At 65.6% G+C, this 56,112-nt stretch carries 53 protein-coding genes (2 of these 53 running past the window's edge); 25 read left to right on the top strand and 28 right to left on the bottom strand.

The window, feature by feature from the left end; all coding sequences use genetic code 11:
• Positions 1 to 382, top strand: partial view of a phosphomevalonate decarboxylase MvaD gene (mvaD, locus tag ACJ70B_RS03290; protein ID WP_408958992.1) — the 3' portion only. 602 nt of this gene lie to the left of the window's left edge; the window shows 382 of its 984 coding nt (coding positions 603-984); its start codon lies beyond the left edge, outside the window; its stop codon occupies positions 380 to 382.
• Between the two features lie 69 nt (positions 383 to 451).
• Complete coding sequence (locus ACJ70B_RS03285) at positions 452 to 1,657, top strand: NAD(P)/FAD-dependent oxidoreductase (RefSeq protein WP_408958991.1); 1,206 nt, start codon at positions 452 to 454, stop codon at positions 1,655 to 1,657.
• Between the two features lie 9 nt (positions 1,658 to 1,666).
• Here ACJ70B_RS03285 and ACJ70B_RS03280 read toward each other — a convergent pair whose 3' ends face one another.
• From ACJ70B_RS03280 to ACJ70B_RS03265, 4 genes are all read right to left on the bottom strand, one after another.
• On the bottom strand, positions 1,667 to 2,647 hold the full coding sequence (locus tag ACJ70B_RS03280; RefSeq protein ID WP_408960071.1) for a hypothetical protein: 981 nt from the start codon (positions 2,645 to 2,647) through the stop codon (positions 1,667 to 1,669).
• Between the two features lie 51 nt (positions 2,648 to 2,698).
• Positions 2,699 to 2,914, bottom strand: a complete 216-nt coding sequence (locus ACJ70B_RS03275) for a DUF4177 domain-containing protein (protein WP_408958990.1) — start codon at positions 2,912 to 2,914, stop codon at positions 2,699 to 2,701.
• 132 nt (positions 2,915 to 3,046) lie between these two features.
• Positions 3,047 to 4,024, bottom strand: coding sequence for a flap endonuclease-1 (fen, locus tag ACJ70B_RS03270; protein ID WP_408958989.1), 978 nt, complete (start codon positions 4,022 to 4,024; stop codon positions 3,047 to 3,049).
• Between the two features lie 241 nt (positions 4,025 to 4,265).
• Positions 4,266 to 5,027 (bottom strand): DUF2797 domain-containing protein, encoded by a 762-nt coding sequence (locus ACJ70B_RS03265; RefSeq protein WP_408960070.1) that lies wholly within the window; start codon positions 5,025 to 5,027, stop codon positions 4,266 to 4,268.
• 237 nt (positions 5,028 to 5,264) lie between these two features.
• On the opposite strand from ACJ70B_RS03265, the gene ACJ70B_RS03260 reads away from it, so the two are divergent.
• The 5 genes from ACJ70B_RS03260 (at position 5,265) to ACJ70B_RS03240 (ending at position 10,576) form a co-directional block, all read left to right on the top strand.
• Positions 5,265 to 7,475, top strand: a complete 2,211-nt coding sequence (locus ACJ70B_RS03260; protein ID WP_408958988.1) for an alkaline phosphatase D family protein — start codon at positions 5,265 to 5,267, stop codon at positions 7,473 to 7,475.
• Positions 7,476 to 7,546: 71 nt separating this feature from the next.
• The gene (locus ACJ70B_RS03255) at positions 7,547 to 7,894 is read left to right on the top strand and encodes a BsuPI-related putative proteinase inhibitor (RefSeq protein ID WP_408958987.1); all 348 of its coding nucleotides are present in this window, start codon (positions 7,547 to 7,549) and stop codon (positions 7,892 to 7,894) included.
• Between the two features lie 126 nt (positions 7,895 to 8,020).
• Positions 8,021 to 8,926 carry a CbiX/SirB N-terminal domain-containing protein gene (locus ACJ70B_RS03250; RefSeq protein ID WP_408958986.1) on the top strand — a complete coding sequence of 302 codons (906 nt, stop codon included), beginning with the start codon at positions 8,021 to 8,023 and terminating at the stop codon, positions 8,924 to 8,926.
• Positions 8,927 to 8,929: 3 nt separating this feature from the next.
• Positions 8,930 to 10,093 (top strand): DR2241 family protein, encoded by a 1,164-nt coding sequence (locus tag ACJ70B_RS03245; RefSeq protein WP_408958985.1) that lies wholly within the window; start codon positions 8,930 to 8,932, stop codon positions 10,091 to 10,093.
• 75 nt (positions 10,094 to 10,168) lie between these two features.
• Positions 10,169 to 10,576 (top strand): hypothetical protein, encoded by a 408-nt coding sequence (locus ACJ70B_RS03240; protein WP_408958984.1) that lies wholly within the window; start codon positions 10,169 to 10,171, stop codon positions 10,574 to 10,576.
• Between the two features lie 2 nt (positions 10,577 to 10,578).
• On the opposite strand, the gene ACJ70B_RS03235 is transcribed toward ACJ70B_RS03240, so the two are convergent.
• The 3 genes from ACJ70B_RS03235 to ACJ70B_RS03225 form a co-directional block, all read right to left on the bottom strand.
• A complete protein-coding gene (locus ACJ70B_RS03235) occupies positions 10,579 to 11,169 on the bottom strand; it encodes a hypothetical protein (protein ID WP_408958983.1) in 591 nt (196 codons plus the stop codon).
• A 12-nt stretch (positions 11,170 to 11,181) separates the two neighbouring features.
• The gene (locus ACJ70B_RS03230) at positions 11,182 to 11,376 is read right to left on the bottom strand and encodes a methytransferase partner Trm112 (protein WP_408958982.1); all 195 of its coding nucleotides are present in this window, start codon (positions 11,374 to 11,376) and stop codon (positions 11,182 to 11,184) included.
• 153 nt (positions 11,377 to 11,529) lie between these two features.
• Positions 11,530 to 12,894 (bottom strand): adenylosuccinate synthase, encoded by a 1,365-nt coding sequence (locus ACJ70B_RS03225; RefSeq protein WP_408958981.1) that lies wholly within the window; start codon positions 12,892 to 12,894, stop codon positions 11,530 to 11,532.
• Positions 12,895 to 13,258: 364 nt separating this feature from the next.
• On the opposite strand from ACJ70B_RS03225, the gene ACJ70B_RS03220 reads away from it, so the two are divergent.
• The gene (locus ACJ70B_RS03220) at positions 13,259 to 13,564 is read left to right on the top strand and encodes a hypothetical protein (protein WP_006429686.1); all 306 of its coding nucleotides are present in this window, start codon (positions 13,259 to 13,261) and stop codon (positions 13,562 to 13,564) included.
• 206 nt (positions 13,565 to 13,770) lie between these two features.
• Here the strand turns inward: ACJ70B_RS03220 and ACJ70B_RS03215 are convergent, their stop codons facing one another.
• From ACJ70B_RS03215 to ACJ70B_RS03195, 5 genes are all read right to left on the bottom strand, one after another.
• Complete coding sequence (locus ACJ70B_RS03215) at positions 13,771 to 16,404, bottom strand: transcriptional regulator (RefSeq protein WP_408958980.1); 2,634 nt, start codon at positions 16,402 to 16,404, stop codon at positions 13,771 to 13,773.
• Between the two features lie 57 nt (positions 16,405 to 16,461).
• Complete coding sequence (locus ACJ70B_RS03210; RefSeq protein WP_408958979.1) at positions 16,462 to 16,740, bottom strand: UPF0058 family protein; 279 nt, start codon at positions 16,738 to 16,740, stop codon at positions 16,462 to 16,464.
• A gap of 69 nt (positions 16,741 to 16,809) precedes the next feature.
• Positions 16,810 to 17,454, bottom strand: a complete 645-nt coding sequence (locus ACJ70B_RS03205; RefSeq protein WP_408958978.1) for a DUF998 domain-containing protein — start codon at positions 17,452 to 17,454, stop codon at positions 16,810 to 16,812.
• A 116-nt stretch (positions 17,455 to 17,570) separates the two neighbouring features.
• A complete protein-coding gene (locus ACJ70B_RS03200) occupies positions 17,571 to 18,743 on the bottom strand; it encodes an ABC transporter ATP-binding protein (RefSeq protein WP_408958977.1) in 1,173 nt (390 codons plus the stop codon).
• 106 nt (positions 18,744 to 18,849) lie between these two features.
• Positions 18,850 to 19,317 carry a DUF5793 family protein gene (locus ACJ70B_RS03195; protein ID WP_408958976.1) on the bottom strand — a complete coding sequence of 156 codons (468 nt, stop codon included), beginning with the start codon at positions 19,315 to 19,317 and terminating at the stop codon, positions 18,850 to 18,852.
• Positions 19,318 to 19,487: 170 nt separating this feature from the next.
• Here ACJ70B_RS03195 and ACJ70B_RS03190 point away from each other — a divergent pair, with 170 nt between their 5' ends.
• The 6 genes from ACJ70B_RS03190 to ACJ70B_RS03165 all read left to right on the top strand — a co-directional run bounded on the left by ACJ70B_RS03190 (position 19,488) and on the right by ACJ70B_RS03165 (position 26,262).
• Positions 19,488 to 21,305 carry a type II/IV secretion system ATPase subunit gene (locus ACJ70B_RS03190; protein WP_408958975.1) on the top strand — a complete coding sequence of 606 codons (1,818 nt, stop codon included), beginning with the start codon at positions 19,488 to 19,490 and terminating at the stop codon, positions 21,303 to 21,305.
• On the top strand, positions 21,302 to 23,380 hold the full coding sequence (locus tag ACJ70B_RS03185) for a type II secretion system F family protein (protein WP_408958974.1): 2,079 nt from the start codon (positions 21,302 to 21,304) through the stop codon (positions 23,378 to 23,380). Before ACJ70B_RS03190 ends, ACJ70B_RS03185 begins: the two co-directional genes overlap by 4 nt.
• A 190-nt stretch (positions 23,381 to 23,570) precedes the next feature.
• Positions 23,571 to 24,044, top strand: coding sequence for a 30S ribosomal protein S15 (locus tag ACJ70B_RS03180; protein WP_408958973.1), 474 nt, complete (start codon positions 23,571 to 23,573; stop codon positions 24,042 to 24,044).
• Between the two features lie 12 nt (positions 24,045 to 24,056).
• Positions 24,057 to 25,313, top strand: a complete 1,257-nt coding sequence (locus tag ACJ70B_RS03175; RefSeq protein ID WP_408958972.1) for an exonuclease — start codon at positions 24,057 to 24,059, stop codon at positions 25,311 to 25,313.
• Positions 25,310 to 25,624, top strand: coding sequence for a KEOPS complex subunit Pcc1 (locus tag ACJ70B_RS03170; RefSeq protein ID WP_408958971.1), 315 nt, complete (start codon positions 25,310 to 25,312; stop codon positions 25,622 to 25,624). The genes ACJ70B_RS03175 and ACJ70B_RS03170 overlap by 4 nt, the downstream gene beginning before the upstream one ends.
• Positions 25,621 to 26,262 (top strand): 30S ribosomal protein S3ae, encoded by a 642-nt coding sequence (locus tag ACJ70B_RS03165; protein WP_408958970.1) that lies wholly within the window; start codon positions 25,621 to 25,623, stop codon positions 26,260 to 26,262. The genes ACJ70B_RS03170 and ACJ70B_RS03165 overlap by 4 nt, the downstream gene beginning before the upstream one ends.
• Before the next feature lie 325 nt (positions 26,263 to 26,587).
• Here ACJ70B_RS03165 and ACJ70B_RS03160 read toward each other — a convergent pair whose 3' ends face one another.
• A complete protein-coding gene (locus ACJ70B_RS03160; RefSeq protein ID WP_408958969.1) occupies positions 26,588 to 27,025 on the bottom strand; it encodes a plastocyanin/azurin family copper-binding protein in 438 nt (145 codons plus the stop codon).
• A 109-nt stretch (positions 27,026 to 27,134) separates the two neighbouring features.
• On the opposite strand from ACJ70B_RS03160, the gene ACJ70B_RS03155 reads away from it, so the two are divergent.
• From ACJ70B_RS03155 to ACJ70B_RS03145, 3 genes are all read left to right on the top strand, one after another.
• Positions 27,135 to 27,860, top strand: a complete 726-nt coding sequence (locus ACJ70B_RS03155) for a protein sorting system archaetidylserine synthase (protein WP_408958968.1) — start codon at positions 27,135 to 27,137, stop codon at positions 27,858 to 27,860.
• Positions 27,861 to 27,926: 66 nt separating this feature from the next.
• Positions 27,927 to 29,270, top strand: a complete 1,344-nt coding sequence (locus tag ACJ70B_RS03150; protein WP_408958967.1) for a HEAT repeat domain-containing protein — start codon at positions 27,927 to 27,929, stop codon at positions 29,268 to 29,270.
• Between the two features lie 84 nt (positions 29,271 to 29,354).
• On the top strand, positions 29,355 to 31,139 hold the full coding sequence (locus tag ACJ70B_RS03145) for a phospholipase D-like domain-containing protein (protein WP_408958966.1): 1,785 nt from the start codon (positions 29,355 to 29,357) through the stop codon (positions 31,137 to 31,139).
• A 21-nt stretch (positions 31,140 to 31,160) separates the two neighbouring features.
• On the opposite strand, the gene ACJ70B_RS03140 is transcribed toward ACJ70B_RS03145, so the two are convergent.
• From ACJ70B_RS03140 to ACJ70B_RS03115, 6 genes are all read right to left on the bottom strand, one after another.
• On the bottom strand, positions 31,161 to 31,589 hold the full coding sequence (locus ACJ70B_RS03140; protein ID WP_408958965.1) for a metal-dependent transcriptional regulator: 429 nt from the start codon (positions 31,587 to 31,589) through the stop codon (positions 31,161 to 31,163).
• 121 nt (positions 31,590 to 31,710) lie between these two features.
• Positions 31,711 to 32,205, bottom strand: coding sequence for a ferritin-like domain-containing protein (locus ACJ70B_RS03135; protein WP_408958964.1), 495 nt, complete (start codon positions 32,203 to 32,205; stop codon positions 31,711 to 31,713).
• Between the two features lie 127 nt (positions 32,206 to 32,332).
• Positions 32,333 to 33,553 (bottom strand): Fe-S cluster assembly protein SufD, encoded by a 1,221-nt coding sequence (gene sufD, locus ACJ70B_RS03130; protein ID WP_408958963.1) that lies wholly within the window; start codon positions 33,551 to 33,553, stop codon positions 32,333 to 32,335.
• 1 nt (position 33,554) lies between these two features.
• Positions 33,555 to 34,985, bottom strand: a complete 1,431-nt coding sequence (gene sufB / locus ACJ70B_RS03125) for a Fe-S cluster assembly protein SufB (RefSeq protein ID WP_408958962.1) — start codon at positions 34,983 to 34,985, stop codon at positions 33,555 to 33,557.
• Between the two features lie 61 nt (positions 34,986 to 35,046).
• On the bottom strand, positions 35,047 to 35,955 hold the full coding sequence (locus ACJ70B_RS03120) for an ABC transporter ATP-binding protein (protein ID WP_408958961.1): 909 nt from the start codon (positions 35,953 to 35,955) through the stop codon (positions 35,047 to 35,049).
• 229 nt (positions 35,956 to 36,184) lie between these two features.
• Positions 36,185 to 38,923, bottom strand: a complete 2,739-nt coding sequence (locus ACJ70B_RS03115; protein ID WP_408958960.1) for a DNA-directed DNA polymerase — start codon at positions 38,921 to 38,923, stop codon at positions 36,185 to 36,187.
• A gap of 247 nt (positions 38,924 to 39,170) precedes the next feature.
• Between ACJ70B_RS03115 and ACJ70B_RS03110 the strand changes: the two genes are divergently transcribed.
• From ACJ70B_RS03110 to ACJ70B_RS03100, 3 genes are read left to right on the top strand one after another with little or no spacing between them, the layout of a single operon-like run.
• The gene (locus ACJ70B_RS03110; RefSeq protein ID WP_408958959.1) at positions 39,171 to 39,356 is read left to right on the top strand and encodes a hypothetical protein; all 186 of its coding nucleotides are present in this window, start codon (positions 39,171 to 39,173) and stop codon (positions 39,354 to 39,356) included.
• A 51-nt stretch (positions 39,357 to 39,407) separates the two neighbouring features.
• Positions 39,408 to 39,938 (top strand): hypothetical protein, encoded by a 531-nt coding sequence (locus tag ACJ70B_RS03105; RefSeq protein WP_408958958.1) that lies wholly within the window; start codon positions 39,408 to 39,410, stop codon positions 39,936 to 39,938.
• Positions 39,935 to 40,384 (top strand): hypothetical protein, encoded by a 450-nt coding sequence (locus ACJ70B_RS03100; RefSeq protein WP_408958957.1) that lies wholly within the window; start codon positions 39,935 to 39,937, stop codon positions 40,382 to 40,384. The genes ACJ70B_RS03105 and ACJ70B_RS03100 overlap by 4 nt, the downstream gene beginning before the upstream one ends.
• Before the next feature lie 21 nt (positions 40,385 to 40,405).
• Here the strand turns inward: ACJ70B_RS03100 and rad50 are convergent, their stop codons facing one another.
• From rad50 to ACJ70B_RS03085, 3 genes are all read right to left on the bottom strand, one after another.
• Positions 40,406 to 43,090, bottom strand: coding sequence for a DNA double-strand break repair ATPase Rad50 (rad50, locus tag ACJ70B_RS03095; RefSeq protein WP_408958956.1), 2,685 nt, complete (start codon positions 43,088 to 43,090; stop codon positions 40,406 to 40,408).
• A complete protein-coding gene (mre11, locus tag ACJ70B_RS03090; protein WP_408958955.1) occupies positions 43,087 to 44,385 on the bottom strand; it encodes a DNA double-strand break repair protein Mre11 in 1,299 nt (432 codons plus the stop codon). The genes rad50 and mre11 overlap by 4 nt, the downstream gene beginning before the upstream one ends.
• Before the next feature lie 196 nt (positions 44,386 to 44,581).
• Positions 44,582 to 44,851 (bottom strand): MarR family transcriptional regulator, encoded by a 270-nt coding sequence (locus tag ACJ70B_RS03085; protein WP_408958954.1) that lies wholly within the window; start codon positions 44,849 to 44,851, stop codon positions 44,582 to 44,584.
• Positions 44,852 to 44,977: 126 nt separating this feature from the next.
• Between ACJ70B_RS03085 and pan1 the strand changes: the two genes are divergently transcribed.
• Entirely contained in the window at positions 44,978 to 46,195 is a 1,218-nt protein-coding gene (pan1, locus tag ACJ70B_RS03080) for a proteasome-activating nucleotidase Pan1 (protein ID WP_408958953.1), read from the top strand.
• A 196-nt stretch (positions 46,196 to 46,391) separates the two neighbouring features.
• Here pan1 and ACJ70B_RS03075 read toward each other — a convergent pair whose 3' ends face one another.
• Both ACJ70B_RS03075 and ACJ70B_RS03070 read right to left on the bottom strand, forming a co-directional pair.
• Positions 46,392 to 46,529, bottom strand: coding sequence for a hypothetical protein (locus ACJ70B_RS03075; protein ID WP_408958952.1), 138 nt, complete (start codon positions 46,527 to 46,529; stop codon positions 46,392 to 46,394).
• 90 nt (positions 46,530 to 46,619) lie between these two features.
• Positions 46,620 to 46,841 carry a hypothetical protein gene (locus tag ACJ70B_RS03070; RefSeq protein WP_408958951.1) on the bottom strand — a complete coding sequence of 74 codons (222 nt, stop codon included), beginning with the start codon at positions 46,839 to 46,841 and terminating at the stop codon, positions 46,620 to 46,622.
• 164 nt (positions 46,842 to 47,005) lie between these two features.
• Here ACJ70B_RS03070 and ACJ70B_RS03065 point away from each other — a divergent pair, with 164 nt between their 5' ends.
• The 3 genes from ACJ70B_RS03065 to ACJ70B_RS03055 all read left to right on the top strand — a co-directional run bounded on the left by ACJ70B_RS03065 (position 47,006) and on the right by ACJ70B_RS03055 (position 50,625).
• Entirely contained in the window at positions 47,006 to 47,560 is a 555-nt protein-coding gene (locus tag ACJ70B_RS03065; RefSeq protein WP_408958950.1) for a GMP synthase subunit A, read from the top strand.
• 235 nt (positions 47,561 to 47,795) lie between these two features.
• The gene (locus ACJ70B_RS03060; protein ID WP_408958949.1) at positions 47,796 to 48,302 is read left to right on the top strand and encodes an LUD domain-containing protein; all 507 of its coding nucleotides are present in this window, start codon (positions 47,796 to 47,798) and stop codon (positions 48,300 to 48,302) included.
• A gap of 1 nt (position 48,303) precedes the next feature.
• Entirely contained in the window at positions 48,304 to 50,625 is a 2,322-nt protein-coding gene (locus tag ACJ70B_RS03055; protein WP_408958948.1) for an LUD domain-containing protein, read from the top strand.
• 161 nt (positions 50,626 to 50,786) lie between these two features.
• On the opposite strand, the gene ACJ70B_RS03050 is transcribed toward ACJ70B_RS03055, so the two are convergent.
• From ACJ70B_RS03050 to ACJ70B_RS03035, 4 genes are all read right to left on the bottom strand, one after another.
• Entirely contained in the window at positions 50,787 to 51,296 is a 510-nt protein-coding gene (locus ACJ70B_RS03050) for a metal-dependent hydrolase (RefSeq protein ID WP_408958947.1), read from the bottom strand.
• Positions 51,296 to 51,847, bottom strand: a complete 552-nt coding sequence (locus ACJ70B_RS03045; protein ID WP_408958946.1) for a hypothetical protein — start codon at positions 51,845 to 51,847, stop codon at positions 51,296 to 51,298. The genes ACJ70B_RS03050 and ACJ70B_RS03045 overlap by 1 nt, the downstream gene beginning before the upstream one ends.
• Before the next feature lie 815 nt (positions 51,848 to 52,662).
• A complete protein-coding gene (locus ACJ70B_RS03040; RefSeq protein ID WP_408958945.1) occupies positions 52,663 to 53,835 on the bottom strand; it encodes an MFS transporter in 1,173 nt (390 codons plus the stop codon).
• Positions 53,836 to 54,072: 237 nt separating this feature from the next.
• Positions 54,073 to 55,260: a CaiB/BaiF CoA transferase family protein gene (locus tag ACJ70B_RS03035; protein ID WP_408958944.1), complete on the bottom strand. Its 1,188-nt coding sequence runs from the start codon at positions 55,258 to 55,260 to the stop codon at positions 54,073 to 54,075.
• Between the two features lie 167 nt (positions 55,261 to 55,427).
• Between ACJ70B_RS03035 and ACJ70B_RS03030 the strand changes: the two genes are divergently transcribed.
• Positions 55,428 to 56,112: the 5' portion of an acyl-CoA dehydrogenase family protein gene (locus ACJ70B_RS03030; RefSeq protein ID WP_408958943.1), read on the top strand. Its footprint extends 452 nt past the window's final position; the window shows 685 of its 1,137 coding nt (coding positions 1-685); the start codon lies at positions 55,428 to 55,430; its stop codon lies off the right edge, out of view.

The following is a 56,112-nucleotide window of genomic DNA, read 5'->3' as shown; positions in this document are numbered from 1 at the left end:
GTTCCAGGCCCGCAACGCCCACATCCACGGCCAGATCGCCGAGATGCGCGACTCGCTGCGTAACGACGACTTCGAGGGCGTGTTCGAACTCGCCGAGCACGACTCGCTCTCGCTCGCGGCGACCACCATGACCGGACCCTCGGGCTGGGTCTACTGGCAGCCCGCCACCCTCGCGATCTTCAACAAAGTACGCGAACTCCGCGAGGAAGAGGACATCCCTGTCTACTTCTCGACGGACACCGGTGCCAGCGTCTACGTCAACACCACCGAGGAACACGCCGACGAAGTCGAGGAGGCGGTCTCGGATTGTGGCGTCTCCACCACCACCTGGGACGTCGGCGGCCCAGCAAAACTCCTCGACGAGGAGAAGCACCTGTTCTGAGGGTCGATCGCTGCTCGTCGGCCTCGAACCGCGAACAGCTATAGGCCGCTCGAGCCCGAACGCTCGTCCATGCACGTCGTCGTCCTCGGGGCGGGCTATGCGGGACTCGTTTTAACGCGGCTGCTCGAGCGTGACCTCCCCGACGAGATCGAACTCACGCTGGTCGATGAGTCGCCGGACCACCTCGTCCAGCACGAACTCCATCGGGTGATCCGCCGGCCCGAACTGACCACAGCGATCACGGTGTCGCTGCCACAGGTCGTCGACCGGGCCGCCGTCCGCGTCGCCCGCGTCGAGGGAATCGACCAGGACGAGCGGACCGTCTCGCTCTCGTCTGGCTCGCTCTCCTACGACGTGGCGGCCGTCTGTCTCGGTGCCCGAACGGCCTACTACGGCCTCGAGGACGTCCGCGAACACGCAATTCCGCTCAAGCGGCTCTCGCACGCGAATCGAATTCGAGCGGGCGCGCTCGACGCCCTTCGATCCGGCGACCCCCGCTTCGTCGTCGGCGGGGCCGGCCTCTCCGGGATCCAGGTCGCGGGCGAACTCGCGGCGCTCGCCCGCGATGAGGGCCGCGAGGCGACGATCACGCTCCTCGAGCAACTCGAGGACGTCGCGCCGAACTTCCCGGCGGACTTCCAGCGGGCGGTTCGGGACGCGCTCGAGGACCGCGGGGTCGACGTTCGGACCGGTGTAGCGGTCAGTGGGGCCGACGAGACCGCCGTCCACCTCGAGTCAGGCGACCGCGTTCCCTATGACCAGTTCGTCTGGACCGGCGGCATCCGCGGCGGTGACGCGCTCGGGGGCGACCGACCGACGGTCGAGAGCGACCTCCGACTCGACGACCGGACGTTCGCGCTGGGGGACGCGGTCCGCGTGACCGACGCCGAGGGCGAGCCGGTGCCGGCGAGCGCCCAGGCGGCCGTCCGCGAAGCGCGAACGGTCGCCGAGAACGTCTCGCGCGTCGTCGGGGCCGACCTCGAGGACAGTGGTTCCGATTCCGATGATTTCGGCCCTCGACTCGAGCCGTTCGCCTTCGATCCGCCCGGCTGGGCCGTCAGCGTCGGCGACGGCGCGGTCGCAACGGTTGGTTCGCGCGTCGTCACGGGCCGCGCGGCGACGGCGCTGAAGGCGACGATCGGTGCGGGGTATCTCTCCGCGGTCGGCGATGCCGGAACCGCGATCGGATTCGCGTATCGGGAACTCGTCCCGGATCGGGTTCGGCGCGACCGGTCGGGCCGGCGCTCGCCGGGATCGTCGTCGAACAGAGAATAGTGGTCCCGCCTATCGCTGCGAGTTACGGAGGATGAGCGGTTCGATCGCGAGCGTCCGCTTTGCGATCGTGACGATTCGCAGGACGTAGGCGGTAAACAGCAGAAACGGGAGGAGTGTAATCGTAAACGCCAGTCCGATCGCCCACGTCATGTTCGGCACGCCGAACGTCGCTCCCGGAAACGTGCCCCCGTCAACGACGGTGAGCATGATCCCAGCGACGACCAGCGCCGGCACCGCGGCATAGAGGATCATCTGTGACAGCGAGACGAGCGCCCACTCGAAGTACAGCGTCTTGACGTGCTCTCGAGCCGGCCCGAACAGACTGAGCGCGGTCTTCAGGTCATCCAGGAGGTCTCGCTCGTCGGCAGAAAGTTCGTCCTCGAACTCGTTTGCGATCCGTTCGACCTGAAAGATCTTCCAGCCGTAGTTGAAGTTGAGGGCGGCGAACAGGACGTCGAAGCTCCCGAACGTCGCTCCCTCGAGTTGCTCGCGGACGAAGTCGGCGTTCCCGACAAGGCTGTCGGTGAACTCGTCGACCTCCTCACGAAGCTTGTCGTTGTCGTTGTCGGCGACGCCCGAACGGAGCGTCTCGGCTCGCTGCTGGGCCACAGTGACAAGTTGTCGGAGAAACGTCGACGGATCGGCCGGGCTGGGCGATCCGATCAGCTCCTCGGTGAAGTCCCGGAAGTCCATCGCGTTCTCCATGCGATCGCGCTGTTCGCCGAGCGGCCCGTTTTCCTGTGAGAGGACGAGCTGTCCGATCGTGACGACGAGCGTGGTCCCGGTGATGATGGCCCCGATCATCGTCGAGAACATCGTCTCGATCGTATCACCGGTCCGGAGCTGTGGGATCAGGGGTTGCGGGAGGAGGGTGACGGCCGCGACGAACGTCGCGAACACGGCCAGCGCCAGCACGGCGGTCACTTGGAGGCGGTTTGCGCGGAGGAGCAGCCAGAGCTTGATCCGGCTCTCGCCGGCCCGTTCTCGCATCGTGTTGGCCGTGCCGATATCGTCCGGATCGGTGGACTCGCTCACGCTGTGTCACTCCTCGTCGGTGTCGTCGGCGGTTTCGGCCGGCCGTTTGAAGACGAGATACTTGGTTCCGCCGCCGGTGTACTCGATCGTCTCGACGAGTTCCCAGCCGTCGTCGCCGTACTCGTTCAGGGTGTCTTGGGGGTTTTGGGCTTCTTTTTTCGTCTCGTCTCGAGGCGGCCTGACCGTCCTGTACTCCCATCGACGGATCGCGGCTCTGCTCACCGTCGTCGGTACGCGACCGACGGCAGTAAGAGTGGCGCCGCTCCCATCGATTCTGACCGAACGCCCCTCGGAAACCAGCCCGGAGGTTGCTATGTACGAACCGGCGGTGGCTCGGACGCCGATCGGTCGCGCCTACGTCCAGCGATCGAGGCCCGTCTGTGTGACGCTCTCCTCGATGCGCTCGAAGCCGCGCTCGACCTCGCCGGCGTCGACTCCCCACTCCTCGGTGACGTACGCCTTCGCGGCCGCGAGATCGGGATCGGGCGACGGATCGAACTCGTAGTCATCGGTCACGTTCGGTTCGCGGAACAGTTGCCGGACGCGGTCGCCGTACTCGATGTGCGCCCCGCGATCCTCGAGGACGCTCCAGAGGTCGCCGTGCTCGGTGATCGCCGAAATCGCCGTCTTCGGACCGATGCCGGAGACGCCCTCGTTGAAGTCCGTTCCGATGAGAATCGCCGCGTCGATCAATTGCTCGAGGGTAAGGTCGTGGCGCTCGAGGGTCGCCTCGAGGTCCATCAGTTCGGGGTCACCCTTGCTCGTCAGTTGGCGCAGCGTCAGCGGCGCGCCAAAGAGCAAGGCGTCGTAATCTTCCGAGCCGACGTAGTCGGCGTCGCCGCGTTTGACCATATGGGCCGCCTGGGCCTCGCCCTCCGCGGGCGCTTCCACGACCGGCACGTCGAGTAGCCGGAGCAGTTCCCGGCTGGTCTCCTGGATCGTCGACGTCAGCCGCTGGGTGCGCGATTCCAGTTGGGCGATGGCAACCTCGTCGCCCTCCTCGCGGGCGGTCTCGAGTTGCGCCTCGTAGCTGCGGCGCTGCTCGCGGCGGGACTCGATCTCGTCGGTCTTGAGTTCGGAGGGACCCCCGTCGAAGACCATCACCGGCGTCACGTCGTTCTCGAAGAATTTGGGCAGCCCCTGGACGATGCCGACGAGATTGGCGACCTCGGTGCCGTCCCCGGTCGTGTATTTCCCGCTGTCGGTCCACTTGACCGTCGTCGTCAGATAGCGATAGAGCCAGTTGTGGGCGTCGACGGCGACCACGCCCTCGATCTCGTCGAAGGGAATCTCCTCGATGACGGCGATGTCCCGCAGTGCAGCGTTTCCCATTACCGATCCCTTGGGCTGACCGGGATTTGAATCGTTGGCTTCCGCTCGTCGCGATCCCCGTGTGAGGGATGAGCGAGTGACTGGAAGGAACCGATCGAATCGGCTGGGGAGGGCGTGGAGATGTCTAGCCGCCATGATAGCATAGCTTCCACTCGAGTAGACCGTCCCACTCACGCACGTCCTGAGTAACGCGTTCCGATCTCAGGGCTGTCCGAATCCGAGACGCTACGCCATCGATTGCTTATCCGAACGAGCCCAGCGACGACTGCAGGTTCCGGTCCGCCGTCCCCGCTGTAACGTCGTAGCCCACCAGATCGCGCATATCGACGGCGTAGGTCGTCCCGCCGTTCTCGAGGACCAGTAGCCGCCCCTTGACGCCGACCACCGTTCCCGAGGCGATCGTCTCGCGGACCGGTTGCGCCGCGAGGTCGAACCCATAATCGAAATCGAATCGGTCGATCACGTCGAACTCGGCGAGGGCGGACTCCCAGGCGTCCTCGTCGACCGCAGGGGCGAGCGCGGCCACTTTCGATCGGGTCCGAACTCGATCGGTGAGTTGAGTCGCGATCTCGGCCTCGAGTTCGCGGGCGATGCGGCCGTTCGAGACGGTGTGGATGTGGGCCGCGCGGTCGGCTCCCTGTTCTCGGAGGCGGGTCTCGAGTCGCCACTCGCGAGTGACGCCGACCTTGAACGTGTCTGGGGCGAACGCGGCGATGTAGACGGCGTGGGCCTCGTAGCAGTCCATCTCGTCTTTCAGACAGGTACCGGTACAGCGGGCACAGACCCAGGTGCTCGCGTGGTACTCGCAGTAGGGGGCCGACGGCCGGTCGCAGGCGATGTGGGTACCGTCGTCGTCGATCGTCCCGGCGCAGTGGCGCTCGCCGAGGGAAAAGGCGAGGTCGTCGCCGGCCTCGAGCGGGTGGCGCTCGAGTTCGGCTCCGTCACCGTCGCTCGCCAGTAACGCCGACCCGGTCCCGCTCGATTCGTAGCCCACCAGTTGCACGTCCTCGCGTTCGCACCGAGCGCGGATAGACGTAGCGTTTCCCACACCGCCGCCCTCATCTCCGGCGGTCCGCGATCCGTTCTGGTCGCGGTCTATAGGGAGGTGAGGCGGTCCCGGTCACTACCGGCCGATACGTATCGGTATGAGGGTAACGATATTCATCCGTTAGAGAATTTCTATAGTTTATATAAAATATACAATCTATTATAGGCATTTGGTTCAGTGTCCCGTACAGTCATGGCAGACAGACAGTCGGGCCGACGGGGCGTACCGGCGACGGATAATCGACGAGCGTTTCTTCAGGCGATCGGGCTGGCCGCGGCAGGAACCGGCCTCGTCGGGACCGCAGCGGGGGAGGAGGGATCCGACGGTGCCGTGACGAATCGAGCCGACGATGAACACGTTTCGCTCACGCACGGCGTCGCCGCGGGCGACGTTACCGCCACGACGGCGGTCATCTGGGCGCGGGCGGAACGCGAGGGGACGATCCACGTCGCGTACAGTCCGAGTCAGGGCCGGTCGTTCGACGATGTCGGCTACGACCGGACGCGGGTCGACGGGGAAACCGACTACACCGGCCATATCCGGCTTGACGACCTCGAGTCGGGGACGCGCTATCGATACGTCGTCTGGGCCACGACCTCCGCGCGGAGCTATCGGCCGCTGGAACCGGACGGCTCGGAGATGGACGTGGCGGATGCGATCGCTCGTAACTGGGAGGACGGTCGCGGTCGGTCGCAGTCAAACCGCTCAGAGCGAACCGGACGCGGCCCGCGAAAGAACTCGAGGGCCGGCGATGACGGTCCGGAAGCGCTCGACGAGGGACTTCCCGACGGCGTCGAAGCGGGCACCTTCGTCACGGCACCGGCACCCGACGACGAGGCGAGCGTCAGCTTCGCCTGGAGCGGCGATACCTGGGGCTACGGCAACGACCCCGTCGAACCGCCGTTCCCCGGCCTCCGGACGATCGCGGAGCTGAATCCGGACTTCTTCCTCTATCACGGTGACACGATCTACGCCGACGCGCAGACGCCGGCCGGGAAGATCACCGAGGACACGCCGATCGACGAGGCCCTCGAGATCTACCGGGCGAAGTATCAGGAGATGCGTGACCCCCCGGCGGAAGTCGCAGAACGGACGTACCTACAGGAGCTACTCGAGTCGACGTCCGTGTATACGGTCTGGGACGACCACGAGGTCATCAACAACTTCGCCGGGCCGATTGAGCCGCTGATGCCCGAGGGCCGGCGGGCGTTCCGGGAGTACTGGCCGCTCGACCGGGACGAGGACGCCGAGCCGGGCGAATCGAACCGCTTCTACGACTCGTTCCGCTGGGGGAAACACGTCGAGTTGTTCGTGATCGACACTCGCCAGTACCGCGATCCGAACGTCGACCTCGACTCGAAGTCGCTGTTGGGCGCGGCCCAACTCGAGTGGCTGAAAGACGCGCTCGCCGACTCGGACGCGACGTGGAAGCTCCTCGCGTCGCCGGCTCCGCTCGGTCACCCCTCGGACTCGTGGGCGACGCCAGCCGATCGGACCGGCTACGAGGCCGAACTGCTCGAGATCGTCGAGCACGTTCAGACCGAACCGATTTCGAATCTGGTCGTCGTCGCCGGCGACGTACACAAGTCGGTCGTGGGCGCGTTCGACCCGAACGACGACGGAAATTTCGAGTTTTTCGAGGCCATCGCCGGGCCGTTAGGCGCGCCGGCCGGCACGCCCGACGACCTCTATCCGGCGCTGAACCCGACCGAGTTCTTCGCGAAGGGCGAGTACGCAAACTTCGGGACGGTCGAGGTCGACAAGTCCGGCGAGACCCTGACGATCGGCATCTACGACGAGTTGGGAACCGAGCAGTTCTCGAAAACGATCCACGCCGACGATATCGATGCCGGTGCTGGTTCCGAACCGACGGCTCGCATCGAGAGCAGCTTCGACGGCGACGCGGACGGCTGGCTCATTTCACAAAACGGCGGGAGCAATCGCCCGGTCTATCGGGGCAGCGATGGTAACCCCGGCGGCCACGTCAGCGACGAGGAGAGCAACGGCGGTGTCGCCTGGTACTATCAGGCCCCGTTTAAGTTCCTCGGCGACCGCGAAGCGTACTACGGCGGGACGCTGTCGTTCGACCTCCGCCAGGCCCAGTCCGACCGGCAGTTCGACGCCGAACCGGTCGAGGGCGGGGACGTGCTACTCGCCAGCGGCGAGACGAAACTCGTCTACGAGTTCCGCGGCACCGACAGCGAACCGGGCGTCGAGTGGACCACGTTCGAGGCACCGCTCTCGGCCGAGGCGGACTGGATCGACCTGACCAGCCGAGAGCCCCTTGCTACCGAGGAACAGCTCCGAGCTGTGCTGGCCGACCTTGAGGTGCTCCGAATCCGCGGCGAGTATCGCTCGGGCGACGACACGAGCTACCTCGACAACGTCGTCCTCTCGCGGTAAGCGCCGAGAACCGATCGTTCCCGTCTCGAACCCGGGGAAGACCTATCCGCGACGATACCGAACGCCGGGACATGCGCCTCGAGGGAGCGCTCGAGACGGCGAGCGACGACGCCAGTGACGCCGTGTTGTTCGTGTTTACCGTCACCAACGCGGGGACCGAACCGATCGAGCTTCGGTTTTCGGACGCATGTACGGCCGACTTCGGCGTGATCGACGGCGATGAAGAGGTCTGGCGGTTCTCCGACGAACGGCTGTTCGCGCAGGTGCTCGAGTCGGAGACGCTCGCACCTGAGGAATCGACGAGCTACGAGGCGGAGTGGGCCGACCCTGACCCGGGGACGTACGAGGTGGTCGCCGAACTACGGGCTCAGGACGAACCCTGCGAGGCGAGAACCGACCTGGTAGTACCGTCGTCGTAGCCGGGCGCTCGGTGTATCCTAGCCACCGTCATTTGCGGGGTTAGACCGGCCATAGCGGCGTCGGTGGACCCGGCGACGCGGACCGCCAGCGAAGTCCCTATACCGCCGCCATCCTAAGCGCCGGGTATGCAAGCGCTGGTCGTCGCGGCACACGGCTCGCACCTGAATCCGGACGCCTCGGACCCCACCTACGCCCACGCGGACACCGTCCGCGAGACGGGCGCGTTCGACGAGGTCCGCGAGGCCTTCTGGAAGGAGGAACCGCACTTCCGCGAAGTCGTTCGCACCCTCGAGGCAGACGAGGTGTTCGTCGTCCCACTTTTTATCAGCGAGGGCTACTTCACCGAGCGGGTCATCCCGCGGGAGTTGCGTCTCGACGACTGGGACCCCGAGCGGTGGGACTCCGACGGGACCGACGCCTCACAGGCCACGCTCGAGGCGACGGACGTCGGAAAGACCATCCATTACTGCGGGCCGGTCGGGACCCACGACGCGATGACGAACGTGATCGTTCAGCGAGCCGAGACCGCCATGGAAGACCCCGACGTGGGCGAGGGCGTCGGCCTCGCGGTCGTCGGCCACGGCACCGATCGTAACGAAAACTCCGCGAAGGCCATCGAGTACCACACCGAGCGCATCCGCGACCGCGACCGCTTCGACGAGGCGAAGGCGCTGTTCATGGACGAGGAGCCGGAAGTCGACGACGTGACCGACCACTTCGAGAGCGAGGACATCGTCGTCGTCCCCCTCTTCATCGCCGACGGCTACCACACCCAGGAGGACATCCCCGAGGACATGGGCCTGACCGACGACTACCGGCTGGGCTGGGACGTGCCCGCCGCGGTCGATGGTCACCGAATCTGGTACACCGGCGCGGTCGGCACCGAGGACCTCATGGCCGACGTCCTCCTCGAGCGAGCCGCCGACGCTGGGGCCGACATCGGCGACGCTCGCGAGGCGGTGCGCGAACTGGCCGCGTCGGTCGCCGAGGCCGACGTCGAACCGAGCGCGGGAGCGGGCGCGGGGGACTGACGCGTGACGGTGCCGACTGAGGACCGCGAGGCGCTGCTCGACCGCGCGCCGTCGGGCGTCGCGTTCGACGGACTCCGTGTCGACGAGACTGACGGTGAGTTTACCCTCGAGACGCCCAATGACGAGTGGACCGGACTCGACGAGGCCGACCTCGAGGAGGCGCTCGCCGCCTGCGAGGCGTACGTCACAAACTGGCGCTACTGGCAGGAGACCGTCGGCGGCGTGGGAACCGCCCGCCGCGCGTTCCTCCGGTGGTGTGAGCGCGCGCCGGTCGCCGACGCCGACCCGGAGGCGAACCCGCCAGGGCCGTGGAGCGAGCGCGGCGAGGAGGCGGCCGCCGAACCGCTCGCGGTCCCAGAACGGTACGACGCACTCCGCGACGGCATCGACCGCCAGTGGGGCCAACTGTGCATCACAGCCCGCTTCGTCGACGTGGAGAATCCCGACGGCGAGCGGGTCTACGACCTGTGGCACGTCGACGACGCCGACAGCGACCTCGCCGACCTCGAGGTCTACGACGATCCCCGCGACGCCCGCGAGATCGCGACCTACGACGCGGACGGGCGCTACCGGCCGCTGAAGACGGCCCCGACGTTGCCCGGCGGCTGGGCCTTTACCGGCCTCTCTGGCGACGACCTCGTCGAGACGGTCGAGTTCTTCTATCCGGCGACGGTCGCCAACTGGCACCGCGAACTGCGGGGGAACTTAGACGTCGACCACTGGCTCGAGACCGCCGACCGACAGACCGGAATCTACGACGTGATCGACGAACTCCCCCGCGAGGCCGTCGACTGGATGGCCGAGGCCTGCTGCGTCGACTCGCAGTGTCTCCGACGGCGCGAGTGGGAGTACGAGGACGGCGACGACCTCGACGCCGACGGCGGTGACGGCCCGTTCCCCTGTCGCGAGCCCTGCTCGCTCGTCATCGCCGCGGCCCGTAAGTGGGCCATCCTCGAGTCCGAGAGCGAACGGACGTACGAGCTCGAGCTAACGACGAGCGAGCTCAACCAGCTCGAAGACCTGATCGACGCCGTCGCCGAGGGGCAGGTCGACGAAATCCGCGAGGCCGACGTCAACGACGGCGCGAACCGCTACCGGGCGCGATATCTCCGGGCCAAACGGTTCGACGAGGACGGCGGACTCGAGGCGACGCAGGTCGACGACTGATTGCGACCGATCGCGTGTGCAAACGCCGACACGACGGCCGCAATCTTCGAGTCCCGGGCGACGAACACTGCGTCCGTGATTCGTCGCGAATTGCTCACTATTGCGGCAGGAACCGCGTCATGCTCGGCGATCGCCGGGTGCTCGAGCAGCGGCTCGAACGAAACCGGCCGAACCTATACGCTTCTCATCTCGGACGACGTCGACGATCGGTCGGACGATTTCCTCGATTTCGATACGACGGGTCTGGCTGGGGGGCAGACGGACGTACTCGAGGAGGCGATCCGAACCGGCTCGTACAGCGAGGAGGACGTCAACTGGGACTCGCTACCAGGCCGAAAAGGAATTACGATGGAGTTCCGGACGGTGATCCAGTTGATCGCCCGCCACATCGGCCGCGACCCGGAAGTCGACGGTCCGGCGTCATTTAGCACACCGTGTCGGTACGAAAAGCGGCGCTATCGGGCGACCGTCAAAGTAACGTGACGCTACCAAATGAGTAAGAGCACCGCGACGACGACGCCGGCGATGACGATACCGAGTCCGGCCGTCGCGATCGGACTGGTGATCGTCGCCGCCGTGGCCGCGGCGATACCGATCGCGACCAGACCGAGTCCGAGCACCGCGATCGTGGCGGGCTCGAGTGCGCTGACGCCGGTGAGTCGGTCGACGACACGCTCGAGCGCCGTCGGGTCGGGCTCCCGGCGGGCGGGCTCGGCGAGCGTCTCGTCGACGGCCACGCCGGGCGGACCGGCAGTGATCGTAACGGCGATCGATACCGAGTTCGAGCCGTAGCCGGTCAACACCTCGAGTGTCCCCTCGACGGGGCGCTCGACGCCGTCCGCGTCGACGGTGATCGGAACAGCCGTGACGGCGTTCGGTTCGACGTAGTAGTTGGACTGGTCGACCGATGCGATCCGCTCGAGGTCACCGCCGAGGCGACAGTGGACGTGCGCGGGCGACTCGTGGCCCTGCAAGCGGAGCGCGAACGACCCGGTGGTATCGAGCGTCGCGCTCGACGCCTCGAGTTCGTCGGCGGCACTGCGATTGACGTGGACGGTGACCTCGGAATCCGACATCGTAGTGGCCGGTCAGGCTGGCGTTTCCTCGCGCATATCCGGCGGGAGCAGGTTCGGAATCCCGTCCTCGATCGGATAGCGCTCGCCGCACTCGGTACAGACGAGGTCGCCGGCGATGACCTCCTCGTCGTCGTAGGTGGCGTCCTCGAGCTCAAGGTCGTGTTTATCGAGCGGACAGCAGAGAATGTCCAGCAACGACTCCTTCATACTACGTAGGCTCGTCGCCTCCAGCAAAAGGTTTCGGGAACGTCGCTCGTGAGCGGAGCCTCGGAACGGTATCGCGTGGTCGCGACAATGACCGCGACGCGCGACACTCCGTCTCCGTACCGCGAGCGGCGGTCGAAAAACGCGATACCGACGCTATTCGTACGGGTCCTCGACGACGACGGTCTCGCCGCGGCCGGGACCGACGCCGACCGCGTAGATCGGTGCGTCGAGTTCGTCCGCGATGTACTCGAGGTACGTTCGCGCGTTCTCCGGAATCGCCTCGTAGCCCTCCTCGGCGACGTCGCTCCAGTCGATCTCGGGCCAGCCGTCGAAGGATTTGAGGGTCGCTTCGCAGCGGCTCCACGCCTCGGTCGTCGGGGGCATCGTGAAGATTTCGTCTCCATCGAACTCGTAGCTGTGTCCGACCTCGACCTCCTCGAGTCCGGCCAGCACGTCGATGTGGTTGACCGCAAGCCCCGTAAAGCCGTTCGCGCGGGCAGCGTGGCGCAGCATCGGCATATCGAGCCAGCCGACCCGCCGCGGGCGGCCGGTGACGGTGCCGTACTCCCCGCCTTCGTCGCGGATGTATGTCGCGAGCTCTTCCTCGTTCGCGCCGGCTCCCTCGTCGGGGTCGTAATCGGGCGTCTGCCCCTCGACACCGCCGAGTTCGGTCGGCAGCGGGCCGGTACCGACCCGCGAGAGGTAGGCCTTGACGATGCCGATGACCTCGCCGTCGCCGACGACGGTCGGGCCGAGTCCGGTGCCGACGGTCGCCCCGCCCGCGGTCGGATTCGAGGACGTGACGTACGGGTAGACCCCGTGGTCGATGTCGAGGGAGGTTCCCTGTGCGCCCTCGAGCATGACGTTGTCGCCGGCGTCGATCCGCTCCTGGAGGAAACTGCCGCAGTCGACGGTCATCTCCTCTTCGGCGAGGCGCTCGCCGTACTCGCGATAGGTTTCGTAGAGGTGGTCGATGTCGAATTCCGCGCCGGTCTCCTTACCGAAGACTTCCTCCGCGAGGGCCTTCTTCTGGGGGACGACGTACTCGAGGCGTTCGCGGAGCACGTCCGGGTCGAGCAGGTCGCCGATGCGGACGCCGCGGCGGCCCGCTTTGTCCTCGTACGTGGGGCCGATGCCGCGTTTGGTCGTTCCGGCGGCGAGGTCCTCTTTCTCGTCCTCTTCGATGCCGTCGAGCACGCGGTGGTAGGGAAGGATAACGTGTGCGCGCTCGGCGACACGAACGTCGGGCTCGAGCCCGCGGTCACGGAGCGTATCGATCTCATCGAACAGCGTCTCGGGGTTGACGACGCAGCCGTTGCCGAGGACACCCACCTTGCCCCGGACGGCTCCCGACGGCACGAGCGACAGCTTGTACTTTGCACCGTCGTGAACGACGGTATGGCCAGCGTTGTCGCCGCCCTGATACCGGGCGACGACGTCGGCGGCGTCGCCGTACAGGTCGACGACCCCACCTTTACCTTCGTCGCCGAGTTGCGACCCGACGATAGTGACGGTCATAACAGCGGCGGGTTCTTGCCGGGCCGATAAACAGATTACGGTATGAGCGGGTGCCGAACCGAGCGGCGGCCGTCGTCGGTGCTCGTCGCCGATCGCGGGACATAACTACGACCGGTCGAAACGGTCGATCGAACGGCTCCTCTCGTTTCAATGGGACGCACTACTCGTTTCGGAAAGCGCCCTCGGACGGGAACACCCGCCTAACGGCCGTCCGCGAGACCGCGGTGACCCCGCCGACGGTCTGCGAGAGATGGGAGCGATCGGAAGCGTTAACTACTGACAGGAACGAGCTGTCAGTTGAGAGTCGTCATTTCAGTCGCCGAGAGTAACTTTTAAAGGCCCCAAAGACAAGTTAACAAATGCCATGATAGACCGACTTGAGAAGGAAGTCGATATGCTGGAACGCCATCTGCAGGTCCTGAAGATGGTTATCGAGAACGAGCCTATCGGAATCGTGAAGATGTCGAACGAGACCGGATACCCACACCACAAGGTCCGCTACTCGCTTCGCGTCCTCGAGGAAGAGAACCTCATCGAGCCCTCGAGTCAGGGCGCGATCAAGACCGAGCGCACCGCGGAGTTCGTCGACGAACTCGACGGCAAGATCGACGACATCGTCGATAAGCTCGACGGCATGAAGATCGAAGACGTCGCGGAGATCGAAGGGTAACAGTTCGTTTAGTTCGACCACCGCCGCGTGGTCGTATGCACACTCTCGGCGCAGTTGGCTAGGATTTTCACCCTTTCTCGTTCCCTCGAGCGCGTCGCTTCCCGCTTGCGAACGCACGAGCGACGTCGAATTCGAATGCCGTCGCCAGCAACGGCTCTCGTGGCGAACGGAACTCGAGACGCCGGTGGTGAAAACGGACGCGACGGCTACAGTTCGGGAACGTTCATGTGGAACCCTTCGGAGCGCGATTCAACCAGACAGAGGTGGTAGCCGTCCTTGCGCGAGAGGTTGACGTAACTCAGTTTCGAGCCGCGACTGAGGAAGCCGCCGCTGGTGGCCTGTTCGGCCACCTCGAGCGCGCCGGGCTCGAAGTAACTCGAGGTGACGGCAATCGCCGATGCAAGCGACGGGTAGTTTGCCTTCACCGCGGAGGCGGCCTCCTCGAGTTCCTCGAGTAAGGCCTTCGACGCCGGCTCGCGCGAATCGTTGAGCGTGGCCAACACCAACGGATTGCCCATCTTGTCGAACGCGACGATATCGAACGTGACCTGATCGGGGACGTCCTCGGTGTCGTCGTCAGCGAGCGAGATGGTCGCACCGAGTTCGGCCCGGTCGATTCGCGGAATCGCGTCGTAGAGGTCGCCCAGCCCGTCGGCGTTGCCGGTGTCTCGGACCTCATAAAGCACCATCTCGGTGAGCCAGTCGACGAACCGATACTCCATCGTCGACGCGAGAAAGTCGTCGTAGGGTTCGCCGTCGACGACGGCGTCGGCCGAGTCGAACTGCGTGTGGTGTTCCAGCCGTAGATTCGAGGCGACGTCACTGCGGTCGGCAGCGCCGTCGTGGGCCGTCTCGAGAGTCGGTTGGCTCTTCGAGGCGTACCGGACGAAGAGGTTCGTTCCCGAGAGCGCCTGCTGGGGCGAGAGGTTCGGACCCGTGCTCACGGCCGTGTCACCACCTGCGTCTCCAGTCTCTCCCTCACGCTTACGGGCCTGTTCCAGCTCCGTCTCGAGGCTCTCGATTCGGGACTGCAGCCGCTCAACGGTCGCCGAGAGCTCCTCGTTCTCCGAGCGCAGTCGATCGCGTTCGGTCTCGAGTTCCTCGGCTTTCGTTACGAGCGCGTTGCGTTGTTCCTGTAGCGTCTCGACTTTCTCAGTGAGCGCCGCGACCCGCTCTCGGTTTCCTTGCCCGGCCGTCTCCGTCCGAGATTGAGACGCCTCGCGCTGGCCGCGTTGGGCCTGTGACCGTCCGCGACCGCCGGCCGAGGATGCCGTCGACGTCGAGTCGGTCGTCCGCCTCCCGCTCCGCGAGCCGGACTGGTTCCCGGTCGACGCGCCGCCGGCGGCCGTCTCGGAGCTCGACACCGCTGACGATCGACCCGCACTCGAGGTCCCGCGTTCGTTACTCGCGTCCGTCTCCGAGTCGCTGTCGTCGGGATCGATCGATGGAATGCGGCGCGTTTCGCGCCATTCCTCTTCGCGCTCGAACTGCTCCTCGAGGTCGTCCTCGTCGGCGTCGGTCTCCGGCGCAGCGTCGGCCTCCGGCGCGGAGTCGGCGGCCGGCTCCGGCTCGTCGGTCGACTCGTCGGTAGTGTCCTGTACTGCCGGTTCGGAACTCGTTGCCGCCGGTTCGCCGTCTTCGACCCAGGAAATGTTCTGGTCCAGTTCCTCGGCCGCCGCTTCGACTTCCGCGAGGTCCGGGTCGGTCGGGCGCTCAGTTTCGTCGGTCGCAGAATCGCTATCGTCGCTATCGTCCGCCGTGGAGTCGCCGTCCGATGTGTCGCTGGCGGCGGCGGCGTCTGCCTCCGAGAATTCGGTCGTCGTCCCGGTGGTCGACGAGGACGCTTCGCCGTTTGGCTCCGCACGTTCCTCGTCGTTTCGGTCCGCCGATTCGACGCCGTCGTCCGACGAGGCCGACTCCGGGTGCGGATCGGGGTCGGGATCGACGGCCGGCTCCGGTTCGGTGATTCCGGCCGACGCCGACTTCGAGTCGTCCCCGGTCTCCTCGGTCGCGGTAATCTCCGACGGATCGCCCGTCAGATCGATGTCGCCAGTCAGCGACGAGTCGTCTGCGGTCACGTCCTCGATCGGGTCGCCGACCGAGGCGTCGGTGTTGGTCGGCTCCGTACTCGAGACGTCGATCGGGTCGATCGACGATGTCGTCGGATCGGGGGTCGGTTCGGCGCTCGTGTCGTCGTTCGCGGACGCACCGGCGGTGTCGGCGTCGACCGTGGTGTCCGGGTCGGACGCCCCCTCTGTGGTCGTCCGATCGGTGCCCGACGAGTCCGGTTCGGCGTCGCCCGTCTCGGGAACGTCGGTGACGTCGATCTCGACGTCAACGACTTCGTAAATGCCGACCTCGTCGGCCGCGCGCTCGAACGCCTCCTCGCCGGTGAGCAGCCGCTCGGCGTTGCCGATGTAGGCGGCCGCCATGCGACGACCACCGTAATAGACGGCGTAGTAGTCGCCGCTCAAGACGTTCTCGCTCAATTCGACGTAGCCGGTAAACGACCCGCTCTGGAGGGTTTCGTCGACCTCCCGGAGCGGCGTCTCGTTGGTGTAATAGTTCGCCCGTGTCTCGCCGCCGCGTTCCTCCATCGTGCAGAGCAACGGCAGCGACGGGTGGGGTGCCTCGTACTGCGTTCCCGAGGCCGTTTCGACGTCCTCGATGTCGCCGTCGAAGATGCCGACGATCCGGCCGTTGAGCATAAAGAGCCACGTACCGGCCGCGGAGACGGCACCCGAGAAATCGGCAGCAGCGAGATTGGAGAGGCCATCGAAACCGCCGTCGAACGGGCGGGAGTCCCACTCCTCGACGCGCTCTTGCGTGCGCGGGTCCATACGTCAACAAGCGGGAACCACACCAAATACGTTTCGCCTAGAACACCGTGCTATTTTCTAGATCTTCGATTCCGCGTCCTCGGCGAGTTCCTTCATGCGCTTGCCGATCCGACCGGCGCTCGAGAACTCGTCTTCGCTCATCGCACCTGCCAGCGCGTTACCGAGGACGAAGACCGCGTGTTTGTGTTCGCTCTTCGACTTGTGGACGTGCGAGGGGTCGACGTCGAGTTGGCGGTAAGGATCGAACAGCGTTTCGTCGACCTCCTCTCGCTCCGAGAAGTACTCCATAATGACGACGAGTTCTTCGTGGAGCTCGAGGAGTTCGTCCTTATGCATACCCCCGTATACGGACGGTTTCGGTTTAAGCGTTGTGTGGCCGACGGTCGCAAAAGCCGACGCGACCCCTCAGCGGCTCGGTCCGTCTGATTCACGGTCGGTCCGACGAGAGACGACGACCGCGAGCAGGAGGATCCACCCGCCGAACGCGACGGCGGCGACGAACTCGGGGACGGCAAACCACGTTCCGGTATCGACGTGTCCGCCCAGCGAGAACACCCAGAACAGCCAGGCCACCGGATGGACGTTGCCGACCCAGAACGACGCGACTGCGAGCCGACCGTCGCCGGCCAGCGCCGCACCGGTCCCGTAGACCCAACTCGCAAACGGGGCGACACCGAACACGGTCAGCGCCGCGAAGCCGTGTAAGCTCGTCTCGAGGTAGACGGCCGTGTGCTCGAGGAAGAAGACCCCGACGCCGATCATCCCGACGACCGCGACCGCGAGCAGGACGATACCGAGGCGCTCGAGGGCGTTGCGGCTCGCGGTCCACAGCCGCCAGACGAAGGGGAGTCCGACGAGTCCGCCCAGAATCAGGCCGCCGTTGAACACCGGAAACGTCGGGGCACCGTATCGGCCCATATCCGAGAGCGACCGGTCGGCCCAGGTGAACGTCTCCGGCGGAGCGAGAAGCGTCGCGAGGACGATCGCGCCGAGTGCAAGGACGGGTCCGACGACGCCGCAGTACGTCGCGATTCGTTTGCTGTCGGCCATGTGGTGGGCTGGGAAGGGGCGGCGTATCAAGGTAACCGTTCGGATCGCTGACTGAACCGGCATTCGGCGGCGACACCGGAACCAGTCGGGAACCGGGGTACTCGAGAACGAGCCGATCAGTCAGCGCCGGCGGGGGCTCCGTCGGCGTCCACGTCGGCCTCCTCGCGGTGCTCCGCGGGGAACCACGCAAGATCGTGGTCGGCCGTGATGCGGACACGAACGCGTTCGTCCGGGTCGATCCGATCGGCGTGGTTGTGCAGACACTCGATGGTCTCACCGTCATCGAGTTCCACGCGGTAGAGGACCGTCGGACCGAGGTAGCGCCGATAGACGACGCGGCCGTCGGCCGCCGACTCGTCCGCGGGTGAGGCCGCCACGTCGTCCGGCCGAACGAGCAAGTCGACGGCGCTGCCGTCGTACCGATGGCCCAGTTCGTGGACGTCGTCGCGGGGAACGCGACCCAGCGCGGTGTGGACGCTGTCGCCGCGGACCTCGCCCGAGAGGAACCTCGCGTGGCCGAGAAACCCGGCGACGAATCGGGACTCGGGTCGCCGGAAGACGCGTTGGGGAGTATCGATCTGCTCGATGTCGCCGTCGTTCATCACGGCGACACGGTCGGAGATGGACAGCGCTTCCTCCTGATCGTGGGTGACGGAGATCGCGGTGACGCCCGTCTCCTTGATTATTTGGCGGACCTCTTCGCGCATCTCGACGCGTAAATCCGCATCGAGACTCGAGAACGGCTCGTCGAGCAACAGCATCTCGGGTTCGGGGGCCAGCGAGCGCGCGAGCGCGACCCGCTGTCGTTGCCCGCCGGAGAGTTCGTCCGGGTAGTGATCGCCGTGGCTCTCGAGGCTGACGAGATCGAGGAGGTCGTCGACGCGGGTCTCGCGGTCCGCCTCGTCCCGATCTCGCAGGCCGAAGGCGACGTTTTCGCGGGCGCTCAGATGGGGAAACAGCGCGAATTCCTGAAAGACGAGACCCACGTTGCGGTCCTCGGGCGGAACGAATCGCCCGTTCCCGGAGACGGTCTCGTCCGCGAGGCGGACCCGGCCGGCGTCGGGCCGCTCGAGGCCGGCGATCAGCCGGAGCGTCGTGGTCTTGCCACATCCCGACGGGCCGAGCAAGGTCAGGAGCTCGCCCTCACGGACGGCCAACGAGAGGTCACCGATGACTGCCTCGTTCCCGTAGCGCTTCGCGAGGCCGTCGAGTTCGAGCACCGGCTCCGCGGCCGTCGGCCCCCGCGTTGATTCCTCGATCCCTGTCGTAAGCGGTCGCCTGTCCCTCATGAATCGATGGTCCGGCGTGAGCCGGTGTCGGTCCCTCTAGGCGAGAGTCCGAGACTTATAACTGCCGGTCAGTCGCTCACCGCCGGAAAACGGAACGCGAGAGCCGCTACAGTTCGACGCCGCTGGGAATCAAGCTGTGCTGTCGAAGCAGGCTCCCCTCGTCGTCGTAGACGAGAAACGTCCGTTTGTCGTAGGTGACGAACGGCTCGGCGTCGAGCGTGATTTCGACCGTGTACCGGCCCTCGTCGTCGGCGGTCTCGCCGTAGCCACGCGCTGCGCGGACGAACCGGAGGACGTCGTCGGCGCCCTCGTTGAGCTCGAGGATGAATTCGCCGGTAATGCGGTTAGTCACGCTCACCACGCCGGTCGTGTTGTCCCCGAGCGGTCCCTGCAGTCGGAGGGCCACGTCCGTTTCGCTCGCCTCGAGAACGTCGCCGTCGGGACCAGTCAGGCGCTCGCGAAGCATCGTCGCCGGGCCGGTAAAGTCGATCGATACCGCGGGTTTTTCGGGCTCCCCGTCGGACTCGACCCAGGCGATGTTGTCAACGTCTAGCGTGAAGTGCTCGCGCCTCATTCCGTACTCGTTGCTTCGGACTCCGACAGTATGAACGTAACGCACGAAACAGTCAGCTTTCGAGACAGTTCGACCGGAGGGGGTTCGACGGGTCGACGACCGCCCAAAACGGCGATCGGCCATCTCACTTATCAGGGTTGCGCCCGGACGTGTCACGAAACCTGCGTTCAATGGACCCCTCAGATCACACCGATTCGGCCGCGGACGCGATCGTCGACGGTGCGGCCGGCGCTCGTCTCCACCGCGACGCGGCAAGCGCCGACGGTGCCGGCGAGTCTGAACTAGCGCCGGCCGACGAGCGCCCGACGTCGACGATCGACGCTGCCAAACGAACGATCCGGCGCGTCGTCGAAACGCTTCGCGGCTCGACCGTGGATGTCGGCGACTACGAGCCCGATGTCCACGGCCCGCTGGTCTCGCTCGACGATTCGGACAACCTCGAGGAGGTCAATCGCTACTGGGTCGACGCACCCTTCTCGTTCGTCTCGATCGGCCACGACCACGAGGCGAACGAACACCGCTATCGCGCGGTCGAGCCCTCGCTGCGCGAGGACGAGGCGGTCCTGCTCGAGGCGCTGTTCGACGACGTTCGCGACCCGCTGCTCTACCGCGAGGCCGAGGGCGACGATATCGAACGGTTGCTCCGCGAGACGATTCGGGAGTACCTCGAGCGCTATGGAGCCGAGATCGACGCGGCGACGTTCTACCGGTTGTTCTACTATCTCCACCGGGACTTCCGCGGTTACGGTCGCCTCGAGCCGATCATGCACGATCCACACGTCGAGGACATCTCCTGTGACGGCTACGGGTTGCCGATCTTCGTCTACCACGATGAGTACACCGACATCGAGACTTCCGTCTCATTCGAGAAATCCGATCTCGATCGGTTCGTCGTTCGGCTGGCCCAGCACTCCGGCCGGCACATTTCGATCGGCGATCCGACGGTCGAGACGACGCTGCCCGACGGCTCTCGCGCCGAGCTCGCACTCGGCGAGGAGGTGACGCCGCGGGGTTCTGCGTTTACCATCCGGAAGTATGCCGAGGACCCGTTCACGCCGATCGATCTCCTCGAGTACGGCACGTTCAGCGTCGAGCAGTTGGCCTACCTCTGGCTCGCGATCGAGCACAACAAGAGTCTGGTGTTCGCGGGCGGCACCGCGTCGGGGAAGACGACGAGCATGAACGCCGTTTCGATGTTCATCCCTCCGCGGTCGAAGGTCGTGACCATCGAGGACACCAGCGAACTCCAACTCTCTCACGACAACTGGCTCTCGTCGGTCACGCGCGAGCGCACCCACGAGGGGACCGACGTGACGATGTACGATCTGCTGCGCTCGGCCCTGCGCCACCGCCCCGAATACATCGTCGTCGGCGAGGTCCGCGGCGAGGAGGCGATGACCCTCTTTCAGGCGATGAACACCGGTCACACGACCTACTCGACGATGCACGCCGATTCGGTCCAGACGGCCATCAACCGGCTCGAGAACGAGCCGATCAACGTCCCTCGGTCGATGGTTCGCAGCCTCGACATCCTCTCGGTCCAGACGCTCACCCGGTCGGGCGACCAGCGCGTCCGCCGGAACAAGGTACTCGCCGAGATCGAGGGGATCGACCAGCGAACCGGTGAACTCGACTACTCGACGGCCTACACCTGGGAGAGCGAGACCGACAGCTTCCGGAGCAGTTCCAGTCGCGTCCTCTCGGAGATCCGCGACGAACGCGGCTGGAGCCAGCAGGAACTACTGACGGAACTCGAGCACCGCGAGCGGTTCCTCGCCTCGCTCCGGGACAACGGCCTCTCCGACTACCGGCGGTTCACCGCGCTGGTCAACGAGTATTACGCCGATTCCGAGCGCGTCCTCGAGCGACTTACCGAAGAGAGCGACGGCGACCGCGAGCGCGAACGCGGCTCCGAACCGCGAAACGGAACCGAGCGTACGGCGAGGACCGACCCCGAATCCGGAGGCGGTGCGTCCGAGAACCGATGACGCCCGTCAGTCTCGTCCCACTGGTGATCGCGGCGCTCCTCTGTTCGCCAGTCGCCGTGGTCAGGCGGTCCGAACGCGTCGACCGCGCTCTGACGCTGGTCGCGGTCCGGACGTTCGGACCCCACGCCGACGCGTTCGGTCGTGTGCACCCGGACCGGCGGGCGGCCTTGCGTGCCGCACACGTTCCGACGACCGACCGCGAGTATGGCTCGCGGACGATGCTGTTCGCGGCGATCGCCGCGCTCGTCGGCTCGATTCTCGGCGTCTACGCCGTCTGGGGACTCTTGACGGTCCTCTCGGTCAGCCCCGAGACCATGCGCGCGGCGTTGCCTTCCCCTCTTGGGTTCCTCGCGGCGCTCGGGGGGCTCCCGACGTTATCGGCCGGCGAACTGGCCGTGCTGTTTTCGGTCTCCGCGCTCACGGTCGGGGCCGTCGCCGGTGCCGGGGCCTACTGGTTCCGGTGGTGGTACCCCGGCTACGTCGCCGACGCCCGCGCTCGTCGGATCGAGGCGGGACTGCCGTCGACGGTGGCGTTCGTCTACGCGCTCTCGAAGAGCGGGATGGCGTTTCCGAACGTGGTCCGGGTCATCGCCGATCAGGAGGACACCCACGGCGAGGCCGCCGCGGAGTTCGCCGTCGCCGTCCGACAGATGGACACGTTCGGCACCGACGTCGTCACCGCCCTCGAGACGATGGGGCGGCGCTCGCCCAGTCCGCAGTTCCGCGAGTTCACCGAGAACCTCGTCAGCGTCTTGCAAAGCGGCCAGGGACTCTCCGCGTTCCTCGAACGCCAGTACCAGAAGTACCGCGAGGAGGCCGAATCGCAACAGGAGGGCATCCTCGAGTTGCTCTCGACGCTGGCGGAGGCCTACGTCACGGTGCTGGTCGCCGGGCCGCTCTTTCTGATCACGATCCTGGTCGTCATCGGGATCGCGGCCGGCGATACGTTCGGGGAACTTCAGGCGCTGATCTACCTGCTCCTGCCGCTTGCCAACCTCGGGTTCGTGGTGTACCTGAGTATGGTAGCGGACAAACTCGATCCCAGCGACGGAGTCAACGGGAAATCGACCGCCGACGAGCCACCGACGGTCGGGACGGCCCGGACGGCACGGGCCGACGGGAGCGACACAGCACCAGACCAGACCCGCCATCCGAACGTCGAACGAGCGCGGTACTACCGCCGGCTGGTGGGCCTGCGCGAGCGGTTCGGCCATCCGATTCGGACGCTCGTCGAGCGGCCGTCGCTCACGCTCGCGATCACCGTCCCGCTCGCGCTCGTCGGAGTCGGCACGCGGCTTCCGGCGGCGCTCGAGGACGGCTTCGACGTCACCGCGATCGACGACGCGGTCGCCGTCGGCACGCTAGGCGTCGTGGCCGTCTTCGCGCTCGCTTACGAGGTCCACCGCCGCCGGCTGAAGGCGATTGAGGCCGCGGTACCGGACCTGCTCGACCGCCTCGCCAGCGTCAACGAGGCCGGCCTCTCGATCGTCTCGTCGATCGATCGAGTCCGGGGATCGGATCTCGGACCGCTCGGCGACGAACTCGACCTGGTCTGGGCCGACGTGCAGTGGGGTGCCGACCTCCAGACCGCCTTACGGCGGCTCGAGACCCGCGTCGGAACCCGATCGGTTTCGCGGGTCGTCACGCTGCTGACCGAGTCGATGAACGCCAGCGGAACCCTCGCGACCACGCTCCGGATCGCCGCGCGCGGAGCGGCGGCCGATCGCCGACTCGAGCGCGAGCGCAAGCGGGCGATGATCGAGTACACAGTCGTCGTCTACGTCTCGTTTCTGGTCTTTCTGTTCATCATCGCCGTGCTGGCCGGCTATCTCCTGCCGAACCTCCCATCCGAGGGCGCGGAGCTGGGGTCGAGCGCGGCCGCGTCTCAATTGGACGGGTTCTCCGGAGCCGATACTGACGCGTACGCCACGCTGTTCTACCACGCGGCGCTCGTCCAGGGACTGTGCTCGGGGCTGATCGCCGGTCAGTTGAGCACCGGTGACGTTCGGGCCGGCGCAAAACATGCCGCCGCCATGCTCGCGCTCTCGGTGGGGCTGTTCGCGACCGTTGTCTGACCCGCGATTGCGGCCCTCGCCGCCGGTGTCGATGTAGAAACCCTTTAGTCACCGACGACGGAACCTCAACTGGGAAACGCACGGCCGCAAATCCGACTGTGTCGCCCGCTCTTTCGGGCGGCTTGGGATTGCGGAAGTGCACGGCGAGAGCCGTATATACGCGCGGTCAGTGCGGTTCCTATCCTCAACAATGGCACGAATGCACACCCGCCGTCGCGGCTCGTCCGGTTCGGACAAGCCGTCGGCAGACGAACCGCCGGAGTGGAGCGACGTCGACTCGGATGATATCGAAGCCCGAGTCGTCGAACTGGCAGAGCAGGGCTACGATCCCAGCCAGATCGGGATGAAGCTGCGCGACGAGGGCGTCACCGGAACGCCCATCCCGGACGTCAAGCTGGCGACCGGGAAGAAGATCTCAGAGATTCTCGAGGAGAACGACGCCACGGCCGACATCCCCGAGGACCTCTGGAACCTGATGGAGCGCGCAGTGCGTCTGCGCGACCACGTCCGTCAGAACCCCCAGGACGCCCAGAACAAGCGCGCCCTGCAAAACACCGAATCGAAGGTGCGCCGCCTGGTCGATTACTACCGCGGCGACGAACTCGAGCCCGACTTCGCGTACTCCTACGAGGTCGCGACGGAGCTGCTCGAAGACCGCGAGTAACACCGCATCCGTATGTCCACCGAGGGTCGATCCGCCGAGCCGGCGTCCGCTACGAGCGCACTCGAGAGCGCCGGCTTCGTCCAGGTGGTCGCTCGCGCCGACGGCGACGCGCTCGCGGCCAGCGGCCTGCTCGCAAGCGCCCTCGCCGCCGCCGGGACGCCGTTTCAGGTGACCGTCGGTCGGACGGTCACAGAGCGGTCAGAGCGCCTCCGCGCACAGACCGACGAGGGCGACGCGACGGTCGTCGTCGGCACCGCCGACGGGGCCGCCGACGCGGTCCAACTGACGGCGACCGACAGACCCGCCTCGCTCGAGGCCGTCGACCTCGTCCGTGACCTCGGCGCGACGCCGGATCCGGTGCTCGCGCTGGCCGGCATCGTCGCCGCTGGCGGCGACCCCGGCGCGGGCGAGAGCGAGTGGCTCGTCGAGACCGCGCGCGAACGCGGCCTGCTCGAGCAGCGACCCGGCGTCGCGGTTCCCACCGCAGCTCCGATCGACGACATCGCGTATTCGACACGCCTGCGTACGCCGTGGTCGGGCGATCCCGACGCGACACGCGAAGCGCTCGCGGACGCTGCGGGCGATCCCGACGCCCTCGACGCGGACGACCACCGCGCGATCGGCTCGCTCGTCGCGCTCGATGCCGTCAGTGCCGAGGCGGCGACCGACGCCGCCGCAGCCTCGATTGCCCAGGCGCTACGGCCGTACGCGACGCCCGAAGCCCCATTCGCGACGCTCGGCGGCTTCGCCGACGTGCTCGAGGCGACGGCGAGAACGGAGCCCGGCACGGGGATCGCGGTCGCGATGGGCCACGACGCCCGCGACGCCGCGCTCGAGGCCTGGCGCGAGTACGGCCGCCGCGCACACGCGGCGCTCGAGGCGGCCTCGACCGGCCGCTACGACGGGCTGTTCGTCGTCGGCATCGACGACGGCCCCGTCGAAGCCGTCGCTCGTATCGCGGCGGCCTACCGATCGCCGGAGCCCGTCGTCCTCGCGGTCAGCGACGGACACGGTCCCTCGGGCGATCGGATGCAGTCCGCTGACGGCGACGCCGAGGCCGCGATCGCGACCCGTGAGGCCACGTCTCTCGCAGCGACGGTCGAGGGAATTGCTCGCGACCTCGAGGGCGAAGCGCCGGATTCGACGACAGAATCAGGGGCCGACGCCGGCGGCGTCGCGTACGACGTCGGCCATCGGCGCGGCTACTTGCGATACGACCCCGGAGTGGACGACTCGACGATCATCGCGGCAGTGAGGGACCTGCTATGAGCCGGCGAGCGACGATCCGAACGGACTGCGACGACCCCGACCTCGTCGCGCAGTCGCTCGACCCGGACAACACCGACGAGATGGAGACGACCGTCGAGCGCGACGGCTCGTCCGGCGAGGACGGAACGGTCGTCACGCGGATCGACCGCGAGACGACGAGCGGCCTCCGATCGACCGTCGACGACTACGTCGTCAACCTCGCGGTCGCGATTGACGTCGCGACGCACGCACGGAACGGACAGCACGCAGAACCGACGGACGCGGGACCTGCGTCCGACAGCGATACCGACTCAACACACGATACACAATGAGCGAACGATCAGTTTCACGCGCGAAACAGGAGAAGCGGTGGTACACCGTCCTGGCACCCGAGCAGTTCGACCGTCAGGAACTCGGCGAGACCCCCGCTGACGAACCGGAGAAAGTCTACGACCGAACCATCGAAACGACGCTCGGCGAGTTGACCGACAACGCCAGCGAGAACAACACGAAACTCACCTTCAAGGTGACCGACGTGGGCAGCGACAGCGCCTACACGGAGTTCGTCGAGCACGCGCTGACTCGCGACTACCTGCGCTCGCTGGTCCGTCGCGGTGCCTCGAAGATCGAGGCCTACGTCACCGTCCTCACGACGGACGACTACCGCGTCCAGATCCAGCCCGTCGCCTTCACGACCAAGAAGGCCGACGCGAGCCAGGAGAAGGCCATCCGCGAGACGATGGTCGAGATGATCGAAGAGGCCGCCGAGGAGCGCTCCTTCGAGGAACTCATCGACAGCGTCGTCGAGGGTCGTCTCTCCTCTGCCATCTACGGCGAGGCCAAGACGATCTACCCGCTGCGACGCGTCGAGATTCAGAAGTCCACCCTCGAGGCCCACCCCGAGGAAGTCGCCGAAGAGGAAGCGACCTCGGTCGACGTCGACGACGAAGACGTCGCCACGGGCGACTGATTCCGAGAACGGAGACGTTCGATTTCGCCGGCAGCTATTTTCGATGTCGACTCGAGGCGCTCGACTCGAGTCCGAAGTACTGCGGCTCTATGCCACAGTCTCTCCCTGAGCTACATCGATCGCCAGCGTGTCTCGAGACCATCTGGATTGATCGCCAGCGTTTCCTTGCGATTGTCGGAATCGATGGCCAGCGTGTCTCGAGGGTGTCTTGATCGATCGTGAGTTCACGTGAATGACCATCATGCGATAGCACAGCCGGCCGTTCGCCGATAAAAGTCCGCCTGTCGGACGATTCTGTCGTCACAGTGGATAGTTTCTGCGGCCATCACTCGGAGACGACGATTTCGCCGGTCATGTTCGCCCGCTCGTGGGGGATACAGAAGTACTTGTACGTGCCGGGGACCTCGAAGGTGTGTTCGTACGTCTGTCGCGGCCCGAGGCCGCCGTCGCGTTCGTTCCGCCACGCGTCGTATGCGGCCGCTTGCGTCTCGAAGCCGCCGGAGGCAAAGTACGCCGCGTCGTCCGGGATGAGTTCGTTGTAGGCCGTGATGGTGTGGTCCGCCTCGCTCGTGTTCTTCCAGACGACGGTATCGCCGACGGAGATTTCGTAGCTATCGGGGAGGAATTCGGTGCGATTCATCCCGATATGACAGCTCTCGCCGCGACAGGGGTCGCTCGCGAGGACGCTGCGTGCGGACGAACACCCCGCGAGGCCGGCCGAGACAGCGGTTCCGACGGCGGCGAGGTAGACGCGCCGGTGCATATCGGACCGTTGGGACAGTCACGGTATAACCGTCTTGGTTCGCTCCCCGAAACCGAGAACGGGCCGGAAACGAAAACACGTAAGGTAACTCCCCGTCGAATCCGGGCATATGCTCCCCCGGTTCGTCGGTCGGCTGGGCGTCGCCGACGCGGTGACGATCGCCAACGCCGCTCTGGGGTTCGTCGCCGTCGTCGTCGCGACCGTCGACGTCGATCTAGCCGCCCGACTCGTCTTGCTGGCGGCGATCGCGGACGGCCTCGACGGCATCCTCGCGCGCCGATACGGCGGCACCGACGCCGGTCCGTATCTGGACTCGCTGGCCGACGTAGCCTCCTTCGCAGTCGCCCCCGCCGTCCTCTCCTTTGTCATCGTCAGGAACAGCCTCGAGGTCACGTTCGACGCGGTTACGGCCGAACTGCTGGTCGTGACGGGCGTCTGTGCACTGTTTGTTGCGATGGCGGTCACTCGGTTGGGGATGTACACCGCCTACGACATCTCCGGCAGCTACACCGAGGGCGTGCAGACGACGCTGGCTGCGACGGTGCTTGGCGCGGCGATCCTCGCCGGCGAGACTCGACCCTGGCTCATCCTCGCGGTCACCGGCGCGTTCTGCTTTCTGATGGTTTCGAGAATTCGGTATCCGGACCTGCTGGCTCGCGACGCCGGGATCATGGGCGTCGTCCACGCGCTCGCGATCCTCGTTCCCGACTTCGCCGGGCGGACGTTCCCCTACGCGCTCCTGACGCTCGGGCTGGCCTACATGACGCTCAGCCCGTGGTTCTACTGGGGCGATCGGGAACGCTCGTCGGAAGTCGACGTGCATGGAAACGCTTAGGACCGTGCTGACACGACCGTAAGATATGCACACTGTCACGCGTCGGCGTCGTCCCGAGGTGGGAATATGAGCGAGGACGAGGCGAACGGTGACGATGCGGCCGCCGCGGAGGAAGCGGATGGCGAGGAGCCCGTCGATCTCGAGGCGATCGACGACCGACTCGACGCACTGGCCGCCGACCTCTCTGCGCTCGAGTCCGATCTCGAAGCGGCCGAGACCGAAGACGACCTCGACGATGTCGAAGCCGACCTCGAGGCGTTCCGCGACGACCTCGAAACCGTCGAAATTCCCGACCCGCCCGAGACCGACGAGGACGAGGCGGAAGACGAGGAACCCGCACCGGAGGAAGAACTGCAAGACCGGTACGACGAGATCGAGAGCGACCTCTCCGACCTCGAGTCCAACCTCGAGGACCAACGCGGCCCCTACGGCGAGGACGTGATAAGCGAGATCGACGACGCGAGCGGGACGATCACGGACACTCGCTGGACCGAGGAGGGCAACGCCGAACTGATCGAGGCGGTCGACGAGTTCCTCGACGACTGTAACGACCTGCTCAGCAGTTCGGTCACGCTAGTCAATCAGGGCGAGACCGTGCCCGACCAGCTCGACGCGACCCTCGATAACGCCGCCGAGGCGGTCGAGAGCGCCGAACTCGACGCCGACGACGACGCGGAAGTGATCGCCGGCCTACTCGAGGCGACCGACGACCTCCAGAGCGACATCGACGACGCGACGGCGTGGGCCGACCTCGAAGTCCGCGAACAGCTCCGCCGCGAGGGCTACTACGACGTGCTCGACCACGTCAAGGACTTCCCGCCGGAGTGGCACGCGCTCAAGGTCCACGAGAAGCGGGGCAACGTCGACATGATCCTCCTCGCGCTCGAGACGTTCGATTCGGACTTCATGGAGGACCACTGCATGGAAGCCCTCGAACGGATGGGTCCCGAGGAGGCCATCGACCCGATGCTCCAGAAGGCCAACCGCCGCGATCAGGCCGCGATGCGCATCCTCGGTAAGATCGGCGTAGACGACGAGGAAATCGTCGACACCTTGGTCGATTACGTCGACTCTAACCCGAACCTCCAGCAGCCGGCCTTCCGCGCCCTCGGCGAGATCGGTGCCGAAGCCGCCGTCGACCCCATCGCTCAACAGCTCGTCGCCGACGAGGCTGACGTCCGCAGCTGGGCCGCCCGCACCCTCGGCCTGATCGGCGATACTCGCGCCGTCGATCCCCTCGCTGACGTCCTCGAGAGCGACGAGTCCGACCGCGTCCGAGCGAGCGCCGCGTGGGCGCTCCAGCGTATCGGCACGCGAGACGCCCTCGAGACCGTCGCCGACTACGACGACGATCGCGCCTACCTCGTCCAAGCCGAGGCCGAGCGCGTCGACCTCGAGCCGGCGGCCTGACGACGGAGACCCGCCGACCCTGTCGCGGATTCCTTTTCGAGCACCAGCGAGGATTTAAGTAACAAAGCGCGGCCACACGCGGTGATGGATATTCGGCGAGCCGCCCTCGTCACCGTCCTCGGCTGCTGTCTCGTCGCCGGTGCCGTTGCGACCGCGGGACCTACTGTCGTTGACGGAACGGCCGCCCGCGAACCGACGACCGCTCGAGCGACCGCAGTGCCGTCCTCGATCCCGGACGGTCTCTCTTGTCCCGCTCGTGCGTCGACACCCACCACCGACAGCGGGCCACCGAAGCGCCCGCGAATCGTTTCCCTCTATCCGGATCCGACTACGGACGATAACGTCGGCGAATTCACCGTCCTCGAGACCCCGCCCGACACGCGGCTTCGGAATCTGACGCTGACCGACGGCCACACGACTGCGCGGCTTCCGAACGCGACGGTCTCCGGTCGCGTCGCACTGAGTACGGCTCCGAACGTGACCGAGCGATTGACCGACGCGCCAGTCCTCGGCCTGGAAGCGCATCTCCGGCTCGCCGCAGATGGCGACACCCTTCGCCTTCGAAATGCGACGGCGACGATCGACGCGGTGTCGTACGACAGTGCACCGACGGCGGAGCGGTGGTATCGGACGGCGGAGGAGAAGGGATCGAACACCGTGCGAGCCAGCGGCCAGTGGTGGCCGCGAGACGCGACCTGCCTCCCCGTCTCGAGCACCAGCGTCGATGAGGCCACGGCGTTCGTCCTCCCAGACGCACCGAGCGTACCGCGGCAGACGATTCGAAACGCCGACGACCGACTCCTGTTAGCGGGCTATACCGTCACTTCCGACACGATCACTGACGAACTCGTGGCCGCGGCCGAACGCGGCGTCGACGTGTCGGTCCTCCTCGAGGCGAGTCCCGTCGGCGGGACGCCCGCGGCGACCGACGGGGTCATCCGGCGTCTCGAGGCCGCCGGCGTCGACGTACGGGCCATTGGCGGTGAGGATTCGCGGTATCGATACCACCACCCCAAATACGCGGTCGCCGACGATCGGGTGCTGGTCACGACCGAGAACTGGAAGCCAGCAGGCGTCGGCGGCGAGAGCAGCCGCGGGTGGGGCGTCCGGCTCGAGGACGAGGCGCTCGCGGCCGATCTCGCGGGAGTCTTTCGGGCCGATTTCGAGGGCTGGGATACGGTATCCGGATCGGCCTATCGCACGAATACCTCGTTCGTCGAGGACGAGGACTCGCTCTTCTCCTCGTCGGATCCCGGCTTCCCGACGAACCACGAACCGGAAACAGTCCCGGTCGAATCGGCCGAACTGCTGGTCGCACCGGACAACGCCGATCGTCGGATGCAGGAGTTACTCGCCACGGCGGACGACGAGATTCTCGTCGTCCAACCGACGATCGCTGCCGACGTCTCGCTGCTCGAGGCGACCGTCGAGGCGGCCCGCCGGGGCGTCGAGGTTCGTATCTTGCTCGGATCGGCGTGGTACAACGCCGAGGGGAACGAGGGGCTCGTCGCCGACCTCGAGCGCCTCGCGAAGAACGATGACCTCCCGATCGAGGTGCGACTAGTCGGGGACACCGATCGCTTCGAGAAGATCCACGCGAAGGGCGTGGTGATCGACCGAGAGGTGGCGATTGTCGGCAGCGCAAACTGGAACTCGAACTCGCTCAAGAACAACCGCGAGGTGCTGGTCGCGCTCCACGGCGAGGCGGCTGCAAGCTACTATGCCGACGTTTTCGAGGCTGACTGGTCGGTCGACACGTGGCGCTTCCCGATGGGACTCGTCGTCCCGGTCATCATCGCGCTCGCCATCGCGGCGATCGTCGGCCGCCGCTATATCCGATTCGGCGATCCGCCGTCGGAGCACACCTGACCGACCACGACGAATCGACGATCAGTCCGCGCAACCGCCGACCTCAAGCAACTCACAGCAGTCCGCTTCGGGGTCGAAACAGTCGGGGCACTGTTCGGGCCGGTCGATGATCGTATCGAGGCGCTCCGCGACGGTGTCATCGATAACGCTCTCTAAGGCGCGAGCCTCCTCCCGGAACTCCTCGACTTCGAGGACGTTCGCGAGGAACCGCTCGATGATACAGTAGGTCTGTAGGGCATCGTGGGCACGCTCGAGGCCGTCGTCAGTTAGGCTGGCCCCCTTGTACTTCTCGTGGTCGACGAGGCCGCGATCCTCGAGTTTGCCGACCATCTCGTTGACGCTGGCCGGACTCACCTCGAGCAGGTCGGCGAGGGTGCCGGTCGATGCGGGGCCGTCTTCGATTCGCTGAGCCAAGTAGATCGCCTTGAGATATTGGTCGGCAGTGTTCATAACCTCCCTCCGGTGTCGCTACGCGTCGCGTCACTTCCTCGCCGGTACAACCGAATCCGGGTGGGGATGCACGCGTCGGACGGCGTCGGCACGGGCGCAACCGCCGCGGTTGTCGGCCCGATCATGCTCTGTGTTCCATGATCTCGGTCACTTCCTCGACGCCTTCCTTTTCCTCCTCCCGAATTGCGTACAGCGTTTCGAGCAGCCGATCGCGATCGACGGCGAACGCGGCGTCCGAGGCCTCAATCGCTTCGATGAGGTCGTCGTAGAACTTGTAGGCCGTCTCCTCGTTCGCTAGCTGGTCGTAGAGGACGCCGTCGGTGTCTTCCGGCGGCCCGTACTGAGCGTCGACCAGTGCGTTGATTTCCTCGTATTCAACCGTCTCGGCCTCGAGATCATCGATCAGCGCCTCGAGTCGCTCGCGGTGGTCGGCCGACTCGGCGGCGGCCTCGGCGAGCAACTCCTCCACCTCCTCGTCGAATGCCGCCCGCTCTTCGGGGGGCAGGGACTCGATGTGGTGGGCGGCGCGTGACTCGACGAGTTCCTCCAGCACGACGCCGATCTGGAGCAATCGGGTCAGCTGATGGTCGCTCGAGACGCGCTGTCCCAGACTCATAGGTGACATACCGGACCGTCGGTACTTATGCTTCCCTATTGCCGGCATCGGCCGGCCGGTATCGCTCCTGTCTCTCAGGTCGACGGTGTCACTGTCCGTGGTCGAAAACGGAAGAAACGGAAGGCGACTAGTCGCGCCGGCGCAGTCGAGCCCCGATCAGCTCCTGCAAGTCGTCGCGGAGTTCGTCGACGTCGACCTCTTCTAAGACGGGCACGAAGAAGCCCTCGACGAGCATATTGCGCGCAGCACGCGGGTTGACACCGCGAGAGGTCATGTAGAGCAGGTCCTCCTGGTCGATCTGGCCGACCGTCGCGGAGTGACTTGCTTCGGTGTCGTGGTTGTTGATGATCAGCTTCGGGGAGGCGTCGGCCTCGCTCTCATCGGAGAGCATCAGCGTATTCTCGCGCTGATAGGAGCTGGTGTCCCAGGCGTCGGCACCGACGTCCTGGACACCCTCGTAGACCGAACGGGCCACGTCGTCGGTGACGCCGCGGGTAACGAGGTCGGCCGTCGTATGCTCGGCGCGGTGCCAGACCTTCGCGTCGAGGTCGAAGTGCTGGTCGTTGTGGCCGTAGAAGGCCCCGACGATCTGCGTTTCTGACGAATCGCCGTCAAGCGTCGTCGAAACCTCAGTCTTGGTCAGTTGGGTACCGAGGTTGCCCTCGATCCAATCGATTGTGGCGTAGGTATCGGCGACGCCGCGCTTGACGGTGAAGTTGTAGGCATCCTCCGAGAGGTTCTGGAGGCTGCCGTACTGGACGTAGCTGTTCTCGCCGGCAGCGACTTCGACGATGCCGCTGTAGTACTGCTCGTCCTGTTCGGCACCGGTCGACTGGCGCTCGAGGATGGTCACCGAGCTCGATTCCTCGGTGACGACGAGCGTGTAGTTGAACAGCGAGCGGGAGTTTTGCTCGGTGCGGACGGTGACGTCCTCGGCGTCGACGCCCTCTGGGACGTAGATGACCGTCCCGGTGCTGAAGAGGGCGGTCGACAGCGCCGTCAGGTAGTTCTCCTGGGGATCGACGATGGAGCCGAAGTGCTCTTTCAGGAGCTCCTCGTGCTCTCGGACTGCCTCGGCCCATGGGAGGACCTCCGCGTCCTCGGGGCCGACCTGGTCTTTGTCCTCGGCCGCGTTCAGCGGGTCCACGAGGGATTCGAAGTCCAGCTCGTGGAGGTTCGTCCAGTCCCGGCCCGGCGTCCGGATGACGTCCGGCATGTCGAGAGTCTCGAGGGCCTCGAGGGCCTCGAGTCGCGTCTCGAGAAGCCAGTCGGGCTCGTCTAACCCCTCGCTGATCTCGCGTACCTGTGCTTCCGTCAGATTGGCGTGTACCTGTGTTCCTGCGCTCATATTATCCGAGGCTCCCCTCCATCTCGAGTTCGATGAGGCGGTTGAGTTCGACCGCGTACTCGATGGGCAGTTCTTCCGTGATCGGCTCGATGAAGCCGGCGACGATCATCTTCTTGGCGTCGTCGTCGTCCAGACCGCGGCTCTGGAGGTAGAAGATGTCCTCGTCACCGATCTTCCCGACGGTCGCCTCGTGAGCGACGTCGACCTTCGACTCCTCGATCTCCATGTACGGCATGGTGTCCGACGTGGACTCGTTGTCGAACATCAGGGCGTCACACTCGACGGCGGTGCTCGAGTTCTCGGCGCCGTCGGCGATGTGGACGAGGCCGCGGTAGTTAGTGCGGCCGCCGTCCTTGGAGATCGACTTGGATTCGATGGTCGAACTCGTCTCGGGCGCGTTGTGGTAGACCTTCGCGCCGGTGTCGATGTCCTGACCCTCGCCCGCGAAGGCGATGGTGATGTGGGTGTCGGTCGCGCCGCGACCCTTGAGGATCGTACACGGGTAGAGCATGGTGGCTTTCGACCCCATGCTGCCCGAGACCCACTCCATCGTGCCGTTGGCCTCGCAGATGGCGCGCTTGGTGTTCAGGTTGAACGTGTTCTTCGACCAGTTTTGCACCGTCGAGTACTGGACGTGGGCGTCTTCGCCGACGAAGACTTCGACGCCGCCCGAGTGCAGGTTGTGCGTGCCGTACTTGGGCGCGGAACAGCCCTCGATGTAGTGGACCTCCGAGCCCTCTTCGGCGATGATGAGGGTGTGCTCGAACTGGCCCATGCCCTCGGAGTTCATCCGGAAGTAGGCCTGGACGGGCATCTCGACGGTCACGTCCTCGGGGACGTAGACGAACGACCCGCCGGACCAGACGGCCCCGTGTAACGCGGCGAACTTGTTGTCGCTCGGCGGCACACAGGTCGTCATGAAGTGCTCTTTGACGAGCTCTGGGTGCTCCTGGACGGCCTTGTCCATGTTACAGAAGATGACGCCCTTCTCCTCCCAGCGCTCCTGCATGTTCTGGTAGACGACCTCCGACTCGTACTGCGCGCCGACGCCGGAGAGCGCGTTCTTCTCCGCCTCCGGGATGCCCAGCTTGTCGAAGGTGTCTTTGATCTCGTCGGGCAGCTCCGTCCAGTCGTCGACGCCTTCGCGCTTGTCGACGTCTGGGCGGATGTAGGGAACGATCTCCTCGACGTCCAGTTCGGAGAGGTCGGGCATGCCGGGCCAGTCGCTCGGCATCGGCATGTTCTGGTACTGCTTGAGCGCGCGCAGACGGCGCTCTAACATCCACTCGGGCTCATCTTTGTCCTCGGAGATCATGCGGATGACCTCCTCGGTCAGGCCCTTGTCGGATTTGACCGCGGCGTTTTGCTCTTTCTTGAACTCGAACCGGGCCTCGGTGTCGGTCTCTTTGAGATGGTCTTGATCGGAACTCATTGGTTGATGTGGTTAGTGGTTACGGCTGTAGCGTTATTACGGTTGTTCTAGTCGAATCCGGTTACGCGGTGCCGTAGACTTCCTCGCGGACCCAGTCGTACCCCTTGTCCTCGAGTTCCTCGGCGAGTTCGGGCCCGCCGCTTTTGGCGATCTGGCCGTCGAGCATCACGTGGACGTGATCGGGCTCGACGTAGTCGAGGATGCGCTGGTAGTGGGTGATCTGAAGGATGCCGGTGCCTTGCTCGTCGCGCAAGGCGTTGATGCCGGCCGAGACGTCCTGCAGGCGGTCGATGTCGAGCCCGGAGTCGATCTCGTCGAGAACGGCGACCGACGGCTCGAGGATGGCGGCCTGCAGCACTTCGTTTTGCTTCTTCTCGCCGCCGGAGAAGCCGGCGTTGAGGTACCGCTGGGCGAACTTCTCGTCCATGTCTAGTTGCTCCATCTTCTCCTGGAGGATCTGCTGGAACTCGGCGACGCCGACCTCGCCCTCGTCCTCGGGGCCTTCCATCGGCGACGACTCGAAGCCTTCGTCCCCTTCCTCGGCCTCGACCTCCTCCTCGTCCTCGAAGAGCTCTTCGCGCTCTTCGATCTTGGCGTTCAGCGCCGTGCGGAGGAAGTTCGTCATCGTGACGCCCTCGATCTCGGCGGGATACTGGAAGCCGAGGAAGATGCCGAGCGCGGCACGCTCGTTCGGCTCGAGGTCCAGCAGGTTCCAGGTGCGCTGGTCCTCGTCAATCTCGATCTCCTCGCCGAACTCCTCGTCCTCGAGATGAAGCAGGACCTCACCCTCGGTGACCTCGTAGGCCGGGTGGCCGGCGATGACCTTCGCGGTCGTGGATTTCCCGGAGCCGTTCGGCCCCATCAGGGCGTGGATCTCGCCGGACTCGACCTCGAGATCGACGCCCTCGAGAATTTTCTCGTCGCCCTCCGCTACCTCCGCGTGCAGGTTGCTCAGTTCGAGACGTGCCATAGTACTCTGTCACTCGAAGAGTGGGTCGTATGACTGATAACGGTTTCGTATCCAATTGGATACGATTTCGATTACCCAAAATAATTTGCTGAAACAGAAACTGCCATTGTACCAGACGGCGAGTACGAGACGGGGATTTCGGCCGTCCGTTGGGTCGGTCGTCACGGATAGACGGTGTCGAACCGTTACGTACATGGACCGCCGTAAGCGATCGAGGGCACTCGAGCGATTACATGAAGCTATCCAGGCCTTTCTGTTCCTGTCCGCTTTTCACTTCGTTCCAGGAGACGTCCAGCGCCTCGAGAATGCGCTCGATCGGCCCCTTCAGGGTCTTCTCGAGCATCGTGTCGTTGTCGACCTCGAACTCGTCGGGAATCTGGTCTTCGTACTCGAAGCAGATCACGTCGGGGTCGCGCTTGAACGCACCATAGAGGGGGTCAGTTCGAGCGTCGAATTTCCCTTTGTCCTCGAGTTGCGCAAAGAACGAGGGATCGACGCGGTCGAGGTAGAGGCGCTTGGGCTTGCTCCCGCGCTGGAAGTTGGTGCCCAACAGCAGGTTGGCGTACTTCGCGCCGCGGACCTGCGCAGTGTCGGTGTCGTAGTTATCGAGGCGCTTGCCGATCCCGCCGGGAATTGCGATCTCCTCGAGCGAGACCTCACCGGCGAGTACGTCCTCAATAACGCCGTTGACGTATTCTTTGGCCCCTTCGATGTCGCCCTCGCGGACGATCATCTCGATGACCCGGTGTTGGACGTCCTTGGTGATCGGCGCGATGTCCGAGCGCTGGTACTCGAAGCCGACGATGTCGATGTCGTCGACATCTTTGCCCTCCTTCCAGGTGATGTGTCCTGCATAGCGTTTCTTCTTTCCGGCCTGGAAGAACCGCCGGTAGAGCTTCTCGAACTCGATCTGGAAACGGTGGGACTCGGCGTTCAAATCCTCTTGTGCGAAGTCGTCGTAGCGACCGTTGATGTACTCCTCGATCTCGAACGACTGCTCTATGGCCTCCGCTTTCGAGACGTCGGGGCCGAGCTCGAGCATGACCGAGTCGGTATCTCCGTAGGTGACCTGATACTGTAGCTCGTTTGCAGCGGAGTCCGTGAATTCGATCACTTCGCGCCCGGTAGCGGTGATAGCGGCTGCCGCCTCCTTATCGTAAAGTCTGAATTGTTCCCATCCCGACACGCCGTACAGCGAGTTCATGATAACTTTTACCGCGCCTTGCTGGCGGTCGTACTGCTCGTACTCGGGGGTTCCAGGCTCGTACTCGTTGCGCCGCCCCTTCTTCTCTTCGCGTTCGGCGAGCAGTTCGGTGATCATCTCGCGCATCACGCCGTCGGGTTCCTTGCGGAAGTGGATCGGCTCCGGTTCGGTTGGCGCGATGTAGGTTTCCCCGTCGTACTCGTCGGGGTCGACCTTCGTCTCGGGTGAGGCGTTGATCGTCGTCATACACATCGGGTACAGCGACTTCAGGTCGAGTACGGTGACGTTCTCCTTGACGCCCGTAATCGGCTCGAAGACGGCCCCACCCTCGTACTCCTCGCCGGCCTCCTGTTGCCCCTTCGAGGGGAGGGCAAAGCGGCCGTGGGCCTCGTGGAGGACGTACATGTCGACCGCATCGCCGGGGGTGGGCGCGTCCTCTAATTTACAGCCGACGAACGAGCGCACCTCGTCCCAGAACGGGATGATCTCCTGTTGCCGGTCGAGTTCCACGCAGAGTTCCACGTCCCGGAGGTTGTACGCGAGCAGTTGCGTGGGATCGCCTTCCCAGAGATCGCCGATATCGCCGGCGTAGCGCTCCTTGCCGACGCCGAGTTCTTCCTCGCCGACGGCGTCTAACCGATAGGAGTCGAGTTCGGAGAAGACCATCCGCTGGTAGCCATAGAGGAGGTCGAAGACGACTCGACCCTTGATATCGGGACCTCCCCAGTTGCTGCGCCAGACCTCGTCGACCCGCGAGAGCCGATCGATCGAGAGGTCGTACTCGTGGTGGGGACCGTCGAGTTCCTCGAGGCGGTCGAGGAAGTACGGCGCGTCGAAGTCCTCGAAGTTCCACCCGGTGAGAAGGTCCGGATCGGTTTCTCGAATGTAGTCGACGAAGGCCTCGAGCATCGCTTCTTCCTCCTCGAAGGCCCGGACCTCGTGGTCGATCGCGCCCTCGATCGGGTCGTAGTCCTCGATTTCGGCCGGAATCTCCCCGTCGCCGATCGGGGCCTCGTAGAGCCACATGACGTACTCGTCGCGGTAGGAGTCGTGGCTGGTCAGACAGACGATCGGCTCCTCGCCGTCTTCGGGAAAGCCCCGGCGGTCGTCGACCTCGATGTCGAACGTGTTGACGCGCGGTTCGGCGTCGACCGGGGCCGCCTCGACCTCGTCGTGGGGGACGACCAGCGAGTCGTCGTCGGCCCGGCGCTCCGGGACGCGGAGCCCGCTGCGGATGTCCTTGTCGATCAGGAACCGGTTTGGAAACAGGATGTCAGCCTCGTAGTGTTTGAAGTCGTCGCGGACCTGGCCGACATCGCGGGGCGTCTGGCCGAAGATTTTGGCCAACTTCTCACCCCGGATGCTCTCGTAGGGCTCGCCGTCCTCGCCGACCTCCCGACTGCCCGTGAGTCGGTCGTACTGCTCTTCGGGCGGCCGTTCGAGCGTCTCCGTCGGCGCGTAGAAGTACGGTTTGAACCCGACGACCTGCACGTGCTCTAAGGTACCGTCGGGCGTGCGCCCGAAGACGTGCATGATCGGTCGCTCCTCGTCGCCGTAGCCGGCGATGGTGTAGTCGACCTGCATCACGGCGAGTTCGAGTTCGCCCTGGGCCTCGGGGAGCGTTTCCTCGAGGACGTCGATCACCTCCGCGGCGTCGGAGCCGCCGTTGCCGGCGACGGCGACGGCCTCCTCGTCCGGCCGGTCGTCGGCATCGTCGGGCTCGCCGCCGAAGTCTGCGAGTCCGGTCTGGCCCGCCTCAGTCATGGTGCCGTGGTTGGCAGGCGGCGGATAAAAACCCCTGCAATCCCCGCGTGCGATCGAAGCACTGCTCGTCTGCTAATCGCGATCGGATCCCGCGACAGCACTGGGATGTATACACATGCAGCGTCGCCTGTGTGGTGTTGCGGTCTCGCTCCGCGTACTTCGATCGTCGGATGGTCGTCTAAGCGGGAGTCGACACGTTGCGGGAGCAAGAAGACATTTAACTTGGTAACACATAACACAGATATAGGTGATCGATGTGTCCACCCACGTGAACGACGACGCGACGGATCAACGCGAACCGAGCGGCATACCCGAGGGGACCGCAACGATCGAATCCTACGAGACCGACGACGGCGTCGTCTTCTACGACGCCGAAAATCCCCTTGCCTGGGTAGAGACGTCCCGAACGCTAACCCTCGCGGAACTCGCCTGAGCGGCAGTCCAAACGCGAACGCTTTTCCTATCGTTCCCCCTTCGCTCACACGTGGTGTTCGACCCGTTCGACGACGAGTCCGAGGACTGGGATCCGGACCCGGAAGCGAAGTTCGAGGACCCGGATGACGATTCGCTGACGATTCCGCGCGTAGAGACAGAGGACCTCGAGGCCGGGTCGGACGTCGAACCGTACACGGACTCGATCAGCATTCCGGCAGTCACCACCGACGAAACCGACGCGCCGACGGACCTCCTCGAGACGTTCTGGGCCGTCGTGGTGTTGCTCAACGGCGCGCTGTTTACGCTCGCGCTCGGCGCATTCTTCGTGCTTTTTAACGGTAACGTCAGCACGGGCGGGTGGCTGCTCCTCATCGGACTCATCCTCAGCGGGTTCGCCGCTCGCCGCTACAGCCAGTATCACTGGACCGCATCTGAGCGGGCGACGACCGATGAAGACGAGGCAGACGGGACAACCGAACTAGAAGAGACGACCGAGACGGACGAGCGGGCCGAAACGCTGAATACCGACGCTACCGACGCGTCCCATACGCGACCGATCGACGATTCTGACACATCATGAAAGCCGTCCAAGACGACACCGGGAAGCGCTATCTCCTTCTCAAACACTCCACCGACGCGAGTCTCGTTCGCGACCCCGAAACCGGTAACGAGTGTTACATTCAGAACGACCGCCTCGAAACCATCGACGGTGAATCGGCCCTCGAGACGGCCGCCAGAAGCGTCGACGATCCCGTGTTGACGCTGCTGACGACCGTCCACGACGAGGAGACACTTGGCCTTCTGATCGAACTCTCGGAACGCGGCCCCCTCGACGTTCGCACACTGCTCGATGCCTATGATTTCTGCGAGAGCGACCTGCACGGCCGACTCACGGTCCTCTCGGCGGCCGGCCTGCTCGCGGAGACAGATATCGGCGGCGAGCGCGGCTATCGGATCACCGAGGACTGCGAGGCTGCGCTCGCGGTGCTTCGCTCGGAACTCGTAGACGCGGCCGAACCGGAATAGGGCCGCCCACCGTCAGAGCGCTTAATCGGACGCGAGGAGGTCCGTCTCCGGCGGCTGCCCCCGTTCGAGCCGAGAGCGGTTCGACGTGGCGTCTTTCTCGACGCGGACGAGTGAGTCGGCCGCGCCGACGAGTTCCTCGTCGTGGCTGACGACGACAATCTGTTCGACGCCGAGTTTGCGCATCGATTCGACCAGCGTGACGAGTTGCGTGACGTGGCCCGAGTCGAGGAACACCGTCGGCTCGTCCAGAATAAGCGGCGGCATCGGTGCGGTCCCTTCGACCCCCTCGGCGAGGAGCCGGTAGATCGCACACCGCAGGCTGAGGTTGAACAGTGCCCGCTCGCCGCCGGAGAGCTGTTCGGGCTCTAGGGCTTCGCCGTCCTTCTGGTAGACCGTCAGCCGGTAGTCGCCGTCTAAGTCGATCGCCGCGTAGGAGTCGTTCTGATAGACCAGCTCGAAGGTCTCGTTCAACAATCGCTCTAAGGTCTCGACGTTTCGTTGGCGCAGTTGCGCCCGTAGTTCGCCGTAGGTGGTCTGCAGCGTCTCTGCCTCGTCGTACAGTGACTCGAGTCGTTCGCACCGTTCTGCGACGCTCTCGAGGCGTTCGCGGAGGCGCTCGAGTTCCTCGAGTTCGTTCTCGACGGCCCCGATGGCGTTTTGAATCTCGGTGTGCTGCTCCTCGAGGTCGGCGAGTTTCTCGTCAACCTGTTCGATGTACTCCGCCGCGTTCCGTTTGTCCGCGCGAGCGGTCTCGATCCGGTCCTCGTCGAACTCGGACTCGAGGTCGCGCTTGCGCTCGCGTTTCTCCGAGAGCGTCTCGCGGCGCTCGTCGTTCATCGTCTCCCAGTCCTGTCGCCGTTCGCGGAGGGTGTCGATTTCGGTCTCGAGGCTCGCTCGCTCGTCGGCGATCTCCGAGACGCGGCGCAGTGCCTCGAGGGACTCCTTGATCTCCCCGCGTTCGGTGTTGATCTCGCCGAGGGCGGTCCGCGCGTCGGCGACCTCGTCTTCGCGGTCCGCGGCCGCAGCTCGCTTCGCCTCGGCCTCTGACTCGTGGTCCGTGGCGTCGTCGCGAAGCCGGTCGCGCTGCTCGCGGCGATCGGCGATCGTTTCGCGTTTCTCCGCGAGGAGTTGCTCGAGGTTCTCGCGGTTCTCCTCGAGTCGGTCGACCTGCTGTTCGGCCTCTCGGAGCTCCTCGGCGCGTTCGATCCGCTCGTCGAGGTCGTCGCGTTCGGCTTCGAGGTCCTCCTGGCGCGCCTCGAGGTCGGCGAGTTCCTCCCGGCGCTCGTCTAACACGTCGACGTGGGGCGAGTCCGCGACCGGCTGGCCGCACTCGGGGCACTTGCCCTCCTCAAGCAGCCGTTCGCCCTCCTCGATCGCGCTCTCGGCGGTTCGAACGTCGGCGGTCACGTCGTTGAGCTCCGAGACGACCTCCTCGCGTTCGGCTTCGAGGTCCTCGAGGTGTGAATCAGCTTCGCCGAACGCGACCGGCGCGTCGTCGAACGTCGCGCGTGCGTCTTCGATCTGCTCCGCGAGCTTCTCGAGTTTCGCCTCGCGCTCTGCGATGGTCTCCTCGTCGGCCTCGATCCGTTCGTCGAGGTCGGCGGCCTCTTCGCGGGCCGCTTCGGCCCGCGACTCGAGGTCGTCCGCCTCCTCGCGGAGCCGCTCGATCTCGTTGGTCCCCTCGGTGATCGTCACCCGGACGTCCTCGAGGTCGTCTCGAAGTTCCTCGTCGCGGCTCTCGAGGTCGTCGAGGCGGTCCCCGACCGCCGCTTCGTCGGGATCGGTCGCCTCGAGATCGACCGTCTCGAGCAACTCGTCGCGTTCGTCGGCGAGCTCTTCGCGTCGTTCTCGCAGGTCGCGGATCTCGTCGGTCGCCGACTCGCGCTCGCGTTCGGTCTCGGAAATCTTCGCTCTAAGGTCGTCGATCTCTTCGTCGAGGTCCGCGATCTCCTCGCGGGTTTCCTCGTGGCGCTCGAGGACGTCTTCGGCCGTCTCGAGCGTTTCCTCGGCCTGTTCGCGTTGGCTCTCGTAGCGATCGATCTCCTCGTTGACGTCGGCTCGGCGCGACTCGAGGCCGTTTAGGCGCTCGTGGAGGTCCTTGTCTTCTTTTTTCTCGACCTGTTTCCGAACGTCCGCCAAAACCTCTCGCTGTCCGTCGAGGACGGTCTTGACGCCCAGCCGGGCCTCGCTGCCCCGTTCGCGGTACTCTTCTAACGCGCCCAGCTGGAGGAGGTCGTCGATCATGTCTTGACGGTCGCTCGGCGAGGCGTGGATGAGCTTGTTGACCTCGCCCTGGCGGACGTACGCGCAGTTGACGAACGCCTCGGCGTCCATCCGCAGGAGTTCGGTCACCTTGCGGCGCACGTCGCGAGCGCCCTCGATTGCCCCGTCGGGCGTCTCGAGGACGCACTTGGCCGTGGTCGCGCGGTCGCCACGCAGCTTCAGCCGGCGCTCGACGTGGTACTCGCGGCCGTCGTGGGTGAACCACAGTTCGACTTCGGCAGCCTCTTCGCCGGTCGTGATCACGTCGTCCAAGGTGCGCTCGTCTAACGCCTTCGAGCCGTAGAGCGCGAAGAAGACCCCCTCGAGCAGCGTCGACTTCCCGCTGCCGTTGACGCCGTGGACGACGGTGACGCCGCGCTCGAGCGAGAGGTCGGTGTCGCCGTAGCACTTGAAGTTCAGCAGGCGAACGCGGTCGACCCTCACGCGAAATCACCCAGCGACGCGGTGTCGGCGGTGTCGGCGGCCTCGTCTGCGTCATCGGCAGTCGTCTCGTCGTTATCCGGAGCGTCCGACTCGACGGCGGCCGCCGAATCGGCCTCGCCCTCGAGCTGGTCGGCGACCGTCGTCACGTCGTCGTCGCCCGGTTCGCGCTCCGGTGCGGGGTCGAACGCCGACTCGTCGTCCTCGAGTAACTCTCGAACGCGGCGTTCGACGGTCTCGCGGACGTTCGCGTCGGCGATGTCGTCGTTCCGGACGGTCTCGTCGATGCCGCGGGCGGCGTCGCTGAGTCCGAGTTCGCGGACGCGGTCGCGGACGGCGTCGTCCGGGTCGGCGAAGCTCACCGACACCTCTTCGTCTTCGTCGGGGAGGTCCCGTCGGTCGTTTACACGGGCGACCAGTGCGCCGCGGTCGATCGCGAGTTCCTCGACCGCGGCCGGCGTGATCGGCCGGCCCTCGCCCTCGACGGTGACGATGACGACGGCCTCGTCGAGGTCGTGCTGGCGGACGCGTTCTTGCACGCGATCGACTCCTTCGCCCTCCGCGAGTTCCACGTCGACGAAGACGAACTCGCGGGACGTGGTGAGTCCGCGGCGGCTGATCGCGATCGACTCGTCGTACTCGACGAGATTGTAGCCCCGGTCGTCGCGCTCGCTGGCGCTTGCGCGTTCGGTCGAGCCGCAGTAGGTGACCCACGTATTCAGCACTTCGGCGGTGTCGGGCGCGTGGTTGTCCCCCAGCAGGACGGCGTCGAAATCGACCGTCGACTCCTCGAGGACGGTCTCGGTGTCCCAGTCGGCGTGGGCGAAGGGTTCGAAGAGGCCGTGGCTCACGAGGGTCGTGTGGTCGGCCTCGGCGGGGATGGAATCGAAGTCGTACGCGAGGTCCTCGCGGCGCGACCGGGGGACGAAGTCCAGGCCGTAGAAGGCGACATCGTCGACGACGACCGGCTCGGGGCCGAGTCGGGTCGCCAGTCCGAGATCCGCGAAGAGATCGAGCCACTGGGCGTCGCGTTTCGATTCGTGGTTGCCGACGACGGCGAGAAAGGGGATGTCAGCGTCCGAAAGGGTCCGGAGCACGTCGACAGTGCCCTGGAGGTCGACCAGACTCGGCCGGCGGTCGTGAAAGAGATCGCCGGCATGAATCACCGCATCGACGCCCTCGGCGACCGCGTCGTCGACGACGTTTCGAAACGCCTCGAGGAAGTCACGTCGTCGCTCGGGCGAGTTGTACTGCCGGTACCCGATGTGGGTATCGCCCGTATGGATAACCCGCGTCATTGTCCCCTCGTTGGCGAGTCGCCCCTAAAGGGATTCCGTCACCGGAGTGAAAGTAAAACCGATATATCACGCAGAGTTGAACGTATTCCGTATCGATCGTCGACTGCGAGTGCTAATCTATCGGTGTCCGTTACCGGCAAAGGAGGACGATTTTCGAAGCGAACAACTCGAAACGAGACAGCAGCGACGATCGACGTTACGATTCGATCTCGAGGCTGTACAGACGCTTGCGCGCATCCGAGAACGAAAAGCGAGAGTCGATGACGTTTTGCTCGTCGAGGCGGTTCAACGCGTATCGGACTGTTCGGGAGGGCAACAGCGTCTCGTCGGCGATCTGTTGTTGGGTCATCGTGTCGTTGTACTCGAGGACCTTCGCGACGAGTTTCGCGCTGGGCGGCAGTTCGCGTACGTCGTCCCACGTTCCCCGCTCGCCAGTCTCCTGTCCAATCGACTCTGAGGCACTCATCCTACCTCCCCATTCCGAATACGAGGTGATAATATTTTCCATTCTGTTTAATGCCTTCGAGTAATATCGCGCGGTTGAGTGCACCTACCCGAAGCCTCTTAAGAACCAACACCCAAAGGGAGCGTGATGAGCGACACTGTGGACGACGTCGACCTCCCATACGACGAGGACGAGGCGTCCCAACAGGAGAAAATCCAGGCGCTCGAGGAACGGCTGGAGATCCTCGAGACGCAAAACGAGGAGATGCGTGACAAGCTCCTCGACGCCAACGCCGAGAATAACAAGTACCAGCAGAAACTCGAGCGGCTCACACACGAAAACAAGAAACTCAAACAGTCCCCGCTGTTCGTCGCCACCGTCCAGGAAGTCACGGACGAGGGCGTCATCATCAAACAACACGGGAACAACCAGGAGGCGCTGACCGAGGTCACCGACGAGATGCGCGACGACCTCGAGCCTGACGCGCGGGTCGCGGTCAACAACTCGCTGTCGATCGTCAAGCCCCTCTCGAACGAGACCGACGTGCGCGCTCGGGTGATGGAAGTCACCGAGAGCCCCGGCGTCAGCTACGAGGACATCGGCGGCTTAGAGGAGCAGATGCAGGAGGTCCGCGAGACCGTCGAGATGCCCCTCGAGAAGCCCGAGATGTTCGACGATGTGGGTATCGACCCGCCCAGCGGCGTCCTGCTCTACGGACCGCCGGGGACGGGGAAGACGATGCTCGCCAAGGCCGTGGCCAACCAGACCGACGCCACCTTCATCAAGATGGCCGGCTCGGAACTGGTCCACAAGTTCATCGGTGAGGGGGCCAAGCTCGTTCGTGACCTCTTCGACGTCGCCCGCGAGCACGAGCCAGCCGTCATCTTCATCGACGAGATCGACGCCATCGCCGCCAAGCGGACGGAGTCGAAGACCTCCGGCGACGCCGAGGTCCAGCGGACGATGATGCAACTGCTCTCCGAGATGGACGGCTTCGAGGAACGTGGCGAGATCCGCATCATCGCCGCCACGAACCGCTTCGACATGCTCGACCGCGCAATTTTGCGCCCGGGCCGCTTCGATCGTCTCATCGAGGTGCCCAAGCCGAACGCGGAGGGCCGCGAAATCATCTTCGAGATCCACACCCGCGGGATGAACGTCTCCGACGGCGTCGACTTCGCGGAACTGGCCGCCGAGGCCGAGGAGGCCTCCGGTGCCGACATCAAGGCCGTCTGTACCGAGGCCGGGATGTTCGCCATCCGCGACGACCGCACCGAAATTCAGATGGAGGACTTCCGCAGCGCCTGGGACAAGGTCCAGGCCGAATCCGAAGAGACCGAAGAGGTCTCGAAGACGTTCGCCTGAGGGTCGCGGTCCGAGGTCGACGTCGTTCGCATTTCGTTTTCGCCGCCGCCGTCCGTCGAGTGACGCGCCGAACGCATCGGTCAGCGCCGCGGCTTGAGCCTGTAGCGAGGACGAACGAGTGGAAAGGACGTGGACCGGCTCGAGTGGATCGGTCTCCCTTCGTCCGCCGTCCCGACCTCCGACGCAATCGGCGATCCTATAGCGCCCAGAAGACGAGATACGGAACGATAAACAGCGCCAGCGTCAGCACGACGAGGATTAGCCCGTACCCGATACCCGTTCCCGCCGCGGTGAGCCACGACGGATGGTCGTATTCGCCGAAATCGACTGCCATGTGCGTCTCATACCGTGACGACCGCATAAACGTACCGGTGCTCCGAGTCCGCCGCTTGGCCGCGATCCGAATCGAACGGCAACTCCCAAACTACCGATAGATGTTCTCGTACCGCTCGCGGTACTCCCGCAGGGCGAGTCGCGCCCTGCGCCGCGAGGGAAAGCCGAAGCCGACCGCCTCGCAGTCGTCGGCGTCGCACTCCCAGCGGAAGGTTCCGGAGCTGGGATCTCTCCGTACCGAGGCGTCCGTCTCGCACAGCGGACAGGTCCATCCCCACTGTACATCGCCTGCGTCCACGTTCGGACGATCCATAGGTTCTACGGCGGCATTAGATCGGTCACGGAAAAAAGCACGCCTCGAGTGAGTCACCGTTTATCAGTCACACCGAGATCGGCCGCCGCTTCGACCGTCGTTGCCGTTCGTACCGAGAGCAGTTTTCGGACCGCTTTTACCGAGTGACCCGCTACGCACACCCAATGACGAAGATCGTCGTGGTGGACAACCACGGACAGTTCACCCACCTCGAGCGCCGGGCGCTTCGCGACCTCGGCGTCGAGACGGAGTTGATCGACAACGACACGCCGCCCGCGGAGGTCGACGCCGACGGCGTCGTCCTCTCGGGCGGACCCGACATGGACCGCATCGGCCGCTCCACCGAGTATCTCACCGCCGACGTCCCGGTGCTGGGCATCTGTCTGGGCATGCAGCTAATCGCCGAGGAACTGGGCGGCCGCGTCGGCGGCGGCGAGTACGGCGGCTACGCCGACGTGAGCGTCGATATTGTCGACGAGGACGACCCCTTGGCCGGCTCGCTGCACCCGGAAACGCGAGTCTGGGCGAGCCACGCCGACGAGGTCAAGGAGCTCCCCGAGGGATTCGAATTGACCGCGAAAAGCGACGTCTGCGGCGTCGAGGCGATGAGCGACACCGACCGCGACCTCTACGGCGTCCAGTGGCACCCCGAAGTCGCCCACACCGAGGAGGGCGACGAGATCTTCGAGAATTTCCTGGCGATCTGCGAAGCGTCGTAGTCGGCGTCCTGCGGCCGGTTTTCGTGTAACTCCCGGTGAGACGAGCGAAGCGGCCGTTCGCGAGCCCTCCGTACGGCGGGCCGACAGCCCTGTGGTACCGCCGCTGGGGAGCGTCCGGTTCGCTCGATCGACACGCCTGGTCTAGTCAGCGATCCGACCAGTCGGTTGGTTCAGGCCCGTTCGCGCGCCGAATCGACCGTCAGTGTCTTGCCTGTCCGCCCAGATGTGGGTGACGATGACAGTCGACACTGTCGGGCGGTTCGAACGCGCACTCGAGGGGCTCGAGGTGGGACTCGAGCGCGTGTCGGCCGCCGACGCGACCGAGCGGATTGAGACGATCGCACAGGAGCCGGCGGTCGGCGCACCGCTGCCGTTCGATGACGTCTCGCTGCCCGAGTCGGTGACGACCGAGCCGACGGCGGCCGAACTCGAGGGGGCTCAGACGGGCGTGACGCCGGTCGGCTTCGCGATCGCGGAGTACGGCACCGTCGCCGTCGAGTCGACAAGCACCGGTGTGGAGCCGATCGGCCTCTACCCGGAGCGCCACGTCGCCGTCGTCGCCGAGAGCGACGTGGTGCCGGATATCAGCGCCGGCTTCGACCGCCTCGCGGACGGCTTCGACGACGGCCGGGACAGCGTCGTCTTCGCGACCGGCCGGAGCGCCACCGCCGACATGGGCGACCTCGTCCACGGCGTCCACGGCCCCGGCGACGTTCACGTGATCGTCGTGGAGGACCGATAAGATGGCCCAGCGCACGCGATCACAACAGGCCGATCGGATCCGGCACCTGCTCGAGACCGAAGGCGAGGCGATCCACACGCACGCGAGCGCCTCCAACGCCCGCCGGTACGAGACCTACGGCGCGACCGACGACATCGAGGCGCTGCGGACCGAGGCCCGCTCGATCAAGGAAGACGCCATCGATCGGCTCCCCGACCTGATCGAGACCGTCCGGAAGGCGGTCGAGGAAAACGGCGGCACCGTCTACGTCGCCGACGACGCCGCGGACGCGAACGCGTACGTCTCGGAGGTCGTTCGGAACGAGACCGAGGAGAACGGCGTCGCCGGGGACGGCGACATCCCGTCGGTCGTCAAGTCGAAGTCGATGACGACCGAGGAGATCGACCTCAACGACGCGCTCGCGGCCGAGGGCATCGACGTCACCGAGACCGACCTCGGCGAGTGGGTGCTCCAGGTCGCGGACGACACGCCCTCGCACATCGTCGGCCCGGCGATGCACCTCTCGCGGCCGGAGATCGCCGAGCTGTTCAACGAGCGGTTCGACCCCGACGAGCCGTTCGAGACGGCCGAGGAGCTGACCCGGTTCGCCCGCAACCACTTAGGCGAGCGCATCCGCGCGGCCGATGTGGGAATCACCGGCGCAAACTTCGTCGTCGCCGACAGCGGGACGATCACGCTCGTCACGAACGAGGGCAACGCCCGCAAGTGCGCGGTCACGCCCGACACCCACGTCGCCATCGCGGGCGTCGAAAAGCTGATTCCGACGCTGTCGGACCTCGAGCCGTTCGTCGACATCATCGCCAAGAGCGCGACGGGCCAGCCGATCTCGCAGTACGTGACGATGCTGTCGCCGCCGACGGACTCCCCGACGATCGACTTCGACGATCCAGACGAGCCGATCACGGGCGACGGGGAGTCCGCGGAGGCGGCGTCGGCTGGCGGGAACGCAGCAGGAGACCGCGACTTCCACCTCGTCCTGCTGGACAACGGCCGCACGGACATGCGCGAGGACGACCAGCTCCGGGAGACGCTGTACTGCATCCGCTGTGGAGCCTGCTCGAACTCGTGTGCGAACTTCCAGTCCGTCGGCGGCCACGGCTTCGGCGGCGAGACCTACTCGGGCGGGATCGCCACCGGCTGGGAGGCCGGCGTCCACGGCCAGGAGTCGGCCGCCGAGTTCAACGACCTCTGTACCGGCTGTACGCGCTGTGTCGACGCCTGTCCGGTCAAGATCGACATCCCGTGGATCAACACCGTCGTCCGGGATCGCGTCAACCGCAGCGGCGAGCCCGAGGCCTACGACTTCCTCGTCGACGGCCTCACGCCCGATACGGAGGAGGGCGGCCTCGACCCCGGCAAGCGCTTCTTCGGCAACATCGGCACCGTCGCGAAAGTCGCCAGCGCGACCGCGCCCGTCTCGAGCTGGCTCGCCGACGTCGGCCCCGTTCGCGGGCTGCTCGAGCGCACCCTCGGCATCGACCGGCGGCGCGACCTCCCCGCGTTCAAGCGGGAGTCGCTCGTCGACTGGTTCGAAGAGCGAGGTGGTTTTGCCGCCTCGAGCCGGCGCGCCGAATGGGCCGCGTCTCGCGGGACCGGGGCCGCCCTCGAGCGCGAGGTCGTCCTCTACCCCGACGTGTATACGAACTACGTCGACACCGAGCGCGGGAAAGCGGCCGTCCGGGCACTCGAGGCGCTGGGCGTGCCCGTCCGCGTCCCCGACCTGCCCGAGAGCGGGCGCGCGGCGCTCTCCCAGGGGATGATCGAAACGGCGGATCGGCGGGCCAGCGACCTATACGCCGCGCTGGCCGAGGAGATCGACGCCGGCCGGGACGTGGTCGTCATCGAGCCCTCCGATCTGGCGGCGATCCACCGCGAGTACGAGCGCCTGCTGCCCGCGGACTCGTTCGAGCGCCTCCGCGAGAACAGCTACGAGATCTGCGAGTACGTCTACGGCCTGCTCGAGAACGGGGCCGACCCGTCGGCCCTGTCGACCGGCGACGGCGCTGAACCGGTCGCCTACCACTCACACTGCCAGCAGCGCACGCTCGACCTCGAAGCGCCCACCGTGGCCGTCCTCGAGCGCTGTGGCTACGCGCCCGAGACCTCCGACGCAGAGTGCTGTGGCATGGCCGGCTCCTTCGGCTACAAGCGGGAGTTCTACGACCTCAGCATCGACGTCGGTGAGCGGCTAGCGGGGCAGGTCGAGGGGGCTGACACCGTCGTCGCGTCGGGGACTTCCTGTGGCGACCAACTCGAGACGCTGCTCGAGCGAGACGTGCCCCATCCGATCGAGTTGCTCGCGCCCGGCGACCAGCGACCGTAACGGGCCGCCCGTCCAGTGGCCGCCGCTCATCCAGCGGTCGCCCAGCGCGTCTCGCTCGTCGTCCCCTCATCGACGGCATCGGGCGCTCGAGGCGGTCTACCGGCCTCGGTCGTAGTCACGGGACGGCCGGAACGCTCGAGAACGCCGCTCCGCGCGTGTTCTCAGTCCCGATTACGTGACGACGGTTCGATGCCGTACCGCCGCACTCCCCACAGCGCCGCGGCGAGCGCGCCCGAAACGAGCGCGGGCCAGCGGTCGGTGCTGAGATATAGATCCAGAGACGGGAGCCGATACTGGCTCAGCGGGAAGAAGACGGCGTAGGATTCGCCGGTAGCCGTGAGCAACGCGACGTCGAAGGCGTGGTGTGACGCTGCGCCGATGGCGATCAGCGCGACCGCCTGTCGCCGATAGTCCGGTGCGACCAGCAACGCTCCGAGGGAGACGACGAGCACCGTCCCACCGAGCGTGTGCAGCGGTTCCCACGAGAAGGGGAGTCCGATGATCGCCTGAACGATGTAGTCCGGAAACAGGAGCCGGATCTTCGCAAGATCCGGCGAGAGCGCGCCGGCCATGACGAGGGTGACCTGCGCCGATCTGATCTGCTCGTCTCGAAACGAGAGGAGGGTCCCGATGCTGTAGCCGAGTAGGGCGTGCGTGAGGAGATCGGGCATCACCGATCACCGCCGGTCTCGGCCTGTCGTTGGTCGCTATTCGGTCCTGTCGCGGTCCGAGGAACGAGCGCGAGCCGATCGCGGTCGATGCGCCAGCCGCGGACGAGGCGCGCGAGTACCCAGCAGCCGCCGACGAGCGAGATGGCGAGCATGTACAGCGTGTCCCGTATCTCATCGGTGATGATCCGTTCCGCCTCGAGAGTGGAGTCGTCCGTAAGGGTGCCAAAGACGGTCACGTCGTCGCCCTGCTCGAGCGGCGCGGTCGAGTGGAGCCGACTGTCGTGTGCGTTCGCAACGGTGACCCTACCGTAGCCGCTCGCTCGCGTCGCGACCACGACGGGATCGGTCTCGACGACGGACCCGCCGATAACGACGGAGTCACCGACGTATGCGTCGCGATTCGAGGTCACCTCGACCCCGTCGGGATAGGCAGGATCTAATGGCGCTGTGGCGACCGTCCCGCTCCAGGACAGGAGGACGAACAGGACGACGAGGAGCGCCCCTCCGGCGAGGAGTCGACCGCGCTGGCCGAACGGTTCACGTGCTGGCATGTACTATCGACAATCGTGGCACGGCGGATAGGTAGTAGTGACGATCGCCTCGAGCACGGCCGTCAGCGGCCGCCGAACCCGCTGGCTACCACTTCGTGAGCGCCCTGTGTGCGGGGATGCAAATCGGTGCTGGCCGGCGTCATTTCGAACGCGGCCACTGTGTGGGGTTCAGTGGTGGTATTCGATCGGTGCCCGTGGAGCGACCCAACACGGCGTGCCAATGCGAGTGCGTACTCAGCGCTCCCGACCAATAATAACATATCCGGATACTATATCTCTGGCAGAGAGGTTCGAGGAGCGTGAGGTAATCAACCATCCGAATCGAATGCGAAAATCGGCCGCCAGTCATAGCCGGTGCCCTACCGAGGCGCGTCGCGGTCGACGAGTGGGTCACGGAGATTTGAACCGCCGATTGCACGCCGTTGTCAGTCAGAGTTTGGGGCGTACCTGTTCTCCCGAACGTTCTGTTTAACTCGAACAGCGGCACTCATTTCGCTGCGTTCCACTGAACTGCGAACGGCCCGTCCGCCGAAGACGCCGTGTACCCGCCGGTTCGACAGCACAGGTCACGGCTGCATGACCGATTACGGGTGCGGTTCCGAGACGAAATCTGCGGCAGTTCGAACGCTGTTCCGTATGATGCTTAAGTGATAAAAGCTGCTATTAGACAGTTTTCAAACTGGTTTGGAGTCACCGGTAGCGTACCGCCGAAACACGAGTCGACGGAGTCGACGGGGAGTCACACACGTACGCGAGCGGGGCGCAGTTCGACGGGGCGAATCGCAGCCACAGACCGAACAGACGGAACCGAGGGGTCAGTAGCCGAGATCGAACGCCCAGTTGACGGCCAGCGCGACGGCGACGGCCGCCAACAGGGCCATCAGCATTCCGAACGAGACCGCCCAGCCGAAGGTGTCGGCGAAGAAGCCGACTGCGACCGAGCCAAGCGAGGCGACGGTGAGGTAGGTCGTCCGGACGAGGCCGAAGCCGGCCCCGCGCTCGGCCTCGGTCATATTGTCCATAAAGCGGGGTTCGACGGCGACCGCCCAGCTCAGGCCGTTCGCGATCAATACGAGGCCGACGGCGACGCCGACGATGCCGGGGACGGCGACGAACAGTCCGAGCCCGGCGACGCTGCACACCATGCAGCCGAAGGTCGTCACGTCGCGACCGAAGCGGTCCGACAGCGAGCCGATGCCGGGCTTGACGATCGACTGGACGACGAAGTACGCGGAGAACACGACGCCGGCCGTCGTCGACGACATACCGCGGTATTCGACGAGAAAGGTCGGGAGAAACGAGGCCGTCCCCTGCCAGACGAATGCGCCGACCGACGCGATGACGACGGTGAACGCGATCTCGGGCTTGCCGAGGATGTTCGCGAGTTCCGCGAGCCGAACTCGCTCTCGGAGTGGCTGGTCGGGTCGGTGGGGCTCGGTGGGACGGACGCGCCAGACGAACAGCAAGAAGATCGGGGCGGCGATCGCTGCACTGACCGCGACCGCCGGCCGCCAGCCGTAACGGACGCTGATCCAGGCCGCCGCGACCGGAGCGACCAACCCCGCCGCCGACGAGCCGATCGTGTGAACGCCGATCGCGAACCCGAGATTCTCGTACGTTCGGCCGAGGAGGGTCGTCGCAGCGCTGTAGTGGAGCCCAGCGACGCCCCCGAGTACGACTATCGAGAGGACGAACAGGGCGTAGAACGGCGATATCGCGAGCAGAAGGCTCATGACGGTCGTCCCGCCGACCGAGAGCAGGACGATCGACCGCTCGCCGAACCGGTCGGCCAGAATCCCGCTCGGAAACTGCATCAGCGCGTACGCCATCCACATGCCCGTCAGCGCAATCCCGACGACGGTGTTCCCGATGCCGAAATCGTCGGTGATCGCGGGCACGACGGGACTGACCGCAAGCCGAGCGACCATCGTCGCAAAGAACGCGAACGTACAGAGCGTCAACACCGTATATCGATATCGCCACCTCATCTGTCAGTACGCGTCCCGAGCCGTGCCGGGGTCGTCACACTTGCGAAACTCGAGTACGAATCACAGCGACGAATCACGGCGGTGACGGAGGACCGTCCGCCGGTGCGGGCGAGCCGAGGACGTGGCCGGCGACGGGTGGTTCACCGGCTCGAGAGAGACGGGTGCGATGACGGTTGCGCTCCCGGCCGCCCTCGCGGGCGGGACGCTCCCGGTTCCCGAAGACCGAGTTCGGCGGAGCTACGAGCTCGAGCTGACCGCGCCGGCGTCGTGGAGGGTCTCGATTTCGCGCTCGGAGTACGAGAGGGCCGCCAGCACGTCGTCGGTGTGTTCGCCCTTCTTCGGCGGCAGCGAAGAGAACTCGCCGTCGTGGATGGCCGAACTGAAGCGAAACGGCAGCGCCGCCGTCACGACCGGTTCGTCGACTTCCGGATTGTAGGACTCGACCAGCGACGAGCGCGCCGCGGCGTGGTCGTCGGTCTCGACGAGGTCCGCGACGGTCTGGACGGCCCCCGCCGGGATTCCCGCCTCGAGCAGCGTCCGCTCGAGGTCGGCCGACGTGTACTCCTCGAACGTCGGCATCAGTTCGTCCCGAAGCGCCTCGCGGTGGTCGAGGCGGTCGTCGATCGTCCGAAACCGCTCGTCCTCGAGCAAGTCGGGTCGGTCGAGGACCGAACAGAGGCGTTCGTACATCGCTTCCGAGATCGCCGCGACGTAGAGATGGCCGTCGCCCGTCGGGAAGACGCCGTTTGGCGCGCTGCCGATCCCACTGCCGCCGGCCCGCTCCGGAAGGTCGCCCGTCTGATCGTAGTTTGCGATCCAGTAGGACATCCACGAGACCGCCACGTCGAACAGCGAGATGTCGATGTGAGTGCCTCCGCCGCCCCGATCGCGCTGGCGGACGGCGGCCATGATCGCGAACGCGGCGTTCGCGCCCGTTCCGCAGTCGATGAGGCTCGCGCGGATCCGGACCGGCGGCCGGTCGCGATAGCCGGTGATCGCCATCAGTCCCGACACCGCCTGAACGCAGGGATCGTAGCCGGGGTAGGACTGATACGGCCCGATTCGACCGAACCCGGACAGCGAGCAGTAAATCACGTCCTCGTTTCGTTCCGTCACCGATTCGTAATCGAGGTCGAACGTCTCGAGGACGCCGGGGCGGAAACTCTCGACGATCACGTCGGCCTCGTCCATGAGATCGGTGACGATCGATTCGCCCCCGTCGGTCTTGAGATCGACGCAGAGGCTCTGCTTGCCGTGGTTGAACGGCGCAAACATATTGCCGTCCATGATGTGGCGAAAGGTGTCGCCGTCCGGTGGCTCGACTTTTAGGACGGTCGCACCCATCTCGGCGAGCAGCTGTGTACACATCGGGCCGGCGATCGACTGTGTCAGGTCGACGACGGTGAGATCGTCCAACGGCTTCATACCGCCCTCGATGTCGTCGGCCGAGAAATGCCTTGTGGAATGATAGCATTTGTAGTACGGAGTGACGGAGCGGTCAGTCCCGCGGTCGACCACTCATGCTCGAGGTCTCGGTTCGCTTCTCTGCCGAGGCCCGCATATTGATATCAATGGCCGCGATATCGGTCCGCATGATCTCGCTCAGTCCCGAGCAGGAGCTACTCGTCTCGGCCGTCGAAGATATCGCGGAACGAGAGTTCGCCGACAAGGCGTTCGATTGGGGTACTGAGTCGCCGTGGGAGAACGTCCAGACCCTCGCCGAACAGGGGTTTCTCGGCGTGAACTTCCCGGAGGAGTACGGCGGCGGCGGGATGACCGAACTCGACGCGATCCTCGTCATGGAGGCCGTGGGTCGTGTCTGTCCCGACACCGCCGAGTTGCTCTACAACATGCAACTCGTCGCACCGCGGGCCATCGAACTGTTCGGGACCGAAGCGGCCAAAGAACGGTATCTACCGCCGGTGCTCGCCGGCGAGGACAACGTCGCCATCGGCATCTCCGAACCGGAGGCCGGCTCCGACGTCGGTTCGATGGGGACGCGAATCGAGGAGGACGGCTCCGAACTGGTGCTGAACGGCGAGAAGACCTGGGTGAGCCACGTCGAGGACTCGAGCGCGGCCCTGATCTGGACGACATTCCCCGAGGGGCTTGGCTCCGTGATCGTCGAGTTCGACTGGGACGGCGTCGAGATCCAGCACCATTACGAAAACATGGCGGGCCACCACCAGACCCACTTCACGATGGCGGACGTGACTGTCCCCGCGGAGAACGTCGTCACGCGCGGCTCGGAGGGGTTCAAAAACCAGCTCCGGGCGC

The organism is Natrinema sp. 74, assembly GCF_046097095.1.
Lineage (GTDB): Archaea > Halobacteriota > Halobacteria > Halobacteriales > Natrialbaceae > Natrinema.
Note: the sequence above shows the minus strand (reverse complement) of the source record. Positions and strands in the feature narration are given on the sequence as shown.

Coding starts and splice junctions, on each gene's coding strand:
- ACJ70B_RS03260 (WP_408958988.1), top strand. CDS start 5,265: ATGGCAGACAGACAGTCGGGCCGACGGGGCGTACCGGCGACGGATAAT.
- ACJ70B_RS03220 (WP_006429686.1), top strand. CDS start 13,259: ATGATAGACCGACTTGAGAAGGAAGTCGATATGCTGGAACGCCATCTG.
- ACJ70B_RS03100 (WP_408958957.1), top strand. CDS start 39,935: ATGAAAGCCGTCCAAGACGACACCGGGAAGCGCTATCTCCTTCTCAAA.
- sufB (WP_408958962.1), bottom strand. CDS start 34,985: ATGAGTTCCGATCAAGACCATCTCAAAGAGACCGACACCGAGGCCCGG.
- ACJ70B_RS03185 (WP_408958974.1), top strand. CDS start 21,302: ATGACGCCCGTCAGTCTCGTCCCACTGGTGATCGCGGCGCTCCTCTGT.
- ACJ70B_RS03115 (WP_408958960.1), bottom strand. CDS start 38,923: ATGACTGAGGCGGGCCAGACCGGACTCGCAGACTTCGGCGGCGAGCCC.
- ACJ70B_RS03165 (WP_408958970.1), top strand. CDS start 25,621: ATGAGCGAACGATCAGTTTCACGCGCGAAACAGGAGAAGCGGTGGTAC.
- ACJ70B_RS03250 (WP_408958986.1), top strand. CDS start 8,021: ATGCAAGCGCTGGTCGTCGCGGCACACGGCTCGCACCTGAATCCGGAC.
- fen (WP_408958989.1), bottom strand. CDS start 4,024: ATGGGAAACGCTGCACTGCGGGACATCGCCGTCATCGAGGAGATTCCC.
- ACJ70B_RS03205 (WP_408958978.1), bottom strand. CDS start 17,454: ATGGCCGACAGCAAACGAATCGCGACGTACTGCGGCGTCGTCGGACCC.
- ACJ70B_RS03215 (WP_408958980.1), bottom strand. CDS start 16,404: ATGGACCCGCGCACGCAAGAGCGCGTCGAGGAGTGGGACTCCCGCCCG.
- sufD (WP_408958963.1), bottom strand. CDS start 33,553: ATGAGCGCAGGAACACAGGTACACGCCAATCTGACGGAAGCACAGGTA.
- ACJ70B_RS03195 (WP_408958976.1), bottom strand. CDS start 19,317: ATGAGGCGCGAGCACTTCACGCTAGACGTTGACAACATCGCCTGGGTC.
- ACJ70B_RS03145 (WP_408958966.1), top strand. CDS start 29,355: ATGGATATTCGGCGAGCCGCCCTCGTCACCGTCCTCGGCTGCTGTCTC.
- ACJ70B_RS03155 (WP_408958968.1), top strand. CDS start 27,135: ATGCTCCCCCGGTTCGTCGGTCGGCTGGGCGTCGCCGACGCGGTGACG.
- ACJ70B_RS03070 (WP_408958951.1), bottom strand. CDS start 46,841: ATGGATCGTCCGAACGTGGACGCAGGCGATGTACAGTGGGGATGGACC.
- pan1 (WP_408958953.1), top strand. CDS start 44,978: ATGAGCGACACTGTGGACGACGTCGACCTCCCATACGACGAGGACGAG.
- ACJ70B_RS03040 (WP_408958945.1), bottom strand. CDS start 53,835: ATGAGGTGGCGATATCGATATACGGTGTTGACGCTCTGTACGTTCGCG.
- ACJ70B_RS03120 (WP_408958961.1), bottom strand. CDS start 35,955: ATGGCACGTCTCGAACTGAGCAACCTGCACGCGGAGGTAGCGGAGGGC.
- ACJ70B_RS03065 (WP_408958950.1), top strand. CDS start 47,006: ATGACGAAGATCGTCGTGGTGGACAACCACGGACAGTTCACCCACCTC.
- ACJ70B_RS03035 (WP_408958944.1), bottom strand. CDS start 55,260: ATGAAGCCGTTGGACGATCTCACCGTCGTCGACCTGACACAGTCGATC.
- ACJ70B_RS03225 (WP_408958981.1), bottom strand. CDS start 12,894: ATGACCGTCACTATCGTCGGGTCGCAACTCGGCGACGAAGGTAAAGGT.
- ACJ70B_RS03285 (WP_408958991.1), top strand. CDS start 452: ATGCACGTCGTCGTCCTCGGGGCGGGCTATGCGGGACTCGTTTTAACG.
- ACJ70B_RS03180 (WP_408958973.1), top strand. CDS start 23,571: ATGGCACGAATGCACACCCGCCGTCGCGGCTCGTCCGGTTCGGACAAG.
- ACJ70B_RS03150 (WP_408958967.1), top strand. CDS start 27,927: ATGAGCGAGGACGAGGCGAACGGTGACGATGCGGCCGCCGCGGAGGAA.
- ACJ70B_RS03190 (WP_408958975.1), top strand. CDS start 19,488: ATGGACCCCTCAGATCACACCGATTCGGCCGCGGACGCGATCGTCGAC.
- ACJ70B_RS03060 (WP_408958949.1), top strand. CDS start 47,796: ATGACAGTCGACACTGTCGGGCGGTTCGAACGCGCACTCGAGGGGCTC.
- ACJ70B_RS03280 (WP_408960071.1), bottom strand. CDS start 2,647: ATGCGAGAACGGGCCGGCGAGAGCCGGATCAAGCTCTGGCTGCTCCTC.
- ACJ70B_RS03200 (WP_408958977.1), bottom strand. CDS start 18,743: ATGAGGGACAGGCGACCGCTTACGACAGGGATCGAGGAATCAACGCGG.
- ACJ70B_RS03045 (WP_408958946.1), bottom strand. CDS start 51,847: ATGCCAGCACGTGAACCGTTCGGCCAGCGCGGTCGACTCCTCGCCGGA.
- ACJ70B_RS03085 (WP_408958954.1), bottom strand. CDS start 44,851: ATGAGTGCCTCAGAGTCGATTGGACAGGAGACTGGCGAGCGGGGAACG.
- mre11 (WP_408958955.1), bottom strand. CDS start 44,385: ATGACGCGGGTTATCCATACGGGCGATACCCACATCGGGTACCGGCAG.
- ACJ70B_RS03135 (WP_408958964.1), bottom strand. CDS start 32,205: ATGAGTCTGGGACAGCGCGTCTCGAGCGACCATCAGCTGACCCGATTG.
- ACJ70B_RS03235 (WP_408958983.1), bottom strand. CDS start 11,169: ATGTCGGATTCCGAGGTCACCGTCCACGTCAATCGCAGTGCCGCCGAC.
- ACJ70B_RS03210 (WP_408958979.1), bottom strand. CDS start 16,740: ATGCATAAGGACGAACTCCTCGAGCTCCACGAAGAACTCGTCGTCATT.
- ACJ70B_RS03140 (WP_408958965.1), bottom strand. CDS start 31,589: ATGAACACTGCCGACCAATATCTCAAGGCGATCTACTTGGCTCAGCGA.
- ACJ70B_RS03160 (WP_408958969.1), bottom strand. CDS start 27,025: ATGCACCGGCGCGTCTACCTCGCCGCCGTCGGAACCGCTGTCTCGGCC.
- ACJ70B_RS03255 (WP_408958987.1), top strand. CDS start 7,547: ATGCGCCTCGAGGGAGCGCTCGAGACGGCGAGCGACGACGCCAGTGAC.
- ACJ70B_RS03175 (WP_408958972.1), top strand. CDS start 24,057: ATGTCCACCGAGGGTCGATCCGCCGAGCCGGCGTCCGCTACGAGCGCA.
- ACJ70B_RS03055 (WP_408958948.1), top strand. CDS start 48,304: ATGGCCCAGCGCACGCGATCACAACAGGCCGATCGGATCCGGCACCTG.
- ACJ70B_RS03170 (WP_408958971.1), top strand. CDS start 25,310: ATGAGCCGGCGAGCGACGATCCGAACGGACTGCGACGACCCCGACCTC.
- ACJ70B_RS03075 (WP_408958952.1), bottom strand. CDS start 46,529: ATGGCAGTCGATTTCGGCGAATACGACCATCCGTCGTGGCTCACCGCG.
- ACJ70B_RS03230 (WP_408958982.1), bottom strand. CDS start 11,376: ATGAAGGAGTCGTTGCTGGACATTCTCTGCTGTCCGCTCGATAAACAC.
- ACJ70B_RS03050 (WP_408958947.1), bottom strand. CDS start 51,296: ATGCCCGATCTCCTCACGCACGCCCTACTCGGCTACAGCATCGGGACC.